This window comes from Carboxylicivirga caseinilyticus (assembly GCF_050589785.1).
Classification (GTDB): Bacteria; Bacteroidota; Bacteroidia; order Bacteroidales; family Marinilabiliaceae; genus Carboxylicivirga; species Carboxylicivirga caseinilyticus.
Genome location: NZ_JBNGOX010000036.1, coordinates 1 through 57,671, shown reverse-complemented (window position 1 = coordinate 57,671; position 57,671 = coordinate 1). Strand labels below are relative to the sequence as shown.

General features: G+C 34.6%; 52 protein-coding genes (1 of these 52 running past the window's edge). 27 read left to right on the top strand and 25 right to left on the bottom strand.

The features are described from left to right. On the top strand, positions 1-570 hold the 3' portion of the coding sequence (locus tag ACRD62_RS16770; protein ID WP_430821277.1) for a hypothetical protein. Its footprint begins 150 nt before the window's first position; only the last 570 of its 720 coding nucleotides appear in the window; the start codon falls outside the window, past its left edge; the stop codon is at positions 568-570. 4 nt (positions 571-574) lie between these two features. Here the strand turns inward: ACRD62_RS16770 and ACRD62_RS16765 are convergent, their stop codons facing one another. Beyond that, on the bottom strand, positions 575-2,353 hold the full coding sequence (locus tag ACRD62_RS16765; protein WP_430821276.1) for an SLC13 family permease: 1,779 nt from the start codon (positions 2,351-2,353) through the stop codon (positions 575-577). Between the two features lie 127 nt (positions 2,354-2,480). On the opposite strand from ACRD62_RS16765, the gene ACRD62_RS16760 reads away from it, so the two are divergent. After that, positions 2,481-4,316, top strand: coding sequence for a peptidase U32 family protein (locus tag ACRD62_RS16760; RefSeq protein ID WP_430821275.1), 1,836 nt, complete (start codon positions 2,481-2,483; stop codon positions 4,314-4,316). 160 nt (positions 4,317-4,476) lie between these two features. Here ACRD62_RS16760 and ACRD62_RS16755 read toward each other — a convergent pair whose 3' ends face one another. Then, positions 4,477-6,519, bottom strand: coding sequence for a TonB-dependent receptor (locus tag ACRD62_RS16755; protein ID WP_430821274.1), 2,043 nt, complete (start codon positions 6,517-6,519; stop codon positions 4,477-4,479). Next, entirely contained in the window at positions 6,476-6,958 is a 483-nt protein-coding gene (locus ACRD62_RS16750) for a hypothetical protein (protein WP_430821273.1), read from the bottom strand. Before ACRD62_RS16750 ends, ACRD62_RS16755 begins: the two co-directional genes overlap by 44 nt. A 319-nt stretch (positions 6,959-7,277) precedes the next feature. Here ACRD62_RS16750 and ACRD62_RS16745 point away from each other — a divergent pair, with 319 nt between their 5' ends. Genes ACRD62_RS16745 through ACRD62_RS16725 form a run of 5 tightly spaced genes read left to right on the top strand, consistent with a single transcriptional unit; the run spans position 7,278 to position 13,423 of the window. Next, a complete protein-coding gene (locus ACRD62_RS16745; RefSeq protein ID WP_430821272.1) occupies positions 7,278-8,345 on the top strand; it encodes a hypothetical protein in 1,068 nt (355 codons plus the stop codon). 1 nt (position 8,346) lies between these two features. Continuing rightward, positions 8,347-10,125: an aminopeptidase P family protein gene (locus ACRD62_RS16740; RefSeq protein WP_430821271.1), complete on the top strand. Its 1,779-nt coding sequence runs from the start codon at positions 8,347-8,349 to the stop codon at positions 10,123-10,125. Between the two features lie 2 nt (positions 10,126-10,127). Beyond that, a complete protein-coding gene (locus ACRD62_RS16735) occupies positions 10,128-11,021 on the top strand; it encodes a glycosyltransferase (RefSeq protein ID WP_430821270.1) in 894 nt (297 codons plus the stop codon). Positions 11,022-11,062: 41 nt separating this feature from the next. After that, positions 11,063-12,466, top strand: coding sequence for a redoxin domain-containing protein (locus tag ACRD62_RS16730; protein ID WP_430821269.1), 1,404 nt, complete (start codon positions 11,063-11,065; stop codon positions 12,464-12,466). After that, positions 12,467-13,423 carry a DUF4465 domain-containing protein gene (locus ACRD62_RS16725; RefSeq protein ID WP_430821268.1) on the top strand — a complete coding sequence of 319 codons (957 nt, stop codon included), beginning with the start codon at positions 12,467-12,469 and terminating at the stop codon, positions 13,421-13,423. Here ACRD62_RS16725 and ACRD62_RS16720 read toward each other — a convergent pair. From ACRD62_RS16720 to pta, 8 genes are all read right to left on the bottom strand, one after another. Further along, positions 13,420-15,543: a trypsin-like peptidase domain-containing protein gene (locus ACRD62_RS16720; RefSeq protein WP_430821267.1), complete on the bottom strand. Its 2,124-nt coding sequence runs from the start codon at positions 15,541-15,543 to the stop codon at positions 13,420-13,422. The genes ACRD62_RS16725 and ACRD62_RS16720 overlap by 4 nt on opposite strands. Before the next feature lie 58 nt (positions 15,544-15,601). After that, the gene (locus ACRD62_RS16715) at positions 15,602-16,867 is read right to left on the bottom strand and encodes a cation:proton antiporter domain-containing protein (protein ID WP_430821266.1); all 1,266 of its coding nucleotides are present in this window, start codon (positions 16,865-16,867) and stop codon (positions 15,602-15,604) included. 87 nt (positions 16,868-16,954) lie between these two features. Then, positions 16,955-18,031, bottom strand: a complete 1,077-nt coding sequence (buk, locus tag ACRD62_RS16710) for a butyrate kinase (RefSeq protein WP_430821265.1) — start codon at positions 18,029-18,031, stop codon at positions 16,955-16,957. A gap of 46 nt (positions 18,032-18,077) precedes the next feature. Further along, complete coding sequence (locus tag ACRD62_RS16705; RefSeq protein ID WP_430821264.1) at positions 18,078-18,974, bottom strand: bifunctional enoyl-CoA hydratase/phosphate acetyltransferase; 897 nt, start codon at positions 18,972-18,974, stop codon at positions 18,078-18,080. 32 nt (positions 18,975-19,006) lie between these two features. Further along, positions 19,007-20,221, bottom strand: coding sequence for an acetate/propionate family kinase (locus ACRD62_RS16700; protein ID WP_430821263.1), 1,215 nt, complete (start codon positions 20,219-20,221; stop codon positions 19,007-19,009). 66 nt (positions 20,222-20,287) lie between these two features. Beyond that, positions 20,288-21,265 carry a 3-hydroxyacyl-CoA dehydrogenase family protein gene (locus tag ACRD62_RS16695; RefSeq protein ID WP_430821262.1) on the bottom strand — a complete coding sequence of 326 codons (978 nt, stop codon included), beginning with the start codon at positions 21,263-21,265 and terminating at the stop codon, positions 20,288-20,290. Positions 21,266-21,290: 25 nt separating this feature from the next. Next, positions 21,291-22,496: an acetate kinase gene (locus ACRD62_RS16690; protein WP_430821261.1), complete on the bottom strand. Its 1,206-nt coding sequence runs from the start codon at positions 22,494-22,496 to the stop codon at positions 21,291-21,293. Positions 22,497-22,536: 40 nt separating this feature from the next. Beyond that, positions 22,537-23,541 (bottom strand): phosphate acetyltransferase, encoded by a 1,005-nt coding sequence (gene pta / locus ACRD62_RS16685; RefSeq protein WP_430821260.1) that lies wholly within the window; start codon positions 23,539-23,541, stop codon positions 22,537-22,539. A gap of 272 nt (positions 23,542-23,813) precedes the next feature. Between pta and ACRD62_RS16680 the strand changes: the two genes are divergently transcribed. Then, positions 23,814-24,620: a DUF1338 domain-containing protein gene (locus tag ACRD62_RS16680; protein WP_430821259.1), complete on the top strand. Its 807-nt coding sequence runs from the start codon at positions 23,814-23,816 to the stop codon at positions 24,618-24,620. Positions 24,621-24,658: 38 nt separating this feature from the next. On the opposite strand, the gene ACRD62_RS16675 is transcribed toward ACRD62_RS16680, so the two are convergent. The 3 genes from ACRD62_RS16675 to ACRD62_RS16665 form a co-directional block, all read right to left on the bottom strand. After that, complete coding sequence (locus ACRD62_RS16675; RefSeq protein ID WP_430821258.1) at positions 24,659-25,297, bottom strand: energy transducer TonB; 639 nt, start codon at positions 25,295-25,297, stop codon at positions 24,659-24,661. A 75-nt stretch (positions 25,298-25,372) separates the two neighbouring features. Further along, positions 25,373-25,624 carry a hypothetical protein gene (locus ACRD62_RS16670; protein WP_430821257.1) on the bottom strand — a complete coding sequence of 84 codons (252 nt, stop codon included), beginning with the start codon at positions 25,622-25,624 and terminating at the stop codon, positions 25,373-25,375. 109 nt (positions 25,625-25,733) lie between these two features. Further along, the gene (locus tag ACRD62_RS16665; RefSeq protein ID WP_430821256.1) at positions 25,734-26,507 is read right to left on the bottom strand and encodes an amidohydrolase; all 774 of its coding nucleotides are present in this window, start codon (positions 26,505-26,507) and stop codon (positions 25,734-25,736) included. Positions 26,508-26,666: 159 nt separating this feature from the next. Here ACRD62_RS16665 and ACRD62_RS16660 point away from each other — a divergent pair, with 159 nt between their 5' ends. Together ACRD62_RS16660 and omp85 are read left to right on the top strand one after the other, a co-directional pair. Further along, on the top strand, positions 26,667-27,569 hold the full coding sequence (locus ACRD62_RS16660) for a YitT family protein (RefSeq protein WP_430821255.1): 903 nt from the start codon (positions 26,667-26,669) through the stop codon (positions 27,567-27,569). A 91-nt stretch (positions 27,570-27,660) separates the two neighbouring features. After that, entirely contained in the window at positions 27,661-29,025 is a 1,365-nt protein-coding gene (gene omp85, locus ACRD62_RS16655) for an Omp85 family outer membrane protein (protein ID WP_430821254.1), read from the top strand. Here the strand turns inward: omp85 and ACRD62_RS16650 are convergent. From ACRD62_RS16650 to sucD, 5 genes are all read right to left on the bottom strand, one after another. Continuing rightward, positions 29,022-30,161, bottom strand: coding sequence for a DUF819 family protein (locus ACRD62_RS16650; RefSeq protein ID WP_430821253.1), 1,140 nt, complete (start codon positions 30,159-30,161; stop codon positions 29,022-29,024). The two genes, omp85 and ACRD62_RS16650, sit on opposite strands and share 4 nt — an antisense overlap. 34 nt (positions 30,162-30,195) lie before the next feature. Further along, positions 30,196-31,635, bottom strand: coding sequence for a D-alanyl-D-alanine carboxypeptidase/D-alanyl-D-alanine endopeptidase (dacB, locus tag ACRD62_RS16645; protein WP_430821252.1), 1,440 nt, complete (start codon positions 31,633-31,635; stop codon positions 30,196-30,198). Then, a complete protein-coding gene (locus ACRD62_RS16640) occupies positions 31,613-32,650 on the bottom strand; it encodes a DUF6340 family protein (RefSeq protein ID WP_430821251.1) in 1,038 nt (345 codons plus the stop codon). The genes dacB and ACRD62_RS16640 overlap by 23 nt, the downstream gene beginning before the upstream one ends. Positions 32,651-32,833: 183 nt before the next feature. Beyond that, a complete protein-coding gene (gene fabG / locus ACRD62_RS16635; RefSeq protein WP_430821250.1) occupies positions 32,834-33,580 on the bottom strand; it encodes a 3-oxoacyl-[acyl-carrier-protein] reductase in 747 nt (248 codons plus the stop codon). Between the two features lie 286 nt (positions 33,581-33,866). Then, positions 33,867-34,739, bottom strand: coding sequence for a succinate--CoA ligase subunit alpha (gene sucD, locus ACRD62_RS16630; protein ID WP_430821249.1), 873 nt, complete (start codon positions 34,737-34,739; stop codon positions 33,867-33,869). A 262-nt stretch (positions 34,740-35,001) separates the two neighbouring features. Here sucD and ACRD62_RS16625 point away from each other — a divergent pair, with 262 nt between their 5' ends. The 8 genes from ACRD62_RS16625 (at position 35,002) to ACRD62_RS16590 (ending at position 42,069) form a co-directional block, all read left to right on the top strand. After that, positions 35,002-36,093 (top strand): gamma-glutamyl-gamma-aminobutyrate hydrolase family protein, encoded by a 1,092-nt coding sequence (locus tag ACRD62_RS16625; protein ID WP_430821248.1) that lies wholly within the window; start codon positions 35,002-35,004, stop codon positions 36,091-36,093. Positions 36,094-36,107: 14 nt separating this feature from the next. Beyond that, positions 36,108-36,719 carry a leucine-rich repeat domain-containing protein gene (locus ACRD62_RS16620; RefSeq protein WP_430821247.1) on the top strand — a complete coding sequence of 204 codons (612 nt, stop codon included), beginning with the start codon at positions 36,108-36,110 and terminating at the stop codon, positions 36,717-36,719. A 73-nt stretch (positions 36,720-36,792) separates the two neighbouring features. Next, positions 36,793-38,202, top strand: coding sequence for a tRNA uridine-5-carboxymethylaminomethyl(34) synthesis GTPase MnmE (gene mnmE / locus ACRD62_RS16615; RefSeq protein WP_430821246.1), 1,410 nt, complete (start codon positions 36,793-36,795; stop codon positions 38,200-38,202). Positions 38,203-38,411: 209 nt separating this feature from the next. Further along, entirely contained in the window at positions 38,412-39,539 is a 1,128-nt protein-coding gene (locus ACRD62_RS16610; protein ID WP_430821244.1) for a tyrosine-type recombinase/integrase, read from the top strand. Between the two features lie 5 nt (positions 39,540-39,544). Further along, positions 39,545-40,714: a hypothetical protein gene (locus tag ACRD62_RS16605; protein ID WP_430821243.1), complete on the top strand. Its 1,170-nt coding sequence runs from the start codon at positions 39,545-39,547 to the stop codon at positions 40,712-40,714. 183 nt (positions 40,715-40,897) lie between these two features. Continuing rightward, the gene (locus tag ACRD62_RS16600) at positions 40,898-41,188 is read left to right on the top strand and encodes a helix-turn-helix transcriptional regulator (RefSeq protein ID WP_430821242.1); all 291 of its coding nucleotides are present in this window, start codon (positions 40,898-40,900) and stop codon (positions 41,186-41,188) included. A 358-nt stretch (positions 41,189-41,546) separates the two neighbouring features. Next, positions 41,547-41,777: a hypothetical protein gene (locus tag ACRD62_RS16595; RefSeq protein ID WP_430821241.1), complete on the top strand. Its 231-nt coding sequence runs from the start codon at positions 41,547-41,549 to the stop codon at positions 41,775-41,777. Next, positions 41,749-42,069 carry a hypothetical protein gene (locus ACRD62_RS16590; protein ID WP_430821240.1) on the top strand — a complete coding sequence of 107 codons (321 nt, stop codon included), beginning with the start codon at positions 41,749-41,751 and terminating at the stop codon, positions 42,067-42,069. The genes ACRD62_RS16595 and ACRD62_RS16590 overlap by 29 nt, the downstream gene beginning before the upstream one ends. 95 nt (positions 42,070-42,164) lie before the next feature. Here ACRD62_RS16590 and ACRD62_RS16585 read toward each other — a convergent pair whose 3' ends face one another. The 6 genes from ACRD62_RS16585 to ACRD62_RS16560 form a co-directional block, all read right to left on the bottom strand. Further along, entirely contained in the window at positions 42,165-42,461 is a 297-nt protein-coding gene (locus ACRD62_RS16585; RefSeq protein ID WP_430821238.1) for a hypothetical protein, read from the bottom strand. After that, a complete protein-coding gene (locus ACRD62_RS16580; RefSeq protein WP_430821237.1) occupies positions 42,421-43,356 on the bottom strand; it encodes a hypothetical protein in 936 nt (311 codons plus the stop codon). The genes ACRD62_RS16585 and ACRD62_RS16580 overlap by 41 nt, the downstream gene beginning before the upstream one ends. Before the next feature lie 582 nt (positions 43,357-43,938). Beyond that, positions 43,939-44,385, bottom strand: coding sequence for a DUF6557 family protein (locus tag ACRD62_RS16575; RefSeq protein ID WP_430821236.1), 447 nt, complete (start codon positions 44,383-44,385; stop codon positions 43,939-43,941). A 21-nt stretch (positions 44,386-44,406) separates the two neighbouring features. After that, entirely contained in the window at positions 44,407-44,745 is a 339-nt protein-coding gene (locus ACRD62_RS16570) for an Xre family toxin-antitoxin system antitoxin (RefSeq protein WP_430821235.1), read from the bottom strand. A 5-nt stretch (positions 44,746-44,750) separates the two neighbouring features. After that, the gene (locus ACRD62_RS16565) at positions 44,751-45,224 is read right to left on the bottom strand and encodes an AbrB/MazE/SpoVT family DNA-binding domain-containing protein (RefSeq protein ID WP_430821234.1); all 474 of its coding nucleotides are present in this window, start codon (positions 45,222-45,224) and stop codon (positions 44,751-44,753) included. 75 nt (positions 45,225-45,299) lie between these two features. Beyond that, the gene (locus ACRD62_RS16560; RefSeq protein WP_430821233.1) at positions 45,300-46,421 is read right to left on the bottom strand and encodes a hypothetical protein; all 1,122 of its coding nucleotides are present in this window, start codon (positions 46,419-46,421) and stop codon (positions 45,300-45,302) included. A 292-nt stretch (positions 46,422-46,713) separates the two neighbouring features. Between ACRD62_RS16560 and ACRD62_RS16555 the strand changes: the two genes are divergently transcribed. The 9 genes from ACRD62_RS16555 to ACRD62_RS16515 all read left to right on the top strand — a co-directional run bounded on the left by ACRD62_RS16555 (position 46,714) and on the right by ACRD62_RS16515 (position 57,455). Further along, positions 46,714-47,478: a metallophosphoesterase gene (locus ACRD62_RS16555; protein ID WP_430821232.1), complete on the top strand. Its 765-nt coding sequence runs from the start codon at positions 46,714-46,716 to the stop codon at positions 47,476-47,478. Between the two features lie 88 nt (positions 47,479-47,566). Beyond that, on the top strand, positions 47,567-47,917 hold the full coding sequence (locus tag ACRD62_RS16550) for a hypothetical protein (protein ID WP_430821231.1): 351 nt from the start codon (positions 47,567-47,569) through the stop codon (positions 47,915-47,917). A 411-nt stretch (positions 47,918-48,328) separates the two neighbouring features. Continuing rightward, on the top strand, positions 48,329-48,547 hold the full coding sequence (locus ACRD62_RS16545) for a helix-turn-helix transcriptional regulator (RefSeq protein ID WP_430821230.1): 219 nt from the start codon (positions 48,329-48,331) through the stop codon (positions 48,545-48,547). A gap of 13 nt (positions 48,548-48,560) precedes the next feature. Next, a complete protein-coding gene (locus tag ACRD62_RS16540; RefSeq protein WP_430821229.1) occupies positions 48,561-50,240 on the top strand; it encodes a site-specific DNA-methyltransferase in 1,680 nt (559 codons plus the stop codon). A 10-nt stretch (positions 50,241-50,250) separates the two neighbouring features. Then, positions 50,251-51,354, top strand: coding sequence for an AAA family ATPase (locus tag ACRD62_RS16535; RefSeq protein ID WP_430821228.1), 1,104 nt, complete (start codon positions 50,251-50,253; stop codon positions 51,352-51,354). Further along, positions 51,351-52,010: a DUF4276 family protein gene (locus ACRD62_RS16530; RefSeq protein WP_430821227.1), complete on the top strand. Its 660-nt coding sequence runs from the start codon at positions 51,351-51,353 to the stop codon at positions 52,008-52,010. The genes ACRD62_RS16535 and ACRD62_RS16530 overlap by 4 nt, the downstream gene beginning before the upstream one ends. A 20-nt stretch (positions 52,011-52,030) precedes the next feature. Continuing rightward, positions 52,031-54,712 (top strand): DEAD/DEAH box helicase, encoded by a 2,682-nt coding sequence (locus ACRD62_RS16525; protein WP_430821226.1) that lies wholly within the window; start codon positions 52,031-52,033, stop codon positions 54,710-54,712. 33 nt (positions 54,713-54,745) lie between these two features. Next, positions 54,746-56,368 (top strand): ATP-dependent nuclease, encoded by a 1,623-nt coding sequence (locus ACRD62_RS16520; protein ID WP_430821225.1) that lies wholly within the window; start codon positions 54,746-54,748, stop codon positions 56,366-56,368. After that, complete coding sequence (locus ACRD62_RS16515) at positions 56,361-57,455, top strand: UvrD-helicase domain-containing protein (protein WP_430821224.1); 1,095 nt, start codon at positions 56,361-56,363, stop codon at positions 57,453-57,455. The genes ACRD62_RS16520 and ACRD62_RS16515 overlap by 8 nt, the downstream gene beginning before the upstream one ends. The last annotated feature ends 216 nt before the right edge of the window (positions 57,456-57,671 follow it).

Here is a 57,671-nt window from a genome sequence, read left to right as displayed (position 1 = left end):
AGCGATCTAAACCAAGCTATTAAAGATTTTGAAGAAATTAAAACTGATTTCGGTAAGAGTAATTCCCTAAGATCTGATGAGATAGCAGATTTGATGATCAAAGTAACCCAACTGGAAGATCAATCAGCTGAACTTAATCAGAAATTAAATGAAACACTTGGTAAATTCAAGGCAAAAGAAAAAGCAGGTTATTTAGCTGAAGAAGAACTTAAAGAAACACTTCAAACAATAACTGCGTTAAAGCGAGACACTGCCAACCTGCAATATTCAATTCGCATGGCTAAACAACGAAGCCAAAATTTACAACAGGAATTGAGTGATACAAAATCTAAACTAACAGACACTAATGCTAAGAAATTTGAAATTTCAAAGGCTCTGGAGGCTCAAACCTCTGAAGTAAAAAATCTAGAACAACGACTGGTTAAGAGTCAACAAAATCTGACTGAGATTTCTGATGCCTTTATTGCATTGCGCAAAGAACTTCTATCTGCCAAAACCAGTAATAACCCTATTGACCCGAATAAAAACAAATACATCGACCGTATTGCCAAATTACTGGGGCATTATTAAAAACTTAAAAATAGATATAGCTTAAAACAGCAACTGTAACTACCATATAAATTACAGTTAAAGGAAATCCTATCTTAAAGAAATCCTTAAAATTGTATCCACCCGGACCATAAACCATTAAGTTAGTCTGATATCCAATTGGAGTTAAAAAGTTGGCCGCTGCTGCAAAGGAAACAACCAAAACAAAAGGCATTGGATCTAATCCCAGATTTTTAGCAGCAGTAATAGAAATTGGAAACAGAATGGCAACGGACGCCTTATTAGTAATATAAGCTGCCAACACCGATGTTATCAGGTAAATACCAACCAATAATGATATCCGACCCAAAGGTAAGAAGATAGAAATCACAAAATTGGCAATCATATCAGCAACACCTGTTTTCATCATTGCTGTGCCCAAAGCCAACGATAAGGCAATGATAACACCCAGGTTATAATCAATACTCTTAGGTAAGTCCTTTGCCGACACAACTCTTAAGAGATTAATCAAAGCAAGCACAATCAAAAGCCCTAAAAACAATGGAACCAATTTGATTGCAGAAAGAAATATGGCTAATAGTGTTCCACCAAACAATACCCAAATCTTATATCTTTCAGGTTTTCGTAGCTCCTTAACACGAGAGATTACATAAAAATCAATTTGATTCTGAATATGACTCGTAAAACTTTCACCGGCTAATAATAACAAAACGTCGCCTGCCTTTAATTTTACTTCTTCAATGGCTCCTCTGATTCGCTCACCATTCCGATGAATCGCCAATAAGGCAGAGTCATACCTACCTCTGAAATAAATCTCCTTAATCTGCTTCGTTATCAACGAACTATTATGCGAAATAACAATCTCCACAATCTGAGACCGCTTCAACTTCGACATCATTCCAACAGAAGGAACTGTTAGGTCACTATTCTCAGAAAGAAGACTGGCCACATTAGTATTATCACCGGCAAAACGCAACAAATCACCTTCTCTTAAAACGAAACTATCTTTTAATATCTGAAGGGTTTGTTTACCACGGATAATTTCAACCAATAACAAACCGTATTTGCCGTTTAAGTCTGCCTCTTTAAGCGTTTTACCAATTAACTTGGAATTGCGTCGTACTTCGGCCTCTACCAGATATTTACGTTCTGACTCCTGAAAGTCATCGATAGCCGTTGAACGGTCGGGTAACAATCGATAACTAAAGAAATAAAGGTAAAGAAACCCAATAACCAACATTGGAAATCCAACCCAGAAAAAATCAAACATTTCCAATGGTTGCATATCAGGTATAATATCCTGATCATTAACCATACCTCCAACAATTAGGTTGGTTGATGTCCCGATTAAGGTTACACAACCTCCTAAAATTGCGGCATACGACAGTGGAATCAATAGTTTTGATGAAGATACTCCATTCCGCTTACTCCATTGGTGTACATAAGGCATCATAACGGCCACCAACGGCGTGTTATTTAAAAAAGCTGAAAAACCACCAACCCACAGCATCATCCTGCCCAAAAAACTTCGATAAGTAGATGAAACAGGAAAAATCCTGGAAAAGAAAATTTCAATGACTGATGTTTGCCGGATTGCATCACCCAGAAGCAAGAGCATTATTATTACTGCTATTTGTTCGTTGGCAAAGCCTGCTAAAATTTCAGTAGGAGTAAGTATTTTAAAAATACCAAGAATCATCACAGCAACGAAAAATGTGAATGCGGCTCCCATTATTTCCTTATATAAGGACACAAGGATGAAAGCAATAACCACAAAAACTATGATCACATCAAAATATTGCATGCGTTAGAGGTCAAATAAATATGCTAAATTTGCGTTGTTTCAGGCCAAACCTGTAACTAACAAAAATAGAAATTATAAATTAATTACCGAATTTTTCATTTATTCGGTTTGCTTTGGTTAGAAATAAATGCAGCAAAACATCAGATCAATTGAACTTTTATCACCGGCTAAAAACCTTGAATGCGGTATAACAGCTATCAATAACGGAGCAGATGCCGTTTACATTGGAGGTCCGGGTTTTGGAGCCCGCAAACAGGCTGGGAACTCTTTAGAAGATATTGCACAATTGATTGAATATGCTCATTTATTTAACGTTAAAATATACATGGCTATCAACACCGTGTTGAATGACAATGAAATTGAAGCTGCCAATAAACTGATTCATTCAGCATATAACATCGGTGTAGATGCTATAATAATTCAGGATATGGGATTACTGGAAACTGACCTACCTCCCATTCCTATTCATGCAAGTACTCAAACTGACAATCGAAACCCAGAGAAAGTAGAATTCCTTCAAAAGGCTGGTTTTGATCAGGTTGTTTTGGCTCGTGAGTTATCACTTAAGCAAATCAATGACATTAGCAGCCGGACAAATGTTGCACTTGAATATTTTATCCATGGGGCATTATGTGTTTGCTACAGTGGTCAGTGTTATATGAGTGCATCTATTAACGGCAGAAGTGCCAACAGAGGTGAGTGTGCACAACCCTGTAGATTAAAATACTCGTTAAAAGATAAAGATGGCAACCTTTTGTACAAAGACAAGCACTTACTTTCGTTGAAAGATCTGAATCAAACTCCGAATCTGGATGAGTTGATTGATGCAGGAATCACTTCATTTAAAATTGAAGGTCGTCTTAAATCAAAAGACTATGTTGCTAACATTACAGCTCATTACCGCAAGATACTGGATGAGATTATTGCTAAACGGACTGATTTACAAAAAGCTTCTACAGGTAAAATCTCGAATAACTTTCAACCATTTCCTGAAAAAAGTTTTAACCGTGGTTTTACAAGTTATTATCTACACGATAGAGATGAATCAGTATGGTCGATTGACACACCTAAGGCCTTGGGTGAATACATTGGCGTTGTAAGTAAAATTGGCAAAGACTTTTTTGAACTAAATGAGTCAATTAAGATTGCTAATGGTGATGGATTATGTTTTTTTGATCAATATAAAAACCTTCAGGGATTAAGGGTTAATACAAGTAACGGCAATAAAATAATGCCTAACGACATGAAAGGCCTGAAAAAGGGAACCATAATTTACCGAAATAATGATGTTGCGTTTCAACAAACCTTAATGCAGAAAGAAAGTGAAAGACGAATCAGGATTAATATGACACTTTTTGAAACTTCAACAGGTTTGCAGTTAGTAATAAAGGATGAGAATGATATCAGTTCAACTACAACTATTGAATTAGAAACCAAAGAAACAGCCCAAAACAAGGAACGTCTGATTAGTCAGGCTGAGAATCAGTTAACAAAACTGGGTAACACGCCATATTACGTTGATCAGATTCAGCTTAATCATGAATTCTACTGGTTTATTCCTGCCTCTATATTAAACGAACTACGCCGATTGGCCATTGAAAACCATACTTCAGAAAGGTTAAAAGCCTATCAGCCAAAGAAAATTGAATTTACGAAGACATCACATCCTTATCCTGTTCAACAACTCAACTTTAAGGCTAACATTACCAATGCTAAAGCAAAAGAGTTTTACGAACGTCATGGTGTAGACAAATCCGAATGGGGATTTGAGAAACAAACTATTAAGCATTCATTTGAGGTAATGACAACCAAACATTGCTTATTGTATATGGCTGGAAAATGCCTGAAGGAACACCCTGATGTAAAAAAACAGCTGCCAATGACCTTATTTAATAAGCAGGACAGTTACCTTTTAGAATTTAACTGCAAAGCCTGCGAAATGAATGTTGTTAAGAAGAATTAGTATTTTAGTTTTTAGTCAGTAGTTAGTAGTCGATCTTTTCTTAATCATGTAAATACTTACAACTTATCAAGTAAATTAAAAACACAAATTGGCCACATTCAGGCATCTGCTATGCAGCATATATCCATGTGACCAATTTGTGTCTTATTTATTGGTATTACTACCAATCTAAACTAACCTGTACACCAGCTTTAATCCATCTTCCCGGTTGAGGAACATTCCCTAAATCGTAAAATGTTACATCAAAGAAGTTACTGGCATCCACGTAGATTTTATATTTGGATTCACTCCATTGTAACCTCAAATCAGTTAACCAGAATGGATTATAATCAACAGCAACCGATTCGCTTGCACTAATGTATTTGCGATAACCACCTTCCCGATCCTGCCACTGCACATTGATTCCGGCGCTAAGTTTCTTTAGCAACTGAAAATTGGCTGCTATATTTATTTTATGCTTTAAATAATCCATTACATAAACCGATTCATAATCAGCAGGTGCATTCTTTTCCTGATCTATATAAGAATAACCAAAGTCAATAGAGTTAAGTGGTGATGATTGCCATAAATCTTTTACATTAAGTTCACCCTGTAAGTTCACTCCGTATGAATCCATATCGGACAGATTACGGGTTTTGTATTCCACTTCCCCTTCCAGTCTTCCCCAATCGATCAGATTTTCTGATTCACGATAAAACGCACTAACCTGTCCTTTAAACCAATCATTTATATATTTAACTCCACCTTCATAAGTAAGAGCCTCTTCCGGTTTTAAATCGGGATTTCCAATATTGGTTGGTCCATCATAAAATAGATCAGTAAAAGTTGGTAAACGCAATGACTTATTAATACTAACGAAGATCTTTGTATTGGATGAAGCCCAGTAACTAATATCCAGACCCGGAAAGAAATTCACACCTAAGTCTAATGATGAGTTCCAATTCATAAGCAAACCTGCCGAAACAGAAAATTTATTGTAGGTATAAACGTGTTCCAGAAAGGTTGACATATTGGTACGCTGATAAGACTTGGTAAATTGAGCATCCTCGCCCGGAACATCCATAGGGTCATCCATATCAATTCCAATATTATTACTCCAGATATTTTCGCTTCGCAACTCGCCACCTAAAGAAGTTTTACCCAATACCCATGGAACCACGACATTTACATTTGCTCCATATACATCAGTGAGATGATAGTTATGCTTTGTATACCAACCTGGAGCTTCGTTTCTGAAGAGTTCAAACCGATCCTGATGACGTCGCCAATACAAAGCAGGTGTTATTTTAACTCGACTACCTGATGTCATCTTAACCGAGGCAAATGTTGTTTTAGTCTGCTCAAATTGTTCAGGATAGGCTGCAGTGTAAAAAGCATTAGCCCCAAAAGCCTTATCATTATATCCAAGCTGAAAATCCAGTTTCTCATTACCAAAATCAAGTAACCCCTGATAAAAAACACTATTATTTTTAAAATCGGTATTATTAATATAACCATCACTGCTAGCAGCACTTGCTGATGCATAACTTTTTAATTTTCCGGTTTGAACGGTTGTATTGGCTGTTATATTATACAAACCGTGTTGTCCGGCCATGGCATTAATTGTAGCATTATTGGATGATTTTGATCCGGTTATAAAGTTAATGGCTCCACTAAAAGCACCGGGACCATATACTCTTGCACCTGGGCCTTCAAGTATCTCAACCCGTTCGATACTTTGCATATCAACCGGGAGATTAAGGTTATGATGTCCCGTCTGAGGATCTGTGATATTGATACCGTTAAAAAGTACCATTACCTGATCAAACGATCCACCCCGGATATTGATATCTGCCTGTGTGCCCAAAGGACCACGTTGACGAACATCCACATTCATGGCATAACGCAACAGATCCTGAACACTATAAACCGGCAGTTCTTCAATTTCCTTTCGGGTTATCACTTGCAATACACGTCCAACCTCTGAGTAGACGGCTGTTGAGCGACGCGCTGTCACTTCCACTTCTTCAAGATTAATTTTCTTATTCATCGATGTAGTATCAGTTTGTGCAAGTGTATCTTTTAACCCAAACCAGCTTAAATAAACTGCCAATAACGTTCCAATACGAACCAACTTATGCATACTGCTGAAGATGGCATAACTTCTTCCCAACCAATGTTTAAATGAAATGACGTTTTGCGAAAACATTACTTTTCTTTTCATAATTAAATAGATATAATATAGAATGGTAAATAATAGACAATAGAATATCTTTCCGCTTCCATACCGAAGCAGATAAATTCATACTTAACACTGTTAAAGACAGGTTAAAAAATAATATATGTTCTAATGATATTTCCCCACAAAGGGACGGTAGATCAACAGCTAATACTGAAAATAAAAAAACAGTTAACAAACTAACTAACGCAGGCAAAATCAAATCTTCCTCCAGATCACTTTCAAAATCAACATCCAGAGCATATTCATTTAAAAGGATAGCTCCAGACGAAGAGCTTTTACGTAGAGCCTGACCAATAACAGGCACATCGATATGACCAATTGAAACCTCTCTTCCCAGGCTATGAAAGACTGCCCAGTTCTTCCGACTCCATTGGCTGAAGCGAAGTCTGGTTGGGACGATATGTTTCTTTTGTTGACTCATTTATTACAGGCAACAAAGATAAGTTTATTTTTAATGTCTCATAGTAAAGATCCATTCATCTCACAAACTATTAGTTAAGTTCAAACTACAGTGTAAACATGACATACTTGCATAATACAATAAAGTCTTTCAATAAAATAATTCACTTTTTAACAAACAACATTAATTAAGTATGAGTAACAATTAGAAATAAGAGGCTTATTCAACAATCATTTTTAAATCCTACCATTTCTTCCAAGACCAAAGAATAAAGTTAAGCAGAACGCATTTTAAAAGCCTTGTTATTTTGCTTAAATTAGCCATCTGAACATTGAAAGATATGATGAATCAACTTCATAAAATATTATTTAGTCTTATAGTTACTGCACTTTTTTGTAGCTTTAAAGTTACTGCACAGGATTATGCAAAAACAGGTGATGGTTATGGCATTAGAGAAATACTTGAGTTTGACGCAGGCCATTACACAACCTTAAAGATAACCAACCAACACGGCAATATAACCATTAATGGATGGGATCGAGATACAATTGAAGTTCAAACTTTGATAAATGTTCAGGCTCCTGGTAGTAACTCTGCAGAGGAAGTATTGCGCTTTATATCCATTGAAAGAGCCGACAGATCAGGCATGCTTATTTTCCGCACACAGTTTGATGATGAGTTTTTTTCAAATTTTCCTTTCAGTATTGATTACAACATTAGTTTACCTAAAAAAATGATGCTTCAGATAAGCAATAACCTGGGTGATGTGTTAATTCAGAATATTGATGGCAAAATTAATTTACAACAGGATTATGGCAATATGCATCTGATAAATTCCAACAATAAACTTGCACATACTTTTAACCTGAATTTTGTAGAGGCTAAATTTGAATCGTGTAATGCAATTGATGGAAAACTAAATAACTGCACCATTACTGCAGATAAAATGATGCAGATGAATTTTAAAAGTGAATATTCCCTTTTTAAAATTGACGATGCAAAAAGTATCAGTTTAAATTCTAATACCGATAGAATTAACGTTAACCAGAGTGACAGTTTAAAGGTAACAGGTAAGCAATTAATTGTTAACTGCAAAAAACTCAATAACTATGGTTTTTTTGAAATTGACAGAGGTCAACTGATGGTTAATTCTGGGGCACTTCTTTCGCAATTATCCATCTCCAACCAAATGGCAAACACCATTCTTTCTTTACCAGTCAATTATTCATACGTAATTAATGGTGAGGTTACTAATGGTACAATAAATCATCCCGACAAAAACAAATTGCAAATACTAAAAGAAGGCACCAAACAGTCGTTTTCAGGTATTATTAATTCTGATAATATAACCACTGGCCAACTTATACTTTTCAATAAAAATTCTGATTTAACAATAAAAACATACTAATATGTCAGCTGCCGATCACTTATTCAAGTTAAGAAATTTCATGGCTACCATTGGAGTAGATGCTTATATTGTAACCAGTAGCGACCCGCACTTAAGCGAGTATCTGGCTGACCACTGGAAATTTCGTGAATGGTTATCGGGTTTTACCGGTTCGGCAGGAACCTTGGTTGTAAGTCAGGAACAAGCCGGTTTATGGACTGATTCACGATATTTCTTACAAGCCGAACAACAGTTGATAGATTCTGGAATCGATTTGTATCGAATGGGTGAATCAGACACACCTGATTATAAAGAATGGCTGACAGTTAATCTTCACCCTGGTTGTATTGTTGGTATTAATGGCAAAACAATAACTGTTAATGCCTATCGAGATTTAGCCAAAACACTCAAAAAAGTTGATATTCGCATAGACGGGAAAGTATACCTTGAAGAAGATGTTTGGGAAGCCAGACCACCCATTCCAGAAGATGGTATTTATGAATTAGAAACAAAATACTGTGGACTTAGCCGAAAAGAAAAAATTGAGTTAATACGCAGAATGATGTTAGAAAAAGGGGCAACTCACTATGTTATTGCCTCTTTGGATGAAATTGCCTGGGCTCTAAATTTCCGTGGTAAAGATGTTGCATACAACCCGGTTTTTCATTCCTACTTAATCATTACCGAAAATCAGGTTAACCTATTCATTGATCCGCACAAATTAACCTCTAATATTGGCAAACAGCTGGCTCAGGAAGATATTAAAGTATACTTATACAGTGACTTTTATGAATTTATAAAAGACATGCTACAGGATAGTATTATACTTATTGACCCGGACCGTGCCAATAGTTCCATTTTTAGTCATCTGCCTTCGCAAGCTGCCAAAATTGAACAAGCCAGTTTGATAACTCAATTAAAATCGCGCAGAAACAGTGTAGAAATTGAGAATATCAAAAAAGCAATGAAAAAAGATGGAGTTGCGATGGTTCAATTCTTACATTGGCTAGAAAATGCAGTTGGAGATGAAGACTTGGATGAATATAAAGTTGCTCAGAAACTTAGTTCATTCAGATCAATGCAGGAAAACTACATGGGTGATTCATTTACGACCATTAGTGGTTATGCTGCCAACGGAGCCATTGTTCATTATTCAGTTGACAAAACAACAGCTTCAAAAATTGAACCAAGAGGCTTTTATCTGGTTGATTCAGGAGGTCAATATCTTGAAGGAACTACAGATATTACACGTACTATAGCATTAGGTCCTCTAAATGACCAGGAGAAAAAAGATTTTACTTTAGTTTTAAAAGGACACATCGCATTAGATCAGGCTGTTTTTCCTAAAGGTACCAGAGGAGTGCATCTTGATATATTAGCTCGCCAGGCTTTATGGACAGGTGGATTGAATTACGGACATGGAACAGGTCATGGTGTTGGTCATTTCTTGAATGTTCATGAAGGGCCACAAAGCATCCGTCCGCAAGACAATGGAATAATCATTGAAGAAGGAATGGTAACATCAAATGAACCAGGACTATACCGAACCGGCAAATATGGAATAAGAATTGAAAACCTGATACTTTGTGTACCGGATCAAACAACTGAGTTTGGTGAATTCCTTAAGTTTGAAACCTTAACTCTTTGCCCTATTGACCTTAATGCTATTGATACAGAACTATTGACTATTTCTGAAAAAGCATGGCTTAATAACTATCACAAAAATGTACGTGAAGCATTATCAGAATACCTTAGTGAATCAGACAAAAATTGGTTAATCGAAAAGACTAAGGAAATATAGACATGCTTTCAATTTGTATTCCTGTTTATAATGTCGATGTTAGAACTTTAGTAATAAGGTTAATTGATCAGGCAAACAAAGAAAATATTGAAGTTGAGATATGCATCTTCGATGATGGTTCCCTGGATATCTTCAAAGTAAAGAATCGCTCTCTGGCAGATCTACAATCGGTAAACTATGTTGAACTGAAAAAGAATCTGGGTAGTGCCGCTATAAGAAATGAATTAGCTCATAAAGCCAGATTTGATAATCTTTTATTCATTGATAGTGATTCAGGAATACCAGATGACTACTTAAATAAGTATAAATATTTCTTTGAAACTGATTATTCAATTATTTGTGGAGGACGAATTCATCCTTCCAGTTTACCCGATCCAGATTTATCATTGCGCTGGAAGGTTGGTCGATATCGTGAAGACTTTTCTGCACTACAGCGAAATAAAGTACCTAATAAAAGCTTCATGTCTAACAATTTTCTGATAAAAAGAGCAATATTCAATATTGTAAAATTCAATGATAAGATTGAACGATCGGGACATGAAGACACAATGTTTGGCATTGAACTTGAAAGAAACAAAATAGTAATTGAGCACATCGACAACGCAGTCATTCATCTGGGATTGGAAAATAACGATGAGTTTATAACAAAATCAGAGCAACGACTTGAGACCTTAATACTTTTAAAGAATTATCATTCAAATGATAGTCTGATGTTTAAACGAATTAAAGTCTTAAGAATTTTTAAATTAATTGAAGCATTAAAACTAAAATCACTTATTTCAGTTATTTTTAAAATTACAAAACCAAGAATCATCATTCAATTAAAGAAACATAATCCAAATCTCTTTTTATATGACTTTTATAAATTAGGATATTTGGTAAACAGATTAAAATAACAGCATAATTATTAACCAATATCTTCTTTACAAATATTAAGATGAGAAATATATTACTGCTATTCACACTAATAATAAGTTCATACACATACAGTCAATCTTGCAAAATTGATATTCAAATAAATGAATTTAATAAAGACACTATCATTCTGGGGTATTATTTCAACAAACAAATGTTTGTTGAAGATACTATTCCAGCTAATTCATCGGGGAGGTTTTTAATTGATAAAAAAGAACCCATTAAACAAGGTGTTTACATAGTATATTTAAACAGTGACCAATATTTTGATGTCTTAATTGGTGAGGATCAAACTTTTTCAATCAAAACATCTACTGATGATCTGTTAGCAAATCTGGAAATTAAAGGATCTGATGAGAGTGTAAACTTTTTAGATTATCAAAAATTTCTCCGAAATAAGCAGCTTGAAGCCAAAAGTATTCAGGATAAACTTAAGGAAACAACAGACGAAGGTGAGAAAAAAGATTTATCCAGTAAATTGCAAGGTTTTGGAGATGAAGTAAAACAAAAAGCCATAAAAACCATCCAAAATAATCCTAATACCTTTTTAGCTTTATTCTTAAAGGGAATACAAGAAATTGATGTACCCGAGATGGAAGCGCCTGCAGGAAGTGCAAATCCGGAACAGGAAGTGCAACGAATGCGATTTAATTACTACAAAGCTCATTACTTTGACAACCTGGATCTGTCTGACTCTCGTCTACTTCGCACGCCTTATTTTACTGAAAAAATCGACAGATATTTATCTCAGGTTTTGGTCATTCCGGATACAATCATGATTGGTTGTCATAAAATGATTGCTGCAGCTGAAGGTAATCCTGAAATGGAGAAATACCTTATTCAATATTTATTTAACTGGGCAAACGAAAGTAAAACAATGGGAATGGACGCTGTGATGGTTGATATGGCAGATGCCTATTACCTCAACGGCAGAGCCGACTGGGTTGATGAAGAGTTTCTGACAAAACTTAGAGAAAGAGTCGATAAAATTAAACCAACGCTTTTGAATAAGGTAGCAGCCGACTTTAAAATGCAGTCTTATAATGAACAACATTTCAGACTAAGCGAAATTAGAGCTCCTTTTACTATACTTGTTTTTTGGGAACCTGAATGTGGGCATTGTAAAAAAGAGATACCTAAACTGTACGAAGAAGTGTGGCAAAAATATGCTGATAAAGGAATCAAAATTGTAGCTGTTTACACTCAAAACAACAAAGAAGAATGGGTTGATTTTATTACAGAACACCAATTGGAGGAATGGATTCATTTATACGATCCATATAACCAAAGTGGCTACCGAAATAATTACGATATTTACAGTACTCCAGTAATCTATATACTAGATAAGGATAAGAAGATTTTAGCCAAACGTTTAGGAGTTGAACAAATTCCAGGATTTCTAGATCATCATTTTAATAATTTATAGATGAGAGTATATTTAATAGCTACGTTTATTGCATTAAGTCTTATTATTGCTTCCTGTCTTAATGATGACAAAGTCATCCCTGAGCCAACTATTTATCTTGATATGGATGAGGAGGGTATTGACGTTGATATTGATAGCACATACACCATCGAACCCAAAATAATATACGACATCTCATCTTCTTACGACTGGCAATTAAATGGTGAAACTATTTCAACAGAAAAAGACTTTTTATTTAAAGGATATGATTATGGAACTTATGACTTTACCTTCATAGTTTCAACGCCATCAGGTTCTGACAGTATGAAAATTCCTGTACACGCAATTGATTTTTGCACTTTTGAGGAAAATGAATTTTTAGAAGATAGTGGTTTCTATTATTATTCTACAGAAGGCTATATTTCTTTTAAACATATCCAATTTAGTAATAATTATAACGGAAATAATATTGATTGGAGTGGCTTTGCTGTTAGCAATAAAACAGACAAAACTTCTACTAAATTAAGTAATCAGTTTAGTGTTTATAATACATCAGGAGCTGAATCGTCAGAGAACTTCGGAGTTTTTAAACAATCCGATGAGATTTTGCATAAAATCACATTCTCAGATGGTCAAGCTCATTCACTAAAATCAATGGAAGTTAACAACACAACCCTTGCTTATAGCACGATGATTGGAGGCTTTGAAAAGAAAGACACCATTGACTATTACCTGCTTACCATTAACGGATATGATGAATCTAATACTATTATAAGTTCAATTGACTTTTATCTAGCAGATTATCAGTATCCAAAATCAACAGAAAGATATATAGTAACAACATGGAAAACAGTTGATCTTAATCCACTTGGTGATGTTTATTCGATATCCTTTCAATTAACCTCTTCGATGGATACATCATCTGATTACACGATGCCAAAATATTTTTGCTTTGACAATTTAAAAATTAATAACTAAGGAAATATCAATACCTTCTTAGGAATTGAACTTACAGAATTATTAAAAACCATAATATACAACCCTTGTTGTATGGAAGATGGAAGAGCCAACTTATCACTTTTCTCACCATTTCTTTTATATACATAAGCCAGGGCACCATTTACCGTATATAACTCTATACTTGATAAATGCTCCATGTTGGTTGCATAATTTACATATCCTCCCCTGGCGGGATTTGGTTTCACTGTAACCTGTGTTTCAAGTAGCGTGTCGACTTCAGTAGATAACTGCATATTCGAACCCAGAAAATCAATCCAAAAGGCACCTTTCTCTCCGGTTGGATAAAGTTCATCAAAACCTTTCCAACTTCCGTTTTCACGCATAAAAGCTCTGTTTTTGGTAAAGCTCCCAATGTTTTTCTCAACATTATACAAGGCAATGGTATCAGAACTGGCAGGATTATTCAATTCAATTCCTATAAAAAACTCCCCATTTATTTGTACTGGTTGAGGTAATTCAACCAGGTATTCGCGACGTTTCATTTGAGCAAGCGTAATTCCTGATTTCTCAAATACTACATCAGAAGGCGTTCCACCAATGCTATTCCAAATTTTCACATTAATACTTGTAGAGGTTGAATAATCGCATATTGCAGGAACAATATAAACTCCTTCAATGGTTACTGAACTATAATCATAAAAATACTGAGCAAAACCATCATAACCTCTATCGTTTGTACCTGACCAAGGGCCAGTAAATTCATTGCTATAATGTAACACAGGAGTCAACTCATCATTTGAGAATGTGACTCTTTCTACTTCGTTGTTATAAAAATCCAAACCATCTATTGAAAGCACACCTGAATTGGAAGGATCAAGCCAGTATGCTAATTGCATTGCTGGATCAGATTGGGTATCCCAAGCCTTATTTAAACGCGCATAATAATCATCGTGCTGATAAGCACAGGATGCATACCCACCAGAGAGAGTACCAATTAATTTATTATCCTGCGTAAATAATCCAGCTCCAGAGGATCCTCCTTCAGTTGTACCACTCACCCAATCAGAAATTAACCAATGACCATCTGTTATAAATCCAAAGGCACTAAATGTGGTGGCTTCGGGTCCCCCACCCGACCAGGATACTTTTTTTACATCACCTTCAGGATGATGCAGACTATAAACCGCATCTGATATCGAAGTTGAACGATCCCAACCAGCCCAGTATGGTCGATAGGATGTCGGAGGTTGAGAAGATAATCTAACCAGTGAAAAATCCATATTTTCAACACCAGCCATAAAATCTGCTCCACTTAATTGTTGCTGATCAGTACCTGCAATAGAATCTATACATGAAGGTGATTCAAAATTGAAATAGAACACCATATTTTCAGCTTCGCTTTGATTAATAACACAATGCGCTGCAGTAAGAAAATATGGCTCACCATCATTATTGGTATTATTAACAAGAGTACCTGAACACAAAAATCCATTGGTTATGTATTTAACAACAGAACGTCTAATTTCCTCTGGGATACGTGCATCACATGTCGCATTCACATTACATTCACCAGATAATCCAAAATGAATATTATTTTTCAGATAATCGTTTATTCCCAAAAAGTCGTGATAAACTTCACTAATAACTAGCTCTTGCTTGTCAGCAGTTTTCTGAGGTGTTTGTAACTCAACAATGATTTTATCACCAGGAACGGGTGAAGTAGATAATCTTCCTGATTTCTTATTATTATCACTGGTAAAACTTCCTAAGATTAAAGATCTGTCATTATTATAAATAAAGACTTTTCCTCCATCTGTTAATTTAAAACGACTAAAATTGACACTTAAGCTTTTGGCAGCATCTGAACTTAGTGCTATTTGCCATATTAATGTACCATTTCCTAAATCGTACCAGCTACCCGAATTAAGTGGAGTATAATCTGTATAAATTGGATAGGCATACCTTAATGGTCCGTTCTCTATAACTGATTCATCTTTTAAGGCGATAATAGCAGGTTCACCAATTAATTGAACAGATTTAACAGGTATGATATCAGAAGGAGAACCTCCATGCGATATTTGTGCATATATTGAAATACTACTTACAAAAAGCAGTGCCAAAAATAATTTTCTTAACATACTTCATTTTACAATTAATCCATTGAAAAGTTTCGGGATCAGAATCTTTCAAGATATCCTAATCGTTTCCACTATCCCTGTTTAATCCAACTTTCTTTACAGCCTTAAGCAATGGCAATACACGTTTTATCCTTCCCATTCGTCCTAGTCTGTCGTGTACAAGAGCCCAGGCCATTACAATACTTGTCACCACAATTGATAAAGTTAATATCCCCAATTCAAAGTCGTTAATCCTAAATTCAATTGGTATAGCGAAAAACAAAAGTACTGATATTAAACCTCTGGGGGCAATTAAAAATTGTGGAAAATAATTTTTCCTGAACATCAACTTAAAAATCAACCATCTGAAGCCATATACACCAATCATAAAATAGGCTGTTAAAAACAATATCTTCGGTACAAAAACCCCTGCCAATGTAATTGACAAACCAAGTACAAAAAAGAAAAATGTACGAACGACAAACGAACTTTCTTTTGTAATTAACTTAAAATCTACCAATACCTTTGAAACGTTTTCTTCAATCAAATATTTTCTAAGCTTGCCCCGAAAAAACAATTTTCTGTTTTCAAGGATTACTCCAAAAACCAATATCATAAGTAAAGAAGAAAGATGGAAGAGCTTTCCTATATCGTATATTAGTATTAAAACAGCAAAAAATAAAAACAATTTTACCTCAGACTTTATTTTCTGAAAAGCAAATATCATGGCGAATGATAAAATCACGCTTAATAATATTGTTCCCCCAATATTGGAAATAATATTAACTCCAATCATAGTGGCACCATTCTCATTAATATTTTCGAGTAATAAATAAAAGAACATGATACCTAAAATATCAGATAAGGTACTCTCGTAAATCAAAAATTCCTTTTTGTCTTTTGGCAAACCATTAACACTTGGTATAACAATGGCACTACTCGTTATAGCCAATGGTATTGCATAGATGATGGCTGATAACCAATCAATATTTCCAATAAAGTACTGAATTCCTACAGCCAATAAAAAGGTATTAAAGAATAATGACAAGCCAGAAACCAGCAATGCCCTCAGTATTTGCTTCAGATTTTCTTTTTTTAATTCCAGATCAAGTGCAGCTTCGAGTACAATTAAAACCAGACCAACAATACCCAATAATTCTAATGGCAGAAACCAATCCGCTTCATTAAAATCGTATCCAAGCATTTCTTTGGCCAAATAACCGCTGGCTATAAGTAATATAACACTTGGTACATTTGTTCTCTTTGCTATTAAATTAAAGAGATACGATAATATGATGATGATGGCTGCAGCAATTAAAATATAATATGCACTGATTCCTTCCATACTTTTTGTTTAGATTATGTGCTTAAGATATAAAAAAATTGCCGCAGAAAATTCCACGGCAATCGTAAGAGCAATTTTTTCTATTTATTATTCATAGACTTTACATTCGACTTCTCCAGCTAAAACACTGAATGCATTATCGGCTAAAGCCTTCATCTCATCTTCGCCAGGATAGATTTTCATAGGTGCTATCCACCCAACCATTTCCTTAATATAATCTGTTACAGTTTTATCATGCGCAATTCCACCTGTAATAATAATGCCATCAACCTGTCCTTTTAATACTGCAGCACAACTGCCGATTGTCTTGCCTATTTGATAGGCCATAGCCTGCAATATAAGCATATGATGCTTATCTCCTGCGAGTGCTTTCTCTTCCACTTCATTTGCCTGATTCGTTCCTAAATGAGCAACCAAACCACCTTTACCATTCACTAACTTACGCATCTCTTCATAAGTATATTTACCACTAAAACAAGCATCAATCAATGCTCCGGTTGGCAAAGTACCTGCTCGTTCCGGTGAAAATGGACCATAACCATCCAATGCATTATTTACATCTATAACTCGTCCTTTACGATGTGCTCCAATGGATATTCCACCTCCCAGATGCGCTACGATCACATTTAATTCTTCGTATTTTTTATCGATGGATATGGCAAAATTCTTTGCAACAGCTTTTTGATTTAAAGCATGAAAGACAGAGCGACGTGGCATATCAGGATGACCTGTAATTCTGGCTACTTCCTCTAATTCATCCACTACCACAGGGTCGGCTATAAAAGCCCTTGCACCAGGAATTACCTTAGCAATATCATCTGCAATCAATCCACCCAGGTTACTGGCATGTTGCCCTAAAATACCTTTTCGTAAATCTGCCTTCAAAGCTTCATTTACTTCATATACACCAGAAGCAATTGGTTTAACCAAACCACCCCGACCCACAATTGCATCAAAATCATCAATATCAATATCGGCCTGAATCAATTCACTTAATATACACTCTTTACGAAATTCAAACTGATCTGAAATTTTTTCATATTGGGCCAATTGCTCAGCCGAATGTCTTAAAGTTTTCAGAAAAATAGATTCACTACCTTCAAAAACCGCAATTTTTGTAGAGGTAGATCCGGGATTAATCACTAAAACTTTATTTCGTTTCATTACATTAAAACTTAAGAGGATTTTTTATAAGATAAGAAGCCTTTGATCAGGCCATTGCAGCAAGCAAAATACTATTATATTTCGATTCTTCCGAATCACTTCTGGATGTCAGTACTATTGGAGCTGAAGCTCCTAAAATGACTGAAGCAACTTTTGCTTTAGCAAAGAACACCAGTGTTTTATAAAGTACATTACCTACTTCAATATCGGGCATTAGTAACAAGTCGGTATCACCAGCCACTTCACTTTTGATGCCTTTATGTTTGGCACTCTCAAAACTTACAGCATTATCAAATGCCAACGGACCATCAATGATACAATTTTTTATCTGATCTCGTTGATTCATCTTTGACAACAAAGCAGCATCTAATGTAGCCTGCATGCTTTCATTAACCATCTCAATGGCACCTAAAACAGCAACTTTAGGTTTCGATATTCCCATCTTATTCAAATATCCAACAGAGTTATTTACAATGTCGATCTTATCCTTTAAGTTGGGAGCTATATTCATGGCCACGTCAGTCACTGCTATAAGCTTATGATAGGTATTAACTTCAAATAAGGCAAAGTGCGACAGAAGTCTTCCGGTGCGCAAGCCCCATTCTTTATTCAAAACACCTTTCAGCAAGGTTGGTGTTGCCACCTTTCCTTTCATAAGAATATCTGCCTTTTGATCGTGGACCAATTTAACAGCAATTTGAACAGATTTTTCAGTATCGGGCTCATGTATAAAGGTTGCGTGGGAGAAATCATAACCTTTTGCCGCAATAATTGCTTCTGTTTCCGGTTTTGATCCGATCAATATAGGATCAATAATTCCGGCCTGATAAGCATTGTAAACCGCGTCGAGGGAGTGTCCGTCCTGCGACACGGCCAATGCTAATTTCTTCTTGACTTTATTTTGGAGAATAAGTTTTTGAAGATCATTAAGGGATTTAAACATAAAAATTGAGATTTGTTGATTGAGTTTTTATATCATCGATTAGCTAATTCTTCAACAATATTTTTGGTATCCAATGCTATAACTAATTCTTCGTTAGTTGGAACCACCATAACCGTTGTTTTGGAATTATCAGTACTAACTACCTTTTCATCCCCAATAACGCCGATATTAACCTCCTGGTTCACTTCAACACCTAAAAATTCAAGACCTTTACAGATTTCCTGTCTTCTCATACCTGAATTTTCTCCAATACCACCTGTAAAGATCAAAATATCGATACCACCCATTGCTGCTGCATATGCACCGATGTATTTTTTAACACGATAATCATACACATCCAATCCTAATTGAGCAACCTCATTTCCGTCAGCTGCAGCATCCTGAATCTCTCTCATATCTGAAGAAATTCCTGTCAAACCAAGCAATCCGCTATGCTTATTGAATAAAACACTGGCTGAACGAGTGCCAATTTTTTCTTTATCCATGATGTAAGTAACAGCTCCTAAGTCCAAATCTCCTGCACGAGTACCCATCACTAATCCTTCAAGTGGCGTAAAACCCATAGATGTATCAACCGATTCACCATTTTGAATGGCAGCTATTGAAGCACCGTTACCTAAGTGGCAAGATATGATCCGTTGTTCTTTATAATCCACCCCTAACATATCACAGGCACGTTTTGACACATAACGATGACTTGTTCCGTGAAATCCATAACGACGAATACCGTATTGATTATAAAGGGTTTTAGGAATTGCGTACATATATGCCTTCTTAGGCATTGTTTGATGGAAAGCAGTATCAAACACGCCACACTGAGGTACACTTGGTAACAACTGTGTAATGGCTTCGATCCCTTTTAAGTTTGGAGGATTGTGTAATGGTGCAAGGTCAATACATTCTTCCATTTTCTTGATAACATCATCAGTAATGTATACACTTGAATTAAACTCTTCTCCACCATGAACAACCCTGTGTCCAACAGCGTCAATTTCATCAAGGTTTTTAATACATCCGTGTTTCTCACTAATTAAAACACCTAAGATATAATCAATACCGGCCTGATGATCAAGAATCTCACCCTCCAGTAATACTTTACCACCGCTTTTCTGATGTTTTAAAAAAGAACCTTTTAAACCAATTTTTTCAACTACTCCGGCAACCATTACCTCCCATTCGGCGCCTTCCATATTAAATAACTGATATTTTATTGATGAACTACCACAGTTCAATACTAATATTTTCATGTCTATTTTCTTTGTTTTGACGATGCCAAGGCATCTTTCAACCATGTTTGTAACTCTGTTGGATAATTATATCTTGCGTACAAGATCTTCATTTGGTAAAATGTTTCCGTCTTTATCATAGCGATAAAATCCTACACCAACATTTTTACCTAAACGCTTGGCTCTAACCAATCTGCGAATCAATGGCGATGGAGTAAATTTCTGACTACCAAACTCTTCATGAAGATTAGTCATCCAACGCATTACTTTATCCAAACCAATAATATCGGCTGATTTAAAAGGACCAAAACGCATGCCCAATCCAATCTCCATGGTTTTATCAATATCCTCAAGAGTTGCAACACCTTCCATTAAAGTAGCACATGCTTCATTTAACAAAGTAACATACAGGCGAACACTTACGATACCAGCTGATTCTTCAACCGGAATAACATCGCGATTGATAAGTTTTACAAAAGTACAAACTCGCTGATATACCTCTTCAGAAGTGTACAACCCTTTTACTACCTCAATAATACGTGCCTCTGGAGATGTCACAAAGAAGTGAAGACTTACACAACGTTCTCTTATCTTTAATTCAGAAGCCAATTCTGTAATTACAATTGTTGTAGCATTTGTAGCAATAATTGCATCACTGCTTACTACTTCTTCCACTCTTCTGAAAACTTCTTTGCGTGTTTCAATATTACGAACACCAGTCTCGTCTGCACGAATAGCTTCAATAACAAAATCACAGGACGCAAGATCTTTATAATCCATAGATCCTTTAATACGACTCATGATAGCACGCTTATCACCAGGAGTTAACCCCCAGTTTTCAATACGGTTATCAAGCTCACTACCAATATTTTCAATTGCCTGGGTAATTTTGTCTTCACTTAACTCAATGAAAACAACTTCCATTCCATGCCAAGCAGCAATACGAGCAATACTTTGCCCTTCTTTTCCACATCCTACAACCCCAACTTTTGAAAAAAGAGTTTTACCCTTCTTTTTCTGACCTAAAGCATATAATTCAATAGGTTCTACAAGAATTTCAGCCATTATAATTATTTTTAATAATTTCCTGTTAGTTTTTATTTAATATTTCAAAGGTTTCTCTGGCTATAACAAGTTCTTCATTGGTATTAATAACTACAACCGTTACACTGGAATCGGAAGATGATATGACACCTGTTTGACCACAGGTACTTAAGTTCTGTTGCTGATCAATTTTCACCCCAAAAAAACTAAGTTTTTTACAAACCTCTTCTCTTACTTTAAATGAGTTCTCACCAACACCTCCAGTAAATACCAATGTATCCAGTCCATCCATAACACCCACGAAAGAAGCGATCTTTTTGCGTACACGATAAATGTACATGTCCAATGCAAGTTTCGCTCTGTAAACTCCATCAATTGCAGCCTGTTCAATATCTCTCATATCTGATGATAATTCAGATATTCCCTGTAATCCACTTTCTTTGTTTATCAGGCTAGAAATTCCCCGGATACTTAGTTGTTCCTTTTCTTCAAGAAATAATAACACTCCTGGATCGACAGAACCACAACGAGTCCCCATCATCAAACCAGTAACCGGAGTAAATCCCATTGAGGTATCAACCGATTCACCATTATCTATTGCAGTAATGGAAGCACCGTTACCCAGATGACATGTTATGATTTTTGATTTGGCAAAGTCCTTTTTACACAATTTGGCAGCTTCCTGAGCGACATATTTATGACTTATACCATGAAAACCATACCTGCGTATCTTATACTTCTCGTAATACTTGTATGGTATGCCGTATAAAAAAGCATGTTTAGGCATGGTCTGATGGAATGATGTATCGAAAACCGCTACCTGAGGCACATTGGGTAAAAGAACTTCAACAGATAAAATACCTTTAAGATTGGCGGGGTTGTGCAAAGGTGCAAGCTCAGCACACTCGGCAATTTGCTGTTTTACCTTTTCATTGATAATGATGCTGTCCTTAAATAATTCACCACCATGAACCACCCTATGACCAACCGCATTAATCTCGGATAGATCTTTTAAAACACCATCAGTTGCGTTTACCAGATGATCAAATATTAGTTTTAAACCTACTGTATGATCCGGAATACTTTTTTCAAAAACCAACTGCGGTACTCCTTTCACACATTGTTTCAGGGCACCTCCCTCAATCCCAATTCGTTCGATAACACCTTTGGCCATTAACTTTTCCTGCCCCTCGATGTTGAACAATTGGTATTTTATGGAAGAACTACCACTATTTAAAACCAATATGATCATTAACCTTGAAATATAAAGAGCCGGATAACCGGCTCTGAATTTATACTGTACCAGCTGCTTGGTTTGCAGTAATCGCTACCAGATTAACGATGTCGCTAACCGAACAACCACGGGATAAATCGTTGATTGGTGCTGCCATACCCTGTAAAATTGGTCCGATAGCTTCGGCATGCCCCATTCGTTGAACTAATTTATATGCAATATTTCCTGTTTCCAGGGTTGGAAATACCAAAACATTAGCCTGACCAGCGATTTCACTTCCCGGTGCTTTTTTCTGACCAATAGCAGGAATGATTGCTGCATCGGATTGCAATTCACCTTCTATTTTCATATCAGGAGCTTGCTGTTTAGCCAATTCAGTAGCTTTCACTACTTTATCAACCATTTCGTGTTTAGCACTTCCTTTTGTTGAAAAACTTAACATTGCGATCTTAGGTTCAAAACCAGCAATTGCTCTGGTTGTTTGTCCTGTTGAAACAGCTATTTCAGCTAATTCTTCAGCTGTAGGGTTTGGATGAACAGCACAATCTGCAAATACCATCATACCATCTTCTCCAAACTCTTTATCCTTCAATATCATAATAAACGCACCTGACACAACACTAATTCCTGGAGCAGTTTTTACATATTGAAAAGCAGGACGTAAAACATCTCCTGTTGCGTTGTCAGCTCCGGCAACTTCACCGTCAGCATCACCAGCCTTAATCATCATTACAGCCAGAAATAATGGATTCTTAATCAGTTGTAAAGCATCTTCTTTTGTAAGACCCTTACTTTTTCTGATTTCTACCATCAAATCAGTGTAAGAATCCAACTTATCATGATTTTCAGGATCGACAACAGTGGCCTTATCAATATTTTGAAGACCCATTTTTCCGGCCTCAGTTTTTACCTTTTCCGGATTACCAATTAATATAATTTCAGCGAATCCTTCACCTAAAATTACATCTGCTGCTTTCAAAGTTCTTTCTTCCAATCCTTCTGGAAGAACAATTCTCTTTTTGTTCTGACTAGCCTTAAGCTTGAGCTGTTCAATGAATTCCATTTCCGTTTCTAAAAAAGTTAAATTTTAGCAATTCCCACAAAGCTACTGCGAAATTTGCATATTTCATATGTATTTTATCATCAATTTAAGATGTTTAAAAACAGAAAACAGCCGTAAAACAAAGAAAAGAATCAATACTTTCAATTTGCAATACAAGCTCTTAATTCAGCTGAAAAACATCCAAATTTTACCTGATTTTTCGGAATAATTTCAATATTCACTTACAATTTGACATTCATCAAATTGTTTTCTAATTTGAAATCAAAAACAACATGCTTGACAACGTAACATTATTCGATCGATTATTTGATGAGTATCAAAACCTGAATCCTTCAGTTAAATTGATCCATCAATTATTCAATTCTCATAACGAAGTAATTATCAATGATCACATCGCATTCCGAACGTTCAATTACCCACTTGTTAACATAAATGCCTTGGCTAAGCCATTTCTTGAAAGAGGTTACAAAGAAAAGGGTTATTATCGTTTTGAACAAAAAAAATTGACAGCAAAACACTTCGAAATTGAAAATAATCCTTCTGCGCCAAAAATTTTCATTAGTCAATTGATGGTTGAAGAGCTATCAGAACCGGTTCAAAAAATATTAGATAAACACATAAATGAAAGCAAAGCCAAGATTCCGCAAGGTGATGATATCCTTTTTGCAGGTAATATTTGGGGAATACCAAGCTATCAAATATATGAAACACTTCTTGAAGAATCGGAATATGCAGCCTGGCTTTATATTTTTGGATTCAGAGCAAACCACTTTACGGTACTTGTAAATAAGCTTGAGCATATTCAAAGTCTGAAAGAACTCAATATATCATTAAAAGACAATGGTTTTAAACTAAACTCATCGGGTGGAGAAATTAAAGGTTCTCCTAGCGAATTTCTGGAACAATCCAGCACCTTAGCTGATATGGTTCAAATGGAATTTAAGGAAGGTACGTTTAATGTGCCTGCCTGCTATTATGAATTTGCACGACGGTACAAAATGCCTAACGGTAATTTATTCAATGGCTTTATCGCCAAATCAGCTGATAAAATTTTTGAAAGCACTAATTTTAGAAAATAACTTTAAACCCCATCGATTAGATGGGGCTTTCTATATTTTTAATAAACAGGAGGCGTGCCTCTTTTGGAGGTAATAACTACAACACCGTTTTTAGCTTTATCGCCATAAAGATTTGTTGCTTTACTACCTTTTAAAATACGAATGGACTTTACATTATAATCTTCAATAGTAAGATACCCTTCTACCAATTTATTATCAAGCACAAATAAAGGAGGTGCATCCAGAATATTAAACTCTTTCAACATATCTGCCAATGCACGTTCGTCTTGATTTAATGAAAATTTAACCGGAACCATCATTTGAGTATTCACTTCTTTTCCGCCTTTTTTTCCTGGTTTCCAGGGCCCTGTTTGCTTTACAAAATCCACAACTGCGGCATCCAACGTTTCGTCAACGCTTTTGTCAACTTTAACATCTTTAACAACACCAGTCGATGTGACAATAAAAGATACCCAAACATCTCCTTCAACACCTCTTAATTTGGCATTAGCAGGGTATTCAATATTTTTGGCAATGTACTTATTAAAATTACTCCCCCCTTTATTGAGTTTAGGAAGTTTGTCAACAACAGATTCAACTTGTTCTTCGCTTGAATCTGTTTGAGCAATGCTTTTTACATCAGCAAGAAAGAAGAAAACAATAATTAAAATGCAGGAAAAAGACTGAAAGGTTTTCATCGGATTAAGTATTAAATTATTTCTTTAATCAATACAATAATCATACCACTATCAATAACTTAATACACTTAAATATTACCCTCTGGAATTTCCTCTCATTTGTTCAATTTTCTTAAGAACCTCCTTTATACTGCTGTCTTCCATTGGAATATTCTTTTGTCCGACTTTTGATCCCGAATTACTTATGACTCTTTCGGCTTCTCCTCTCATCTTATTAGCCTCTTTCATTGCCTGAATCTCATCCTGGTATTTAATTCCTAACCGATTCATTAATTCGGTGAAGAATTCAACTTTGTCGTTTGATAAAATTACCTTAAAAGACCTCATAAAACTCTAATTTTATTTGACTTAATTCCATCTTTAATTAAAGTTAACAAAACTAAATTCAATAGTCAATTCCTTTTATCAATAATATTTCAATTCTTTACTAATAAATTTATAAAATAGTAAACTCATCTCTGTCTTTCCATACCGGAAACCTGTCCCGGAACTGAATTAATTCATCCTTTGAAATCTCTATTGATCTTACAGCCTGCTGACCGTCTTCGAATTGTAATACTGGACTCCCTTTAGGATTGACCACAACAGAATCACCACTATAACTACAATTCACATCCTTACCAACCCTATTTACACCAACTACAAAACACTGATTTTCAATTGATCTGGAACGCAACAAAACAGACCAAACCTCTCTTCTGGGTTGTGGCCAATTTGCAACATAAATCAGAAGATCATAATCAACGGTGTTTCTGCTCCAAACCGGAAATCGTAAATCATAACAAATCAACGGACATATTTTCCAACCTTTATATTCGAAAATTAATCGCTCCTGTCCTGCTTCGTAAAGTTCATTTTCTCCTCCAATTCCAAATAAATGCCGTTTATCGTAATATTTGAATTTTCCATCGGGATAAAAAACAAATAAGCGATTGAAAAACTTCTCTTCATTTGTAAAAACAACGCTTCCTATAAGGCAAACCTTTAAATCCTGAGCTTTATTTTTCATCCACGACAATACCTCATCCGAAAAAGATTGTGCTACATTTTGCGGATTCATTGTAAAACCGGCATGAAACATCTCTGGTAGCACAACCAAATCAACATTCGTATCCAACCCATCCAGCAGCCCATCAAGGTTTGTAAGATTCTCCTTTGTATTTTCCCAAACAATATCATGTTGTACCAAAGCAACATTTAAAACATTCATACCTCTTAGAATTGATAATTAAATTACAATTAAAGCTAATTGTATGATCAAAACAAAATACTCTAAAGTTATATTTTAAACATTTAATAGACTTTATGTGATATTTAATTTTTTATTTCGGAAAAGAGTATAATTTTGCGCGACTTAATTAAGGACAACATGAAAATATCTAAGCAAATTTACGGTGGCAACAAGCGCCGGCATATTATTGACTATCTCCTAATCGCAATTGGATCCTTTATTTTAGCAGCCGGATTCGTTTTATTTATAAATCCATATAAAATTGTTCCAGGCGGAGTTTACGGTCTTGGTATTGTTGTTCATCATATCATTCCAGCTATTCCTGTGGGAACATTTGGATTACTCTTAAATATTCCCCTTACACTAATTGGAATAAGAATTCTCGGTCCGAAATTTGGTATAAAAACAGTTGTAGGAATGGTATTAACAACCATCTTTATGGATTCTCTCACCTATTTTTTAGGAGAGCATGACCATTTAGGACTCCAAAACGACCTTTTACTCTCTTCTGTATTTGGAGGCATCGTTATCGGATTTGGTTTAGGTCTGATTTTTAAAGCCAAGGCAACATCAGGAGGGTCAGATATTGTAGCCATGATTGGAAATAAGTACACAAAAATATCAGTAGGTCAATTTCTTATTATTGTAGATTCAATTATTGTACTAACTGGTTTAGTTGTGTTTAAAGACTGGAAAATCCCATTGTATTCCTGGATCGTAATTTTCATTACAGGTAAGGTAATCGATATAACTCTTGATGGAATATCATATGAGAAGGCACTAATAATTATATCTGATAAACATGAAGTGATAAAAGATAGAATTTTAAACAGTCTGGAACGTGGAGGTACCTATTTTACCGGAGAAGGAATGTATAGTGGGAAGGAAAAGAAAGTAATATTTACAGTTGTGACACGAAGAGAGGTGAGCACATTACAAGCCATGATTAGCCAGATTGATCCAGAGGCTTTTTTAACTGTAATGGATACATCAGAAATATTAGGGGAAGGCTTTAAATCGCTTCAGGAAAAAGAAGAATAACTTAAAGGCAGATTTACCACATCAATAAGATTCGCTAGTTTTTAGCGGATCTTTTATTTTTCATATGAACCAAATTCACTAATTTGACATCATGAAAAAAAATCTATACATACCAAAACAAATTGCAGTAATCCTATTTATTGGTTTCGTCATTAACATTGGGCTATTAGCTCAAAAGGACACAACCTACACAAAAGAAGGATTTACTTTTGGTTTATTACCAGCCATATCGTTTGATGCCGATTTAGGATTTCAATACGGAGGTTTAACTAATTTGTACTGGTATGGAGATGGGAGTCGTTACCCTGAATACGATCACTCCTTATACATGGAAGCTTCAAAATACACTGCAGGCTCAACCCTACTAAGGTGTTACTATGATTCACCAATGACCATCAGAAATATAAGAACAACCGTAGATTTAACTTATTTCCGTGATTTAACAATGGATTTCTATGGATTCAATGGTTATCAATCGGTTTACGACAAGGAATGGGAAGATGATTCATCAAATGAGTATATATCTCGTGTGTTTTACAGACATCATCGCGACATGTTCAGAATCCTTACAAACTTTAAGGGCCGTTTGGGGTCAACGGATTCACCCTGGGAATGGATGGCCGGTTTTACCTTCTTTGATTTCAACATTAAATCAATTGATATTGAAAAGCTAAACCGAAAGCAAGATGAAGAAAATGCATTACCCGAATTACCGGGGCTTTACGACAAATACATCGATTGGGGAATCATAAAAAAAGAGGAGGCTAATGGTGGTAGTCATGCCTATTTAAAAGCTGGACTATCGTATGACACAAGGGATATTTTGGCTAATCCATCGAAGGGTATATGGACTGAGCTATTTTTTATTTATATGCCTTCTTTTTTCTCAAGTTTTGATCATTCATATACAAGAATAAACCTGTTCCATCGCCAATATTTTGCATTAAGTTCGAAACGAAATCTCATTTTTGCATACCGGATTGGATTGCAGCACAAACTCTCTGGTGATATTCCATTTTATCTATTGCCACATATGGCATCCAGCGTGCTAACTTCGGCCACTTCCCAAGGTTTGGGAGGAGCAAAAACATTGAGAGGCATTAGCAGAAACCGAGTGGTAGGTGACGGTAACTTACTTGCCAATATTGAATTACGTTGGAAAATATGGAGAACAAAACTTTTCAAACAAGATTTTTATCTCGGTTCGAATTATTTTGTTGACATGGGTATGATCACCCAGAAATATAAAATTGATTTAACAGAGGCCCGAAACCAATTAGGTAGTGATTACCCACTCTATTTCAAAGAAGCTAATGATAAGTTACACTTTAGCTATGGCATTGGTCTTAAAGGTGCGCTCAACGAAAATTTTGTTCTCTCTGCCGACTATGGAATTGCAGCCAATAAACAAGATGGCACATCAGGTCTTTACATCACACTTAATTATTTGTTTTAAATCCAGGTTAACAACATCGCCATCGCATAACCAAGATAGTTACCAACAGCATAACCAATCAAACCAATGGTAAGTCCGGGAACAATGATCTCTCTGTTTTTTAATGACCCTGCCACTACAGGCACAAAAGGAGGACTACATATCAATGCTGCCGAGGTAACAATTACAGTATCAGCATCTAGTTTTTTAATTTTGGCCAATAAAACATGTAGTATCAGACTAACAAACACAACAAAAGTAATATAGCCAAAGATAGATGGATTTATATTGGTAAAATTATTCACACTAACCTTAGAAGCAACAACAACACTAAAAATCAGAATCAGATACATGCCAAGGTCAAATGTACCCTCTGTACTATGAACCTTTTTAAATGAAGAACCAATGATACCAAATGCGGTAATTAAAAAGATAAAGACCACCATTTTCATCGATTCCGAAACTAGCATCATAATTCCACCAGCCACAGCAACCAATCCCAGTGCTATAAGTAAAACAATAAGTAAGCGTTTTCTTTGAGAGCTATTTTTAAGTACTAACCACAATGAGGTTGCATCAGCTTCTTTCCAATCATTCAACTTTTGAGGCTTATATGAAGGCAATACATAACCAAATAATTTTTGCCCCAATCCCATCAATACAAAGAGATATACGGCTCCAATTGCCATATCGTAAGAATGAACAGCCAGATAAACCTCTTCATCTACATTCAAAAGCATTTTTAAAGACGCAAGATTGGGAGTTCCACCACTATAAATACCTACAAGCATACCACCTACCTTGCTAAATTCTGGCAATGATTCCCCATTAAACAGGAAGAAACCTAACATCACCGAAATAAAAACTGCAACTAAGGCAAATATTAATGAATAAAATGGCTTGAGAGCCAACTTTCTCCAGCCTTTAACATTAGAAGTGAAAAGCATCAAAGGAATTGCTAATGGTACCGTTACTTCCATGATAGTGTCCTGCAGTTTATAAAACTCTTCATTAGAAGCTCCCAAAGGACCAAGAATTAAACCAAAAACATAACAAAGAACTACAGTCCCTATTTTATTTAAAAACTCAAATCTATTACAAAGAAATATAGCCAATACTGGCAATAAAACATATAAGAATATCAAAACTAATCCCATAACCCGGTTGTATAAATGCAAAATTACAGTTTTCTCACTGATCCTGCATTATTTCTTTTAAGGCATTGGCAATATTCTGTCTTACATCAGAAAAAGATTCTGTAAACCCATTGACCATCACACAAACCGCTAATTCCTTACCCGATTTAGTTGTCAGGTATCCACAATAGCACAATACATTATTCATCGATCCACTCTTTCCTATAAATCTTCCATCGATTTCTTCAGTCTTAAATAAGCTCTTAAGTGTACCATCTTCTCCAGCCACTGATAACGACTGTCGAAAATCTTCTGAATAACTTTGATGATTAATATACTTCAATGCCTCTACCATATCTCTGGATGAAAATCGATTAAAAGGAGATAATCCACTTCCATCATTGAACGCACCGGTAAAACCATCAATTCTGCTTTTCCAAAATAAATTGAGTTCTGAGGATGCATTATCCCAACCTGCTTTTTTACCTTTTTCAAAAGCCAATTGAAAAAAAACGTGATCAGCATAAAGGTTGAAACTCTTCTTATTAATCACTTTAACTATTTCCAATAAACTGGGGGATTCAAGCTTAAGCAACAACTTTTTGTTCTTTATATCATCGGTTTTGATCTTTTTAATAGCACCAACAACCTGAATGCCATGTTTTGTCAGAAATTTTTTGAAGTTAAAACCTAAAGTCTGAGCTGGATCAGGCAATGCTCCTTTAATAACAAAGGCTTCTCTGCCAGCCGGTATTGAACCACTCACATACCAGTTATCCATCTCAGGGTGCCCATAGATATAAGCGCTATCTTTATTAACTGAAGAACTTAACACATAGCATTTTAATTCTTTATTAATTTCTGGGTCACACTTTACAACTTTACATAACTGCCCCACCTTTTTGGGTGATGACAAAGTCAACTTAAAAGCATTTTCCCTGAATGACAAACCACTTGGAGGAGCGCCATAATAATTTGCGATATCTTCCCAATTACGTTTGGATGGAAACTTGATTCCCGAAAACAGGAAATCATCAACGAAGATATCTTCAACTTTTTGAATGTTTTGTCTCTTCAATTCATTCAATATCTTATTATAGACAGATTCTTCTTTTGTATAATCCCATCGATCAGAACCCAAGGTTGGATCACCTCCCCCTTTTATGATAATTGAATTATTCTTCTTTGAGGTAGAAACTGAATAAATTTGTGTTTCGAATCGAAAATCACTTCCCAATATTTCCAATGCGTCAGCAGTAGTAAATATCTTGGTTAATGAAGCAGGAATTAATCTTTTTTGCTCATTTAATGAAGCCACAGATTCATTTGAATTGATATCAACGACACAAGCACTGACAAAGCCATTAATACTTATCTGATTAAATGCCTGAATAAATTTATCATCTTCTGGTATTGAATTTGAACATGCTATCAGACCAAGACATAAAATGACAATTGATTTTTTTAATTTACTAACCACCCCCAACTTGTTCATCTAATCTTATTATTTCGTTTTTACGATGAGTAAGATACACATAATAATTCTTCGCATCCTCCGATTCTTCCTTATAAAGTGAATTCATCATTCTTTTATAAACCTCATAACTCTTGAACGCCCATATTAATGCGTTATTAATGTCTCCTTCTCTCTCAAGGGTAACGGCTATATTATGAGCAGCCCTGGCTTTTTCCAATTCTTTCCCTTTCTCATAAATATAACCCCACAATTTACGTGCTTCATCTGTATTGTTTTTACCTAACCATTCATTAGCTTCTACAAAATAGCTATTCCCTTTAATAAATAAATTACGTTCAATCCTTTCCCATTCAGGAACCATCATCCCAGAAAATTCATCACCCATGTAAAAAGCAAATTCTGTATTGGCTTTTTCCAATGTAGGAAAACCGATTAATGAAACATCCATATTATAACCATCACCATACCAATAGATTGTATCTTTTTGCATTTCGCTTATTATTGATTCATAGGTATATCCATCATACATACGCCAATAATTAAACCCATAAACCCCCAAAGTCGAAAAGCAAATTTCAGGATGATTCTCAAGTTCCAACTTTGTTCCATAAACATAAGCTTCTAATGCCAATACAGCATCAGCATTATACTTGCCGCAAATATTTTTGATTTGCTCTTCTGATAATTTTTCAATCGGATTACTTGGCAACACTTTTTTATAATGAATGGTGTCGTAGTAGACTGTATCAAAAAAGTTCTTGTAAAGTAAAGAGTGCCTTAAACTAACCAAAACAGAATCAGGGTAACCTACAAACAAGGAAGTATCCAGCACCTGACTTTGTCCATCAATATTTGCAATATGAATATCCTTTCGCTCATAAGGATAGCTGTTATTAATTAATACAACTGACTTAACTTCTGGAGGAACAGTATATTTTGCCGGACGAAGAATTTCGTAACTTATAATAGAACTTGTTGAACTGCAAGCAACCAACAATACTGCAAGGATTAAAGAAAGTGTATATTTCATCATAGAACAAGTATCTTACCAAGAGCTCATTGAATCACCAACCTCTTTACTTCCATCAGAACAACCTCTTGAATATTGGCTAAGGATTGAATAATTAGCATAATAACAAAAATCAAACCAAAGACACCATAAAAATAAAAAAGGGCGGTTAAAAAACCACCCTTTATCTATGATTTTGTATTTTTCTTACATATTCATTCCACCACAAACATGAATAGTTTGTCCACTAACATATGAAGACAAATCAGAACCCAGAAATACACAGATGTTTGCAACATCTTCAGGAGTTCCACCACGTTTCAAAGGAATTTTTGCTTCCCAGTCTTTCTTAACCTCTTCAGGTAATTTTCCTGTCATTTCTGTAATGATAAAACCAGGAGCAATAGCATTACTTCTGATTCCACGGGAACCTAATTCTTTAGCAATCGATTTAGTAAAACCAATCATACCTGCTTTAGAAGCTGAATAGTTGGCCTGACCAGCATTACCGCTTACACCAACAACAGAGCTCATGTTAATAATTGAACCTGAACGCTGACGCAACATTGTTGGCTGAACAGCTTTGGTAAAGTTAAATACCGATTTAAGGTTAACGTTGATAACAGCATCCCACTGATCTTCAGTCATGCGCATCAACAAAGTATCTTTTGTAATACCTGCATTGTTGATCAATACATCTACAGCACCAAAATCTTTTACGATTTCAGCAACTACTTTTTGAGTGTCTTCAAAGTTACTCGCATCAGAAGCATATCCTTTAGCCTTAACTCCAAGTGCTTCAAGCTCTTTTTCAGTTTCCTGAACAGCTTCATTATAGGCCAAATCGGTGAATGCAATATTACATCCTTCCTGAGCAAAGCGTAAAGCAATTGCTTTTCCGATTCCACGGCCAGCACCTGTTACTATAGCTGTTTTTCCTTCTAATAACTTCATAATTTTGTCTTATTTAAGTTATAAATATGCTAAACTCTATATCTTACGGTTCAGCAATTTCATCCATAAAATCTCTTTTGAACATTCAACTTTTATAGTCGAATTCGCCTGAGAATCAAATGCAGCAACAAAAATATAACAATTATCAGCTTTTCACCACATTTTTAAAAAAATGAATGCAATCGTCCTATTTTTGAGATTTGTCGAACCAAGCAACATGAAAGGAAATAAAAAGCCGAAATCAAACTAGTGACCCCGGCTTTTAATGTGAAGTATACGAATCTTTCTATTTGCCTAAAGCTTTTACCATTGTTGAACCTAAATCAGCAGGTGATTCAACAACATATAAACCACACTCGCGCATGATTTTCATTTTAGCTGCTGCCGTATCATCTTTACCTCCGATAATTGCACCAGCATGCCCCATTCGTCTTCCTTTGGGAGCAGTCTGACCAGCTATAAAGCCTACTACAGGTTTGGTTCCATTTTCTTTAATCCAACGAGCAGCATCCGTCTCCATGCTTCCACCAATCTCCCCTATCATAATAATTCCTTCTGTTTCCGGATCGTTCATTAGTAGTTCAACTGCCTCTTTTGTTGTAGTTCCAATAATAGGATCTCCTCCAATACCAATACAAGTACTTTGTCCTAAGCCTTGCTTTGTCAACTGATCTACAGCCTCATAGGTTAATGTACCAGAACGACTAACAACTCCAATCGTTCCTTTTTGATGAATAAATCCAGGCATAATGCCCACTTTAGCCTCTCCAGGAGTTATTACACCCGGACAATTAGGTCCGATTAAACGAACATCCTTGCCATCGAGATATTTTTTTACTTTAACCATATCTGATGTTGGTATTCCTTCAGTAATGGCAACAATTACAGATATACCGGCTTCTGCTGCTTCCATGATGGCATCGGCAGCAAATGGAGGGGGTACAAAAATAGCTGAAACATCAGCTTTTGTTTTTTCAACAGCCTCTGAAACTGAGTTAAAAACCGGCAATTGCAGATGACGGGTTCCTCCTTTTCCAGGTGTTACACCACCAACAACATTCGTTCCGTATTCAATCATTTGAGTTGCGTGAAATGTACCTTCACTTCCGGTAAAACCTTGTATGATAACTTTTGAATCCTTTTTAACTAAAACACTCATAGGGTAAAAGATTTATTAGCATTTATTGATTTAAAGAGTATTGTGTTTAAATTCTTACTGTAAATAACCGTTTACTATCCTGTTTGTTTCAATTTATTTTAAAAAGCACATTGACAAAAAATCCAAATCATAAGATTATCAATGTTATTACTTATAATTTTAAATGATTATTAGTTAATTACATTGCTGAACAACAAGTTTTAATATCTTTACTGCTACAAAATAAAAATGATTAATCACCCTAATTTTTCGAGTTCAGATTATGACGTTCAAAAATTTGGCCCTTCAACTTTTTGCATTTCTTTTTAGTTGTTCTGTTCTTGCTGATAATCTGCCGGATGAAATAAAAAAACATCTGTTATTGGCACATCCTACTCAAGGAACTATCGAAGTAATGTATGCACTTCAAAAAAGTGGACAAGTTGATTTCAGTACAATGAAATTATCAGGTGTATATCACAAAGATGAAGCTTATGATTATTCTCAATCATCCAAAATGCTTGATACCATAAGTTGTTTCAAAATGGATCTGATAAGAGTGACTGACACCTTATTTTTGGATAGTTTATATTGTAAAAATAAATGCAGCGCCACCTTTAACGAGTTATTTACAAACAGTGATGGTATTATATTTTTTGGTGGCCCAGATATCCCACCAGCAATGTATAATGAAAAACCGCATCCAAGAACTGAAGTTACTGATCCCTACCGTCACTATTTTGAAGCGTCCTTTTTATTTCATCTACTAGGTGGATATCAGGATGCAACCTTCAAACCTCTGTTGGATGCCAAACAAGATTATTTCATCCTGGGTATCTGCCTGGGTATGCAAACCATGAATGTAGCCACTGGAGGAACAATTATTCAGGATATTCCTTCTGAAATTTTCAATAGCAGTGAAAAAAAGGGCTTATCCAACCTTTCCAATGAAGAGATTCATCGAAACTATTATCCTCATTCTACTGGCCAAAAAAAATTGGCAGGATCACACTTTCACCGAATTCAGTTTAAAGACTATTTTTTCGTAGACTTATTAGACATTGATGCTACAGAAAAACCACAAATAAACAGCTATCACCATCAGGCAGTTGAAAAACTTGGTAAAGGCTTTAAGGTTGGAGCCACCTCGTTGGATGAGAAGATAATCGAAGGTATGTTCCATTCATACTACCCTAATGTTATGGCCGTGCAATTTCATCCCGAACGGGCACAGTTCTTTTTAAAAACCAGGAAATTTCAATTTGTACCCAATGGTCCGCAAAAATCATTAAACAAATGGATTGATGAGGACAGCATGGAGTTTCATTATAAATTCTGGAAAGCTATCAATGCTATCCTAAACGAGAGTTTATAATAAAATGATTTCTTATGTCAGATTTACAACTGATAGATAAACTGAATAGTAAACTCAGAAATCCTTTAAAAGAGCATAAAAAATTAACATGGTTTTTAAAAGGTTATCAATTAGATGAAGATGATCAGGTAACACACCTGAATGTTTTTAAATCAGGTTTCGGGAATGATATACCGGAAGAGATTTTCCAATTTAAACATTTAAAACAGTTGGATCTTAGGGAAAACAACATTTCATCAATACCTGAAAAAATAAGTCAATTAGAAGAATTAAAAATTCTTGATATCAGACTTAATCAATTAACCGATTTACCATTCGAACTGGCTCAGCTTTTTAATTTAGAAAAGCTTTATCTGGCAAACAACCGCTTTGAAAACATTCCAAAGGTGATTTCAAATTTGGAATCGCTGTGGTTAATTGATTTCAGTGAAAACAGTATTACCAGCAGATGTGAGCTTCTGTTACAGGCTGAAATGCTAACCAATATTTATCTAAAAGATAACAAAATAGTTGAGTTCCCCTTTAACATGATTGAAGGATATATCGATGAACTTGTTCTAATGGATAATCCTCACAAAATTGTTGAGGGGTTCACACACGAATTAATCAACAAGCTTATTTTGTAAGGTCATAGTACATACAATGGCAGAATCAAAAACACCTAATTAAATTCTTACTACTTTTGCAAAAAATTTAGTTATGCAATTCAACGATACTATTTGTGCAATTTCAACTGCCCAAGGCATGGGAGCCATTGCCGTTATTCGTTTATCTGGTCCAAAAAGCTTTTCCATTTGTCAAGATATTTTTGAACCTGCCAAAGAAGGTAAAGTTTTAGCCAATCAAAAAGCAAACACCATTCACTTTGGAACCATTAAAGACGAAGAAACAAGTATCGACGAAGTACTTATCAGCTTATTTAAAGATCCTCATTCCTTTACCGGTGAAGACATAACTGAGATTGCTTGTCATGGATCACCCTATATTCAGCAACAGATTCTTCAATTATTAATCAGACATGGTGCGCGATTAGCCAAACCAGGCGAATTTACGCAACGTGCCTTTTTAAATGGTAAGATGGACTTAAGTCAGGCTGAAGCAGTTGCCGACTTGATTGCCTCCAGAAGTGAAGCTGCACGACGAGTGGCTTTGCAACAGATGCGGGGAGGTTTCTCAAATGAGTTAATCAATCTAAGAGCACAATTATTAAATTTTATCTCTTTGGTTGAGTTAGAGCTAGACTTCAGCGAAGAAGATGTTGAATTTGCCAATCGTGATGAACTAACTAAACTGGTAACAAATATTTCCACCTTACTGACAAAACTGATAAAATCGTTTTCTTTAGGTAACGTTATTAAAAATGGTATTCCGGTTGCCATTGTTGGTCATACCAATGCCGGTAAATCAACCTTGCTGAACACTTTACTGCAGGAAGAGAAAGCCATTGTTTCTGATATTCACGGCACAACCCGCGATGTTATTGAAGACACCATAAACATTGAAGGCATCACCTTCCGTTTTATTGACACAGCCGGAATAAGGGACACTGCTGATAAAATTGAATCTCTGGGAATTGAAAGAACCTACAATAAGATCAGTAAGGCACAGATAGTACTTCTGATGCTCGACGTGAACGATCCGGATGATAAGATTCATGAAGCCATTGATAATGTTAAAAGCAGGATGAATGAAAGTCAGCAATTAATTGTTGTGGTAAATAAAACAGACCTGCTTGAAGATATTGTTGTTGAGAATCGCTTCCACGAAACCTCATTCCGGGAACTAACAGGTACGGATGCTATTGTGCCCATCTCGGCTAAACTTCATACCAATATTGACGAGTTAACCTCAGAATTACTTAAGACAGTTAATCTTACGGCATTGGACAATGACGAAGTTATTGTTACCAACGCCCGTCACTACGAAGCTCTTCAAAATTCATATGAAGCCATCTTAAGAGTTTCGGAAGGTTTATCATCTGGTATCAGTGGTGACTTTTTAGCACAGGATATCAGAGAAGTATTGCATTACTTAGGTGAAATAACTGGTCAGATCAACACTGATGAAATATTGGGTAATATCTTTAAGAATTTCTGTATCGGAAAGTAAATAGCCATTTTTCGGAATCAAACAAAAAGTCAAATAGAGTAAAATAAAACACAACCAAAGGAATATAAATCACTATATACATGACAATTAAATACAATAACAATAAATAGTGTCGCATATAAAATGATTAATTACTTTTCGTTCACTTGACTTTTATTTTACAATTCTTTACCATATTTTTACAACTCTCATCGTAAAAGTTGTAAAGAATGAAAATTAGTCTTAGAAAAAGAAAGCTAAAGAATGGAAAAACTAGTTTATTCCTTGAATACTATAAGGGATACACAAAAGATGAAAACGGTAAAATCAAGCACAATAGGGAGTTCGAAAACCTTAACTTAACTATTTTTGACAAGCCAAAAACTCTGACCGAAAAACAGGATAACAAAGACACACTTACTTTAGCTGAGAAAATAAAGACTAAAAAACAGGCTGAATTTGATTCCGGGAAATATGGATTTCAAAGCAATTCAAAAATTAATGCCAATTTTATTGAATATTTCAAACAACTTACTGACGAACGCTTTGAAAGCAAAGGTAATCATGGTAATTGGGATAGCTGCTACAAACATTTAACAAATTACTTCGGCATTAAGCTTCTATTTAAAGATTTTACCGATGAAAAAATTAAGGCCTTTAAGGAATATCTGGATAAAGAAGCGATAACTCCTCAAGGCAAGAAATTATCTCCCAATACCAAATTATCCTATTTTGCAAAAGTTAAAGCTGCATTAAATCAAGCTTTTGAAGATCGAATTATCTATGACAATCCAGGAAAACGAGTAAAAGGTTTTCCTAAAGCAGAAGTTGAACGTCCCTATTTAACTCATAGTGAAGTTCAAAAATTGGCAAAAGCAGAATGTCGTATCCCAAGTATCAAAAAAGCTTTTTTATTTGCATGCCTAACCGGTTTAAGATATTCTGATATTGAAAAGCTAACCTGGAAGGAAGTTCGGGAGAATGAAGATGAATTAAGAATTGTTTTTACTCAAAAAAAAACTGATGGTTTAGAGTACCTATATATTAGCCAAAATGCTAGAGATTTACTTGGAGAAAGAGGAGCGCCAGAAGAAATAGTAATTCCAAACCTAAAATATACCGCCCAGACTACAAATATCTTAATGAAGTGGGCTTATAAAGCTGGCATTTACAAGGAGTTTACATTCCATTCGAGCCGGCATACAAATGCTGTACTTATGCTTGAAAACGGAGCGGACATTTATACTGTGTCAAAAAGACTTGGCCATAAAGAAATTAGGACAACTGAAATCTATGCCAAGATTGTTGATCAAAAGAACAAAGAAGCTGCCAATATTATTCCAACCATCACTCTTTAATAAATATGAAATCAATATATAGTAAACTCTTTACAAAGCCCAATATTGAAAATAATTTAAAAGTTCAGCATAACGTAAAAACATACAAAGAGTTTTTTTATCACCACAACACAAACCAAGATTACAATAGTCAACTTGAAATTAATACACTTTTAGCTCAACTTAGAGTTGAAATAGAGAATTTTGTATTGCATTACTGTGATTTATCCAAACACGAACCTATCTCTCCAATAAATTTAAATGAAACACAATTCGACATCCTTTTTAATGACTTCAAAAATAAAGTTCTTGCAAATTGTGAGAACAATAAACTATATCAATGGCTAAGTCTAAATATACAGTCACATTTCAGCACAACAATTGAAATATTAAAAAGACATGCTAAACGACAATTCATTAATCTTCTCTCTTCAAGTCATGTTTGGGTTGATACTTATAAAAGCGATGCTATTTTTAAGTATACTTTTATTGACATCCTCGAGAATAAAATTTGTAATAAGAAGGTGGAAAATTTTTCATTTAATTTCTGCAGTAACATACTAAAACATGCAAAATCAGATGATTTATTTCTTACGACCACTAATAATTACATCTCAATTGGTTACCAGACGATGTTTCAGTGTTTCGCCACAGATATACACTTATTACCATTTCCCACGCGCTTAAGTTGTATCAGAGAATTAGAAAAAAGAATTTCATCACAAAAGCACATTGATCTTATCAATGAAACAAAAGGTGCCTCTATTTATAAATTAGCTAGATTCTATCAGTTATTTTTAAGTGAACTCAAAAACCTACCTGCACCTTTAAAATTTACTTATAGAAGTAAAGGTGATTTATCTGTATTTAGAAAGATATGTAGTTATTTTAACCGAAGACATAAATTATTTAATTGTAGTGTAGATGATTTAATTGATCTAATATCCAGTGATTCTAAGTTGGGAACTACATTCTCTGTCTCAAAAGAAAAGGAAAGTACTTTTTTTCTTTTTATCCATATTTTATCAAAGGAATGCATAACTGGAAAAATTCACCCTGTTATTAGAGATCGCTTTGTTTTTGATGAAATCAATCCAAATTTATCAGACAATGGCTTAGCTGCTAAAAAGAAGAACAGGTTGAAAGTCTACTCTGACGATGAAATTGAACTTATACATAAACAAGCATTGTCATAGTACAAATAACTTTCCACTAATATCAAAACACTATATACTTGACAATCTAAACCTTACTAAACTTTTCATTGTCATACTTGCGATATGAACTTCTTTGATTTGATATGTTTTCGTTGGTTTGCAATGTTCATTAATAAATGATACTAGCGCTGGTATCCATGTATAATCATTAATTTAAATAACATGGATCATTACGAAAACATAAATGATCGATTAACTAAAATCGAAAAGCTATTACTATCGCAGAAAAAATCGATGTCCTTTAATGATGTTGTAGAATACACAGGATTCAAACCCTCTTACCTCTACAAGCTAACAAGCACATATTCAATTCCATACAGCAAACCAGGAGGAGGAAAATTATTCTTCGATAAAGATGAAATTGACAGATGGCTCCTGGAAACCAACCGAGTACGAACAGAGAGCGATCTTGATCAAGAAGCATCTGATTTCTTATTGCGTAATAGAAAGTAGCGCAACAAAAAAAGCGTTGCCTCCACACAACGCTAATCAATCTTTTTTAATCAATTATTTCACAAAAATATGGATATACATCCATATAATCAACCAAACTATGGAAGGTTGGATAAAATTACATCGAAATATCATGGAACACTGGCTATATATGTCAAATGAACCTTTTACGAGGCGAGATGCTTGGATACATCTCTTGTTAACAGTTAACCATCAGGACATAGAGGTACCTATAGGTGATAGTATATACGTTTGCAAAAGAGGCCAAAGTATCAGATCCCTAAAGACCTATTCTAAAGATTTTAATTGGTCAAAATCTAGAGTTAACCGTTTTTTCAAACTACTTGAACAGCAGAACATGATTGAAATAGAAGGACTACCCAAAACGACACGGATAACCATCTGTAATTATGACAGATACCAAGGAAACCGAAACACAGATGAAACGCCCATGATCGTAAAGCGAAACAACCGTGAAACGCTCGTGAAACCAAACAAGAATGAGAAGAATGAAAAAGAAGAAAATAATAGAGATACCAAATTTTTAAAACCCAATAAAAATGATGATGAATTCTATGTTGAACTCTAAATCGAATGATTGCATAAAAATCATTGAAGCGACAGGAAAAAAGAAAGTTGCTAGCTTCCATCTAAATGAAATTGATATAAAAGTTTATAGAATGGTTTATGCTTATCTTTTTCATTACTATGATTTCGAAAATTATCACCCCACTTACTCCTTAAGCAAAGGTTTATTAATTACTGGGAATATTGGTGTTGGTAAAAGTTATATGATGCAAATATTTCAAGAGATAGCACGTAAAATTAGTTCCTATAAGATCGTAAAACAATCGACGTTGCTGGTAAATTCTCTCAAATAGGTTTTGAAACCATTACAAATCATAGTGACAGATGCTTTGCAATCGAAAATGGCATTCCAAACCGAAATAAGCCATTTATAGTTTGTTATGATGACTTAAAGATCATAACCGGCAAAATTTTTATGAATCTCAACCATTGGAATATCTGATGAAATATCCTTGGTTTCAAATGCACTTTTTTGCTTTACAGCCTCACCAAATTGATTGTAATATATTATTTTAACAGGATGAATATAACCTTTATCGTCAGTTAAAGCATTGGATATCTCAAGGTTAGTTGCATTGCTTTTAAGCAATGATTGGGGTTCAATCAACGCAGTATTAAGTTTAAAGTTTTTATTAACGAATACTTCATCTAAAAACAGGAGTTGTTTTGATAATGATACTATCATTATTGACCTCTACAAAAACAACTTTTTGCAGCAATCCGAGAGTATCTATATCCAGCACTATAATATTACCTGGAACAATAGGTGAAGTATTATCATTTAAAACCACTTCTGTTCCAATCCCTTCATTATAGGAGTTAACGTGATATTCATAAGCAGAAATATCGAACCAGGCATCACTAATGCCGGTTTCATCAACTTGTTCCTCATTCAAATTAAATACATGACTCTTTGATGAGGCAATTGTATCATTTAACGGAAAGGTATAATAATTTGATTTAAATACGGAAACTCTTATACTATCCCCAATATTAAAATAACTTCGATCATTGCTTTTATCTGAATAAGATTTTGATAAATTATTAATCCAATTTGAAGTGCCTACCTTAGATAAATTAAAACTTTCATTATGCTCAGAGCCAAATACTCTAATCGCGATTGCATAATCATTGTTAAAAATTTTCACCACATATATTTTGTGATGGGGAATAGCTAATTCAAACACATTATTAACATTAGCTTTTCCGTTTTGTATAAATATCAGCTTACCTTCAATATCATAAACAGCAATTGTAAATTCATTTGTTGCTATCTGATTTTTTAACTTTAAAACCCCTGCTGTGTTACTAATTAACTGCCAATACTTATTATTATCTGATAATATGCTATTTATACCAATAAATTTATTTGTATTTAAGTCTATTACATATGTAGTTGTATTGGGTAGCTCACTATGTACGAAACTTAATTTAGTAGTTAAGTTTTCAATTAATATTGAATCTAAATTTTGTTTTTCTCCATCTATTTCGGCACTTATTGTATAAATAAACTCATTCTCTTGAGCGCATATAACCGACGTCAACAAGGATATTGTCAAAATAATAAAAACCAGTTTCATTGTGCAGAAATTCATTTAAAACATTTCGAAATCAATAGAATTTGATCACATATAGCATATCAAAGTCAGGCTCGACAATAGCGATGTGCAAATATCATACTATTATTATCTGATGTCAATCTATTTTATTGCTGTTAAATCCAATAGATTATAGAGCTTCTAGAACTCACGCATTATCACAAAGAAGAAATTGTTTAAGTAGGTTATACTAAAAACATGTTATACAATATTTAACAACCTTAGTACTTATTATGAATGATATAAAATGGCTGAAAGGTCAAATTTTGATTATACTCCCAGAAAAACATTGTGTCACAGAGCCATTCTTATCCTCCTATTTACCTCATAAATCCTAAAATCATCTGGATTTGCAAGTGCTTCTCTAGCATCAATACGATTGCGTTTATTGGCATACCATTTATTGTATCTTTCAATAGCACACATTTTACATCTACATCTTAATGAATGGTTTTTACTAAGAGCATTTGTCGAAGCATATTTCCAATCAAATAAATCTCAAAGCTTTTTACGTTTTTGAGCATGAAGTCTGTCTTTTAGTTTTCGCATATTAATTTGGTTTTTCTATTCTTTATTATCCAAATCCTGCCTTCTTAGCTCTTCATCAAATTCAGCTGCACTCTCCTCTTTATAACCGACAAAGGTCATTTCCCAAAGAATATGTACCAATGTATCTAGCTCTCCATAATACTTGAATGCTTCTTCTGAAACCTCCATCCCCAGCCATTCAGGCCATTGAGTAATCATCAATGAGTAAGTCATTTTATTTTCTTCTTCATCTTCAGGATTTGTTTTACATCCATTTACATGAGCATACTCCACTTCATCACAATCTTCCTTGATAGGAGTTACCAAAATTGTCATAATGGATTCCAGAGGAGCTAATGATTGTAATCTGGCGAATGCCTTTTTGAATCCCTCTAAATCCTTTTCCTGATCAGGATAAAGTTCTGGAAGGCGAACTTCCAGTTCCGACCACTGAAATTGTTTAATTAATTCAAATAGTTTCATTTCTTAGAATTTATTTAATAATCATGCAAATATCCCCCACTCAATTCTATTCAAGCAAAAATCTACTTGCTTTGTTCCTTCAACAGTACAAAGCATCTCGATAGGCTTAGGACCTCCTAACGCAATATTCTTACAAAATAGCCAATGTGAAAACTTGGATTTATCTCCAAAGGTTGATTTCCCTTTGTTTATCAAATTACAAATCACTACTGATCGATCTTTGCACTTGGCCGAAACCTTTTGCGGTTCTTTTAGATATCGATACAATGAAGAAGTGCTAATTTGTAAAATATTAGCATATTCTTTTCTGCATATTCCTAGAGAGAATGCTTCTTCTGATATTGATTTAAAATCTTTCATGACTATTACCATTCTTCATTTCCAACCGGACCTCCAAAATCAATTTCATCATGAAGGGTAGTCGGATCAATGTTATCTATCATTTTTTCTTGAGGAGTTTCACCGTCCAAAGCATCCAGATAAGCTTCTTTAAATGATTTTGTATCATAATCAGATTGCTCCGAAGTATAAAATTTATCGAATCTTGTATAATCAATCACTCCGGTATTTTCATCGACATAATAGTCAAAATAATAGCATGATACATATTCTACTTCAACGCTTCTAAAATTTCTTTGAACTACTTCATATATCTGGTTAACATCTTCTCCGTTGCGATTCTTAACCATTTTATGCGGAAGAGGAACAACTAAAACGCCCCGTTTCCTTTGAAGCATTGCTAACTTATCACCAACCTTAAGATCATATCTCTTAATTATTTCATCCGGTAGCGGTAAATAATTGTTGGCATTGTCATTTTTTTCAATTGTTATAATCATTGGTATTTGGATTAGATTAAGAATGAAGGGAGGCCGTTGCCTCCCGAAAAAACCAAAAAGTTGAAGACTTGGCCTTCATGAAATATCATAATTCTCAAAACCTAATAGCCATTTCGGTGATGGATGTTTTTCAATTCCCACATTTCCAATCTTTAAGACAGAATCAAAATAATACCTGGCAATCTCTGATTGAAAGGAATGATAGCGACGTGTATAATTATCCAGTATTTTGCCTTCTGCTTTAAATTTGTCTCCTAACATCTGGCAATTGTGAATAACAGAATTAGCTGCATAAACCCTATTATCAGTTTTTGCATAAAACTGAGTCGCATTTCTAACTGTTCTCCATATAATATTATAAACCTGGCCAACTGAATAGTCTTCCAATAGTTTACTAATTATCTGATTGACTATTTCACCCTGTCTAAGATGGAATCCACATTCCTCCATCTCATTAATCAACAATTCTTTGCATTCCCCAACTGCTATTTTCTTCCATAATTCAAACTGTTCCTGGATAGTTCCTTCAAGCCGTTTTTGTGGAAATAAAAGTTCCTGTGCAACATCTGTTGCTATTTCAATATCCATTAATTCCGGGGTACGATCTGTAAAACCAAGTCTTGACATTACTTCTCTGGTCATTTCAGGAAGTGGGTAAAACTTTACATTGTTTAAACGCCATCCCTGAATAGTTGATAAGTCCTCAGATAAGCTATTAGCAACAAGGCTTCCTAAGAAGACCTTACTTTCATAATCCAAAGATGAATAAGTTTGTCTTGTGATCGTGTAATTTTCATATGGATCTAGTTCGGTAGTATTCTCATCAAAATAGAATCCAAATGAATTCCAAGCATTAGATCGCCATAATTTTTCTTTCTCATTTTTTACCGGATCAAAATCAGAATACAGATAATTTTTACATTCCGGACAATAAGGAATTGAATACTTATTACGTGCCAAATGATCCTTCCATGAAACGGTCAGGCAATCAGGACAGATAAAATCGTGGCAAATGATTGGTGAAAGATGAGTTCGAAATGTATTTACACTGATTGGTTTGAGCTCAAACTTTTTAATGAGATCCAATATCTTGATCTCTTGACCATCATAAAGAGTTAGAATCTCATCAAGTGTATCCTTGCTTAATCCATCAAAGTAGTCAGAAATACTTGGTTGAATAATTTTGAAATCTTCCATAGGCCTGTTCCTTTGTGACAGCCCTATAAAAAGGTGGGCATGCCCTTTGCTATATTTAGCCTCAGAAGGTACCGCCAAGCACCAGAGTACACTAAACAAGCGAAAGGAACACACCCATATAGGATGCGTTCACTTCCTGACTTCTCGTACTCTTCTAAATTGGCGGTTTTTCTGAGGAGAAGCGTCAGTAACGCAATAATGTTTTCTAATATGTCCAGTCAAAATTAATAAAAGCTAATGAGCAAATGATTATTTTAGGGCATTAGTTTTTAAACGATTTATTTCTTCCCTTATGAAAGTGCAATATTGTTCTGATTTACATTTAGAATTTGCTCAAAACAGTTTATTTCTGCATAAGAATCCCATAAAACCGGTTGGTGATATATTGATTCTGGCCGGGGATATTACTTATTGGGGGAAGAAACACTTTACACATTGGTTCTTCGATTATGTATCCGATCATTTTAAGAAGGTGTACTATATACCGGGTAACCATGAGTTTTATACAGGAAAGGATTTAAGAATATTAGACAAACCATTTTACGAAGGCATAAGGGAGAATGTATATCTTGTAAATAGCAAGGTAATAACAGTTGATGATGTTGATTTCTTCTTTACTGTACTTTGGTCGCATATACCTGAGTCGAAATCCTTATTTGTAGAACATGGAGTTGGTGATTTTCATCAAATCAAGTATAAAGGCAAAAGGCTTGATTATAAGATATTCAATCAACATCATGAAAAGAGTCTGGAATTTTTAAAGATATCAATTCCAGAATCAACAGCGAAAAAGAAGGTAGTTGCCACACATCATATTCCAACACAAATATGTAATCCAGAGTGTTATCGTAATTCCAATATCAATCCTGCATTTGTTTCTGAGCAATATTCATTAATACATGATTGGAAAATTGATTACTGGATCTATGTTCATCACCACGCCAATATGCCAGAAACCAATATTAATGGAACTAAGCTTGTTACAAATCAATTAGGATATGTGGATTTAGGTGAACATCATAGTTACAGGCATGCTGCTTGGTTTGATATTCAATAAAAGTTAAAAGAATAATAAGTTTCTAACTTAGCCAAAAAGACGAACATATACTTTCGCAGATAAGATTGTGAACTAATACTTTATTTAAATGACAGCTTGCAAAAAACTAACTATTATCCAAGAAGAAGTTCGATTAAAAGAATTCTTAAAATCGAGTAATGTAACAAAACAGAGTATTATGAATGCTTTTGATACTGCTGAGGAACAGGTTTTGGAACAGCTTTTAATGCAATTATTAAACAGGAAGCCATCAAAAGAAGATTATGAAATGTTATCATTTGAAGAATACAAGAATGAAGATGAAACTGGGAAATTTATTTTCTTCTGTGAAGTCAAAATTGGAAAGCTTTTAATGGGTGGTACGATGGATTATCTTGAGTGTTTGTTGTCCGGAGAAGGTATAATTGTTAGTTTTTATCCTGTGGAAATCGACGAATAGTAATGTTGTCTTGCCATCTAAGTTTTACTCCTAACTCCACTTACTAATTAGGAATGATTGATAAATAAAGTTGGTCAGGGGATTAGTCCTTTAAAAACAATCAAATCTTACAACCAAATCTCTATCTATTTTTTCTACTAGCGATACTTAGTCGAAGTCTTCAATATCAATTCAGCTTGTTTATTGGAGCAACATTATATAACTCACTATCTGAGTGTATATTATATTTTTTGAACTTCACCATACTTAATTATCTCAATCTACTCAAAATAAAACTAAGCTTGTTACCAATCAACTGGATTTTCAATTGAGCTAAACACCTAAACAATTATCTAAAAGAAAACTCCTTAATTTCATATAAGTTTTATAAATTAGCTTCTTGGTTAAAAAAATGCACATAATTTGCGTATTATGACACAAAGAAAGCAAATAAATAGGTTGAAAATTGTTCTTGCAGAGCAGAATAGAACAAACAAATGGTTGGCTGAACAATTGGGCAAAAGCCTTACTACTGTATCGCGTTGGTGTACCAATGAAACACAGCCGGGTATTGAAACCATGATTGAAATTGCAGAGAAATTGAATGTTGATGCCAGGGAACTGATAGTATCAACCAAACAGGATAAATAACAGGAAATAAACAATGCCAACATTAAATTGGATAGGAAAAGATAAGGTGATAAACCACCACATGGATGTTCCTTACAGAATATTAGAACACTCCTATGGTTTCGACAATGGAAAACAAACCAAAAAAGAAACCAATAGCGGTAATAAAATAATTCATGGAGATAATCTTGAAGCACTAAAAGCTCTTTTGCCTGAATATGAGGGAAAGGTTAAGTGTATTTACATTGACCCTCCATATAATACAGGTAAGGATGAATGGAAATATAGTGATAAAGTTGACCATCCAAAAATAAAGGAATGGCTAAATAAAGTAGTTGGAAAGGAAGGAGAAGACTTATCTCGTCATGATAAGTGGTTATGCATGATGTTTCCAAGGATTAAATTGCTTTACAAGCTACTAGATAAAGATGGAATCATATTTATATCAATAGATAATAATGAGTTGTATAACTTAAAGTTAGTATTGGATGAAATATTTGGAGCTTCAAATTTTGTAGGAAATATTATTTGGAAAAATGCCACAGATAATAATCCAACACAGATTGCAGATGAACATGAATACCTACTTTGTTATTCAAAAAGTAAGAAATGGATTGAATCTGAGTGGAAGTCTCCAAATTTAGATGTTAAAGATAAGTTATTGGAGGTAGGACAAGATTTCATCAATAAATTTCCAAATGATATTGAGACTCTTCAGAAGGAATACACGAAATGGTTTTCAAAAAACAAAGCATATTTATGGCCTTTTGATAGATATAAGTACATTGATTATGGAGGAATTTATACTGGTAGTCAAAGTGTTCATAACCCGGGAAAGGAAGGTTACAGATATGATATAATTCATCCTATCACAAAAAAACCTTGTAAAGAACCTTTAATGGGGTATCGTTTCCCAGAAGATACAATGACTAATTTGCTTGATTCCAAAAAAATCCTTTTTGGTGACGATGAATCAAAAATTATAGAATTAAAGCTATATGCACATGAATATAGGGCAAAACTTCCAAGTGTCATTGAATTAGATGGTAGAAAAGGTGCTTATACATTGAAGGATATTTTTACTCAAGCTAAAACACCTTTTAAAAATCCAAAAACAACAGAACTTTTAGAAGAGATATTATCCTTTGTTACAAAGGATAACGATATTATACTTGATTCATTTGCTGGTTCAGGAACCTCTGCCCACGCCATACTAAACTTGAACAAGCAAGATAGCTGTAATAGAAAGTACATTTTAATAGAAATGGAAAATTATGCTGATTCTTTAACTGCACAAAGGATTAAGAATGTTACAACGGGGTATGGAAAAGGAAATAAAAAAGTTGATGGAATAGAAAACAGCTTCGACTTCTACGAATTAGGCAAACCTTTATTCCTAGATAATGAAATGCTAAACGAAGAAGTTGGTTTAGATAAAATCCGTGAGTATGTATGGTTTTCCGAAACTCGTAAACCCTACGAGAAAGTGAACGAAAAGGAGGAACACTTATTAGGAGTGGCTAATTCATCGGCTTTCTACTTTTATTATTACAAAGATGAGCTAACAACTTTAGATGATAGCTTTTTGCGTAAACTAAAAACTAAGGCAGAGCAATATATTATTTATGCAGACAATTGTGTTTTAGACAATAGTTTAATGCAGAAATACCATATAACATTTAAGAAAATCCCAAGGGATATAACACGATTTTAACCTGATTACTATGATAGAATATATAGAAATACAAGGCTTTAAATCTGTAAAAAACATGCAGTTGGAACTAAAACCCATCAATGTTTTTATAGGTAGCAATGGTGCAGGTAAAAGTAACTTTGTGTCTTTCTTTAAAATGGTTCATGCTATTTTCAATCAGCATCTACAACGATATGTAATTGAAGAAAAAGCAGACAACATCCTCCATTTTGGTAGAAAGATGACTGAAACCATGTACGGTAAAATGATATTTACCGAAGATGCACAAAATAACAATGCCTATTGGTTTAACCTGGCTCAAACCAAAGAGGGAGGCTTGTTTATAAAAGAAGAAGGTTCCGGTTACAATGTTAACCGTGATAACGATTATCAAAACTATTTTACAGAATCAAATGTCGAAGAAACATCAGTTACTCGTGATGGTTCTTATAGAAATAATTATCTGAAAAGATACTTATCAAACATTCAGATATATCACTTTCACGATACTTCGGCAACCTCAATGCTTCGCCGTGAATGCGATATAAACGATAATGATTACTTAAAAACAGATGGAAGAAACCTTCCTGCCTTTTTGTATTATTTACAGGAAGAACATCCGAAATTATACAAGCGCATAGAAAAAACTATAAAATCAATAGCACCGTATATTGATAAGTTTATACTTCAACCCAAAAAGTTGAATAAAGATGAAATTGAATTAAGATGGGTAGAAAAGGGCGACCCAAATTCAAATTTTAATGCTTACCAGTTTTCGGATGGAACATTACGTTTTATTGCTTTAGCTACTGTGCTTATGCAACCTGAACCGCCAAAAGTAATTGTGATTGATGAGCCGGAATTAGGTTTGCATCCACAAGCTATTCAAAAGCTGGCTGCTTTAATTGATGCAGCGTCAGAAAAAACTCAATTGATTTTATCTACCCAATCCGTGAATTTGGTTAACTGCTTTCATCCGGAGGATATAGTTACCGTTGACAGAAGTGTTGAAGAAAACCAATCGGTTTTTAATCGCTTAAATTCAACCGACCTACAACTGTGGCTTAATGACCATACATTAGGGGAACTTTGGGAACGTAACATTATTAACTCAGCTCAACCTTTTGCCAAATGACAAGAATAACGATAATAGGTGAAGGGCAAACAGAGCAAGCCTTTTGCAACGATGTATTAAGTCCGCTTTTAATTGAGAAAAACATATACCCTCATAATGCAATAATTACCAAATCAGGTGGCGGTATAGTATCATGGGCTGCATTAAAAAAAGAGATTAGTAATTATTTAAAGCACGACCCTAATTTAATTGTCACCACACTCATTGATTATTATGGATTGAAAAAAGAACATGGTTTTCCGAAATGGGATGAAGCACATACCAAAGTTGACAGGGCTGAACGCATGAGCAATTTAGAACAAGGTATGTTGGAAGATATTGAAGAAAACCTCAGAAACAGGTTCATTCCTTATATTCAACTACATGAGTTTGAAGGTTTGCTTTTTAGCAAAATTGAAGCTTTTGATGAGTGCTTTGAAGAAAATGAGTTCAACGACTACAATTATTTAGTGGAAACAACCAATACAGACAATCCTGAAAATATAAATGATGGAGCTACAACAGCACCATCAAAAAGGCTAAAACGGATTATAAAAGGCTATAAAAAACCTTTATATGGCTCAATGATAGCAGAAGAAATTGGTTTGAGAACCATTAGGGATAAATGCCCTCGCTTTAATAAATGGATTGAAAAATTATTGGCATTAGAAGAATAACGATTTAACGATTTTTAAAAGTGGAATTAAAACCATATCAACAGCAAGTAATAAACGACCTCGATAAGTTTCTTGAATATGTTAATACTTATCAGGATTCAGCTAAAGCTTTTAATCAGTTTTGGGAAGATAAAGTTGGTAAATACCAGGTTAAGCTCGATGGTTCGTTTTCAGGAATGAAACCATACAAAAACAATATTCCGGGAGCTACTCACATAGCTGTAAAAGTGCCTACTGCCGGAGGGAAAACTTTTATTGCCTGTAACGCATTGTCTTCTATTTTTAAATCGTTCGATGCCTCAAAGCCTAAAGCGGTTGTTTGGTTAGTTCCCTGGTCGAACCTGTTACAACAAACCGTTGGTCATTTATCGAACCCTACTCATCCATACAGAGAAAAGCTAAACGCTTTATTTGGAAACCGTGTAGAGGTATTGGAAAAAGAGCAATTGCTTCAAGGTGCTGGATTCAACCCTACTTCGGTTCAGGAACAACTAAATATTTTCGTTTTCAACTTTAGTAGTATCCGTATTAATTCAAGAAAGAAGGACGACCGTAAAGTTTATGAGCAAAACGGAGCTTTAGAGCAATTCCGTGGCTTTGTAGATAATGACCTGGTTATTGAAGATACGGATGAAACAGCACTTATAAATGTAATCCGTTCCTTAAATCCGGTGGTAGTGGTTGATGAAAGCCATAATGCCGAAAGTGATTTAAGTGTTGAAATGCTAAACAACCTGAATCCTTCGTTTGTATTGGATTTAACAGCTACGCCAAAAGAGAACAGCAATATCATAAGCTTTGTAAATGCTATGGCTCTTAAAAAAGAACACATGGTAAAGCTGCCTGTTATTGTTTACAATCATCATAAAAAAGAAGAAGTAATCACAAGTGCTTTACACCTCCAAAGGCAATTGGAATTGCTTGCTTTAGAGGAAGAAAAAGTAACAGGTAAATACATCAGACCTATCATACTTTTTCAGGCACAATCGAACATTAAAGGCAAAGACAATACCACCTATATTCATATTAAAGAGCAACTCACCAAACTGAAAATACCCGAAGAACAAATTAAGATTAAGGTTAGTGGTTTAGATGAGTTAAAAGGTATTGACTTAATGGCAAAAGACTGTGAAGTCAGATACATCATTACCGTTAATGCTTTAAAAGAAGGTTGGGATTGCCCCAATGCCTATATTTTGGCATCATTAGCCGATAAATCATCAGCTGTAGATGTGGAGCAGATATTAGGCAGGGTTTTACGTCAACCTTATGTCACCAAGCATCAAACACCACTTCTTAACCTGTCTTTCGTACTATCGGCAAGCTCAAAGTTCCAAGACACTTTGGATAATATTGTTAAAGCGTTGCAAGAATCCGGCTTTAGTAAGGATGATTATTATGCCGAAGAACAACCGGAAGCAGAATTATCGGACAATGAAGTGTTGCAAAACGAATTATTCGGAGAATCAGAACCAAAACAGACCGATGACGAGACACCGAGAGCTGTTGACGAAATTGAGGTTGATGAGATTGACTTTAATCCCGAAACAGAATTAACGCCTGACCAAATTGGTAACACCAACGATATTGTAAAGCAAATCACTCAAAAAGGAGAAAGTGAAGGAAAATCCTTTGAGCAAAAAGCCGAATCATATACCGAAGATAATACCGACTATTTATTACGAGAAATGGGTAAAGAACCGAAAAAATATAAGATTGAGGAACCTTTTGTTGATGTAGTAACCGATATTGAGATACCACAATTCTATCGCAAAGTTCCAAACGATGAGCTTCACGATACAATTATATTTGAAGAGCTTACACAAAAAGAGCAACTATTAAATCGGAATAGTCTTTTAAAAGGATTTAAGCTTGCTTCAAAAAGTACCGAGATTAATTTTGATGATACGGCTACTGAAGTTTTTCAGGTTGATTACAATGAAACAAAGCATACTGCTACCATGCAGAAACTTTCAACCAGGGCAAAATCAATCTTGGTAGATACCATCCTGGCCAAACCGAAAGAAACACAGATAAAAGAGATTACTTCCCTTATTGTGCGAAAGCTGGGCGACATGACCCCCATCTCACATGAAGATATTACTAAGTATGTTTCTCGTGTTTTTGAGGATTTGAACAACGACCAGATTAGAGATATAATCAATAATGAGTTCTTGTATATCCGAAAAATAAAGGATAAAGTTAAGGAATTGGAAAACGACTATGCCAAAGAGCAATTTCAGTTATTGCTTGACACCAATAATATAATGGTTAAGCCTAGTTTTAAATTTCCTCCGGAATTAACACATATTAACCTGTGTAGCCCAATCAATAAATCATTATACGAGCGAGAAGCATCGGTTAATAATTTTGAGCAAAAGGTAATTATGGATATTGCCTCTTTGGAGAATGTGTTATTCTGGCACCGAAACCTTGAAAAAGGAAAAGGATTTGCCCTGAACGGTTTTAAAAACGACCACTACCCTGATTTCATTATCTATACACAAAACGGCAACCTAATTCTTATTGAAACCAAAGGTGACCATTTAGATAACGATGACAGCAGAGCCAAAAACTTGTTGGGTAAGAAATGGGCTGAAAAATCCGGTGACAATTACAAATACTTCATGGTATTTGAAACGAAGGACGTGCCAGATACTTATACAGCACAAAGTATAATTGATGTAGTTAGAATGTTGTAAATAAAAATAAGTTAAACCAAACTAACCTGACAAATGAGCAACATCAGTAAAGTTAATATTGAGAACTTTAAGTTATTTGATGGTAGGTTCTCTTTAGTATTAAATCCTGAATTAAACATTATTGTTGGTAATAATGAAACGGGTAAATCAACCATATTAGAGGCTATTAATTTAGCCTTGTCAGGTATAATTAATGGAAAATTTATTAAAGGTGAACTATCTCAATATTTATTTAATAATCAAGTAGAAAAACGATATATTGATAGTTTATCATCTTCCAATCCAATATCTCCTCCATCAATATTGATTGAAGTTTTCTTGGAAAGTGGTGATTATGCATATTTAGAAGGAACCAATAATAGCGAAAGAAAAAATTCTGCCGGTGTCAGTTTAAAAATAGAGTTTGATAATGAATATCAAGGTGAATATCAGGAATTGATAAAGCATGAGGTATTGACCATTCCAATTGAATACTACAAAATAACCTGGCAGTCATTTGCAAGACAAACAATTACTTCAAAGTCAATTCCTTTTAAATCTATTTTAATTGACTCATCTTCTTCAAGGTATAATAATGGTTCTGACATCTATATTTCGAGAATAATTAAAAGTGATCTCGGAGAAAAAGAGAAAGTTGATATTTCTCAGGCTTATAGAAAGCTAAAAGAATCGTTCATGACAGACAAGGCGGTCTTGAAAATCAATGAGCGTATAACTGAAAGTGCTCAAATAAGTGAAAAATCTGTTGAAATATCTGTAGACCTCGCCACTAAAGATGCTTGGGAAAATGGGCTAACAACATATGTAAACGAGGTGCCTTTCATTCATATTGGAAAAGGAGAACAATGTCTTGTCAAGACTAATCTTGCTTTAGCAAAAAACAGTTCAAAAAATGCTGGCTGTATACTTATAGAAGAACCTGAAAACCATTTATCTCATTCAAAATTAAATCAAACTATAAAGAGCCTTGTAAATAACGTAAATGACAAGCAAATTATAATTACAACTCATAGTAGTTATGTAGCTAACAAACTAGGAATTGATAATTTGATTTTATTAAACGAACAACAAGTCACAAGATTTTCTGATTTAGACAGTTCTACAGAAGATTATTTTAAAAAGCTTCCTGGTTTTGATACACTTCGGTTGATTCTAAGTAATAAGGCAATCTTGGTTGAAGGACCATCTGACGAACTCATAGTTCAAAAGGCATATATGGACATTTATAATGGAGTATTACCAATCGAAAATGGTATCGATGTAATCTCAACAGGCCTATCTTTTAAGAGGCTATTAGAATTAGCTAAAAAACTGAATAAGAAAGTAGCAGTCATTACAGATAATGATACTAATTACCAGTTATATATAGTTAAAAAATACGAAGATTACTGGAACTGTAATCATATTGGAATATTTGCTGATAAAAGGGAAGGTTTAAACACTCTTGAGCCTCAATTTGCTGATGCAAACAGAGATAACTTCCCTACATTATGTGATGTTATCGGAATTGATTTTAGTAGGTACAACGGAATGATACCAATCTCTAATTACATGAAGCATCATAAAACAGATTGGGCTTTAAAAGTTTTTGAATCTAAAGTTAAACTTCAATATCCTGAATACATTCTTAACGCAATTGACTGGATAAATGAATAAATTAATAATAGCAGCTGCAGGTTCAGGAAAAACAACTCATATTGTTAATGACGCAATTAATAACAGTGAGGAAAAAATCCTCATTACAACATATACAGAACAAAATGAGGTGGAGATAAAAAATAAAATAATTGAACTACAGAAATGTATCCCAAATAACATTGTTGTACAAACTTGGTTTTCATTTCTACTTCAGCATGGAGTTGAACCATATCAAGGAGAATTAAACGAAATCCTTTATGATTATGATATTAATGGCATGTTATTAGTTAATCAAAGATCTGGCTTTAAATGTAGAACGCCACAAGGACCTATCTATTATAGTGAAACTAAAGATTTTGAAAGACATTACTTTACAATAGGACAAAAAATCTATTCTGATAAAATAGCTAAGTTTGTTTATAATTGTAATAAAGCATCGGATGGTGCAGTAATTGACAGATTAGAAAAGGTTTTTAATAAGATATACATTGACGAAGTACAGGATTTAGCTGGTTATGATTTAGAAGTCATTAAGCTACTTCTTAAATCAAAATCAAAAGTAACAATGGTTGGAGATCCTCGCCAAGTAACATATCTCACACATAATGAGGCAAAGAATGGGAACTACAAAGATGGCCGTATAAAGTATTTTCTACTTGAAAAATGTAAGACTTTAATCAATGGCAATATTGATGAAACCAGTCTAAATGTTTCGCATAGAAACAACAAGGAAATATGTAATTTCTCTTCGAAGCTCTATCCTGAATTTCCAACAGTACCTGCTTGTGAATGTGATGAATGTAGAAGTAATCCATCTAATCATGAAGGGGTGTTCTTTATTGAAAAAACAGAAGTAGACGAATATCTTAAGACTCATAACCCTGTCCAATTAAGATGGAGTAGTACAACAAAAATTAACCAATCATACAAAGCACTAAATTTTGGTGAGTCAAAAGGAAAGACCTTCGAACGAATACTCATCTACCCAACGGTTGATATGAGTAAATGGATTAAGGATAATACTCACAAACTAAAAAATGAAACGAGGGCAAAACTATATGTAGCTATAACAAGAGCTAGAAGAAGTGTGGGTATTATTATTTAATGAAAGAATAATAATTTAAACAATTCTGTCCTAATTAATATCACCTGTTAAATTTATGTCAGTATTATAGTCTTTTTAAGGGTTAAATAACCGGCCAAATTAACACCGATATAAAATCATTGTAAGCATCCGGTAAAGTCCATGTTGGTTTGATGAAAACCAGCAAAACTTTCAAATTAATTTGAAAACATTCGGAGTAATTTGAAAGTCCTTTGA

Coding starts and splice junctions, on each gene's coding strand:
- ACRD62_RS16705 (WP_430821264.1), bottom strand. CDS start 18,974: ATGTTTAAATCCCTTAATGATCTTCAAAAACTTATTCTCCAAAATAAA.
- ACRD62_RS16715 (WP_430821266.1), bottom strand. CDS start 16,867: ATGGAAGGAATCAGTGCATATTATATTTTAATTGCTGCAGCCATCATC.
- ACRD62_RS16650 (WP_430821253.1), bottom strand. CDS start 30,161: ATGGGATTAGTTTTGATATTCTTATATGTTTTATTGCCAGTATTGGCT.
- ACRD62_RS16755 (WP_430821274.1), bottom strand. CDS start 6,519: ATGAAAAGAAAAGTAATGTTTTCGCAAAACGTCATTTCATTTAAACAT.
- ACRD62_RS16520 (WP_430821225.1), top strand. CDS start 54,746: ATGAGCAACATCAGTAAAGTTAATATTGAGAACTTTAAGTTATTTGAT.
- ACRD62_RS16670 (WP_430821257.1), bottom strand. CDS start 25,624: ATGAGGTCTTTTAAGGTAATTTTATCAAACGACAAAGTTGAATTCTTC.
- ACRD62_RS16750 (WP_430821273.1), bottom strand. CDS start 6,958: ATGAGTCAACAAAAGAAACATATCGTCCCAACCAGACTTCGCTTCAGC.
- ACRD62_RS16700 (WP_430821263.1), bottom strand. CDS start 20,221: ATGAAAATATTAGTATTGAACTGTGGTAGTTCATCAATAAAATATCAG.
- ACRD62_RS16610 (WP_430821244.1), top strand. CDS start 38,412: ATGAAAATTAGTCTTAGAAAAAGAAAGCTAAAGAATGGAAAAACTAGT.
- ACRD62_RS16680 (WP_430821259.1), top strand. CDS start 23,814: ATGCTTGACAACGTAACATTATTCGATCGATTATTTGATGAGTATCAA.
- ACRD62_RS16740 (WP_430821271.1), top strand. CDS start 8,347: ATGTCAGCTGCCGATCACTTATTCAAGTTAAGAAATTTCATGGCTACC.
- ACRD62_RS16730 (WP_430821269.1), top strand. CDS start 11,063: ATGAGAAATATATTACTGCTATTCACACTAATAATAAGTTCATACACA.
- ACRD62_RS16600 (WP_430821242.1), top strand. CDS start 40,898: ATGGATCATTACGAAAACATAAATGATCGATTAACTAAAATCGAAAAG.
- fabG (WP_430821250.1), bottom strand. CDS start 33,580: ATGAAGTTATTAGAAGGAAAAACAGCTATAGTAACAGGTGCTGGCCGT.
- ACRD62_RS16665 (WP_430821256.1), bottom strand. CDS start 26,507: ATGAATGTTTTAAATGTTGCTTTGGTACAACATGATATTGTTTGGGAA.
- ACRD62_RS16765 (WP_430821276.1), bottom strand. CDS start 2,353: ATGCAATATTTTGATGTGATCATAGTTTTTGTGGTTATTGCTTTCATC.
- ACRD62_RS16560 (WP_430821233.1), bottom strand. CDS start 46,421: ATGGAAGATTTCAAAATTATTCAACCAAGTATTTCTGACTACTTTGAT.
- ACRD62_RS16595 (WP_430821241.1), top strand. CDS start 41,547: ATGATTGAAATAGAAGGACTACCCAAAACGACACGGATAACCATCTGT.
- ACRD62_RS16590 (WP_430821240.1), top strand. CDS start 41,749: ATGATGATGAATTCTATGTTGAACTCTAAATCGAATGATTGCATAAAA.
- sucD (WP_430821249.1), bottom strand. CDS start 34,739: ATGAGTGTTTTAGTTAAAAAGGATTCAAAAGTTATCATACAAGGTTTT.
- ACRD62_RS16580 (WP_430821237.1), bottom strand. CDS start 43,356: ATGAAACTGGTTTTTATTATTTTGACAATATCCTTGTTGACGTCGGTT.
- ACRD62_RS16555 (WP_430821232.1), top strand. CDS start 46,714: ATGAAAGTGCAATATTGTTCTGATTTACATTTAGAATTTGCTCAAAAC.
- omp85 (WP_430821254.1), top strand. CDS start 27,661: ATGAAAAAAAATCTATACATACCAAAACAAATTGCAGTAATCCTATTT.
- ACRD62_RS16535 (WP_430821228.1), top strand. CDS start 50,251: ATGATAGAATATATAGAAATACAAGGCTTTAAATCTGTAAAAAACATG.
- ACRD62_RS16515 (WP_430821224.1), top strand. CDS start 56,361: ATGAATAAATTAATAATAGCAGCTGCAGGTTCAGGAAAAACAACTCAT.
- dacB (WP_430821252.1), bottom strand. CDS start 31,635: ATGAACAAGTTGGGGGTGGTTAGTAAATTAAAAAAATCAATTGTCATT.
- buk (WP_430821265.1), bottom strand. CDS start 18,031: ATGAAACGAAATAAAGTTTTAGTGATTAATCCCGGATCTACCTCTACA.
- ACRD62_RS16725 (WP_430821268.1), top strand. CDS start 12,467: ATGAGAGTATATTTAATAGCTACGTTTATTGCATTAAGTCTTATTATT.
- ACRD62_RS16690 (WP_430821261.1), bottom strand. CDS start 22,496: ATGATCATATTGGTTTTAAATAGTGGTAGTTCTTCCATAAAATACCAA.
- ACRD62_RS16625 (WP_430821248.1), top strand. CDS start 35,002: ATGACGTTCAAAAATTTGGCCCTTCAACTTTTTGCATTTCTTTTTAGT.
- ACRD62_RS16745 (WP_430821272.1), top strand. CDS start 7,278: ATGATGAATCAACTTCATAAAATATTATTTAGTCTTATAGTTACTGCA.
- ACRD62_RS16545 (WP_430821230.1), top strand. CDS start 48,329: ATGACACAAAGAAAGCAAATAAATAGGTTGAAAATTGTTCTTGCAGAG.
- ACRD62_RS16540 (WP_430821229.1), top strand. CDS start 48,561: ATGCCAACATTAAATTGGATAGGAAAAGATAAGGTGATAAACCACCAC.
- ACRD62_RS16660 (WP_430821255.1), top strand. CDS start 26,667: ATGAAAATATCTAAGCAAATTTACGGTGGCAACAAGCGCCGGCATATT.
- ACRD62_RS16760 (WP_430821275.1), top strand. CDS start 2,481: ATGCAGCAAAACATCAGATCAATTGAACTTTTATCACCGGCTAAAAAC.
- ACRD62_RS16640 (WP_430821251.1), bottom strand. CDS start 32,650: ATGATGAAATATACACTTTCTTTAATCCTTGCAGTATTGTTGGTTGCT.
- ACRD62_RS16575 (WP_430821236.1), bottom strand. CDS start 44,385: ATGAAACTATTTGAATTAATTAAACAATTTCAGTGGTCGGAACTGGAA.
- ACRD62_RS16565 (WP_430821234.1), bottom strand. CDS start 45,224: ATGATTATAACAATTGAAAAAAATGACAATGCCAACAATTATTTACCG.
- ACRD62_RS16695 (WP_430821262.1), bottom strand. CDS start 21,265: ATGGCTGAAATTCTTGTAGAACCTATTGAATTATATGCTTTAGGTCAG.
- ACRD62_RS16585 (WP_430821238.1), bottom strand. CDS start 42,461: ATGATAGTATCATTATCAAAACAACTCCTGTTTTTAGATGAAGTATTC.
- ACRD62_RS16675 (WP_430821258.1), bottom strand. CDS start 25,297: ATGAAAACCTTTCAGTCTTTTTCCTGCATTTTAATTATTGTTTTCTTC.
- ACRD62_RS16570 (WP_430821235.1), bottom strand. CDS start 44,745: ATGAAAGATTTTAAATCAATATCAGAAGAAGCATTCTCTCTAGGAATA.
- pta (WP_430821260.1), bottom strand. CDS start 23,541: ATGGAATTCATTGAACAGCTCAAGCTTAAGGCTAGTCAGAACAAAAAG.
- ACRD62_RS16735 (WP_430821270.1), top strand. CDS start 10,128: ATGCTTTCAATTTGTATTCCTGTTTATAATGTCGATGTTAGAACTTTA.
- mnmE (WP_430821246.1), top strand. CDS start 36,793: ATGCAATTCAACGATACTATTTGTGCAATTTCAACTGCCCAAGGCATG.
- ACRD62_RS16620 (WP_430821247.1), top strand. CDS start 36,108: ATGTCAGATTTACAACTGATAGATAAACTGAATAGTAAACTCAGAAAT.
- ACRD62_RS16605 (WP_430821243.1), top strand. CDS start 39,545: ATGAAATCAATATATAGTAAACTCTTTACAAAGCCCAATATTGAAAAT.
- ACRD62_RS16530 (WP_430821227.1), top strand. CDS start 51,351: ATGACAAGAATAACGATAATAGGTGAAGGGCAAACAGAGCAAGCCTTT.
- ACRD62_RS16550 (WP_430821231.1), top strand. CDS start 47,567: ATGACAGCTTGCAAAAAACTAACTATTATCCAAGAAGAAGTTCGATTA.
- ACRD62_RS16720 (WP_430821267.1), bottom strand. CDS start 15,543: ATGTTAAGAAAATTATTTTTGGCACTGCTTTTTGTAAGTAGTATTTCA.